The sequence below is a fragment of the Paenibacillus qinlingensis genome (genome assembly GCF_013204845.1).
Lineage (GTDB): Bacteria > Bacillota > Bacilli > Paenibacillales > NBRC-103111 > Paenibacillus_E > Paenibacillus_E qinlingensis.
This window is the reverse complement of sequence record NZ_JABMKY010000020.1, coordinates 1-57,671: the sequence shown is the minus strand read 5'-3', so window position 1 is coordinate 57,671 and position 57,671 is coordinate 1. Positions and strand designations below refer to the sequence as shown.

Here is a 57,671-nt window from a genome sequence, read left to right as displayed (position 1 = left end):
CGGCACCCCTTTTGCTTATGACCATTTCGCTGTATTGCTGATTGAACTAGATGATTGCTCCGAATTTGTCAAAGATAACTCCGAGCGTCAGTGGGCCCACGTAAGGTTCATTATTATGAATATCCTACAAGATTTGATTAAAGAGAGAGGCATGTCGGCTTTCTTTGCCGAAATGGATCGCGAGCAAGTTGGCGTTTTGATCAACCACAGCTTGCAAGAAGAGCAATGGAAGCTGAACATCCTGCCCTGTTTGGAGGAATTAAATGCGATCCTTCAGATTCGGCTCTCGATCTTTGTCACTGTTGCCGTTAGTGATAGTCGCCCCTCTCCATCGCAGATTGGCGAATGTTATGCAGAGGCATTAAGATCGATGGAGCATAAATGGCTCAAGGGTGAACATTCAGTCATATGCTACAGCGATCTGGGCGAAGAAGAGAAAACCTACTTTTATCCCGTTGATACCGAAAGCCAAATCATTAATTTAGTCAAGCATGGCGAATTAGATCAGGTAATTAAACTCCTAGATCAGGTATACACGATGAATTTCGATCGAGGCGCTATTGCCCCAGAGTTAGGAAAATGGCTCATGTATAACATTGTGAGTACACTCTTAAAATGTTTACAGCTTCTCAATCTAACGTATCGTGAGGTATTCGTACAGGAAGACGATCCTGATAAACGATTAGCTGCTTGTGATACGTCCATTGAAATGTATCAAGAGATCAAGCTGATGTATACCACACTATGCACATTTGTGAATGAAGATCGTTCTGATCATAATCAAGAGCTTATGAGCAAAATGGTTGCCTACCTTGAAACTAGCGTATACGATGCCAATCTAGGGCTAGAGGGTGTCGCTGACCATTTTGCACTTTCCCCCAAATATGTATCTAGATTCTTTAAACTGCATACGGGTGAGACGATCACGGACTATATTGCAAAGATGAGGGTTGAAGAGGCTAAGAAATTACTTACAGAGACGGAAATGACTGTTCTGGACATTTCTCAAAAGCTTGGTTACTCAACTGACATTGGATTACAGCGCATATTTAAGAAACATACTGGATTGACACCTGGTAAATATCGGATTGGAAACAAATAATACCAGAGGGCTGCATTTCGCATGCAGCACCTCTGGTTTTTCTCTTCTTCCTATCCAAACAAGGAAACTTGCAGGGGTTAGATACCATTTGATAGTCCCAAAAGTGGCATTCCGCAGGCAATTGGGTAGATATACGGTAGGCTAGCAGCTACCCCCCTTCTATAATCAAATTAAACACATAGAAAGGGTGATCATCCCCATGCACAGCAATTCGAGCAGCACAACAGCCGCTGCGAGATCCATCGATGCATCTGCAGTCAAGAAAAAGTCGGGTTACTTGTATAGACTCAAGAAGGATCTAGTTAGAAATAAACTCATCTATCTCATCCTTCTACCCGTTGTCGCGTATTATGTTATTTTTCATTATGTACCGATGTACGGGGCGCAAATTGCGTTCAAGCAATTTTCACCAGCAAAAGGTATACTAGCCAGTGAGTGGGTCGGCTTCATCCACTTCAAGCAATTTTTTAGTTCATTTTACTTCTGGCGTGTTCTAAAGAATACGTTACTAATCAGTTTCTATGAACTTATTTTTGGTTTTCCAGCTCCTATTTTGTTAGCCTTGTTATTAAACGAAGTGCGCGTGCGTTTCTTCAAGAGAGCCGTGCAAACCATTACTTATATTCCACATTTCATCTCTGTAGTCATTGTGGTTGGGATGACAGTGGATTTCTTCTCGCTTAACGGTTTGGTCAATCAACTGCTTGGCATGTTCGGTGTAGAGCCGCTCAAATTTTTCAACAGTTCTGATTACTTTCGTTTCCTCTTCGTAGGCTCCGGGATTTGGCAAGGTGTAGGCTGGGGATCTATTATTTATCTGGCTGCGATTGCCGGTATTGATCCTTCACTCTATGAAGCTGCTCGCGTAGATGGTGCGAATCGCTTCAAACAAATTAGACATATTACCCTGCCAGGTATCGCACCGACCATCATCATCTTATTCATTCTTACGATTGGGCATTTCATGAGCGTAGGTGCAGAGAAAATCATTCTACTCTACAACCCTGCGATGTATGAAACAGCCGATACAATTTCCACATTTGTTTATCGCAAAGGGTTATTAGAATCCAACTACAGCTTCAGTGCAGCCGTAGGACTCTTCAATTCCGTCATTAATTTCATCTTATTAATTATTACGAATCGACTCAGTAGTTCCTTAACGGATACGAAACTGTGGTAGGAGGCTCATCATGAAAGAACGTAAAACGATTGGCGATATTAGCTTTGATTTATCCACATATCTCATACTCTCTATCTTGTGCATCGTAACTTTGTATCCATTCATTTATATTGTTATGGCCTCATTCAGTGATCCTGCACAGTTTGCACAGCAGCGAGGCCTCATGTTCTGGCCTACAGGGTTTTCACTAGAGGGATACCGACTTGTTTTCAATAATCCAATGATTGGTATTGGTTACTTAAACACCATTTTCTACGTCGTCATTGGGACTGTGCTCAACATCTTCTTTACTAGTTTAGGTGCCTACGCGTTGTCTCGTAAGAATGTCATGCTCCGTGATCCCATCATGATGATTATCGTATTTACGATGTTTTTCGGTGGCGGACTTATCCCTACTTATCTACTGGTGAATGGACTCGGCTTATATGATACACGTTGGGCACTTATTCTACCTGGACTAGTGGGAACCTTTAACCTCATCATCATGCGTACGTCATTTCAAGCGATACCGGATAGTTTAGAGGAATCAGCTAGAATTGATGGAGCGAATGATCTTACCATTTTATTTCGCATCATCCTGCCTCTATCCATGCCCGTCATCTCTGTTATGATTTTATTCTACGGTGTTGGACATTGGAATGCTTACTTCAATGCACTAATCTATCTGCGTGATCGTGACCTGTATCCGTTGCAGATGATTTTGAGAGAGATCCTAATCATCAATAGCACAGATAGCATGACGACGAATATGACGACAGACGATCGTGCATTCGTTGCCAGCACCATTAAATATGCGGCAATTATTGTAACAACTACGCCTATTCTCATCATATATCCATTTCTCCAGAAGTACTTTGTCAAAGGGGTTATGATTGGAGCAATCAAAGGGTAATATGCTGTACAAGTTGAGCTGTATACCGATTGATGGTCGCGAAAAGCAGAGATCTGATAGTACAAATCCCAAATGGATGGTATTCAAAAAGCCAGAAGTTCACTATATTTGCGTTGAAGGTTATACAACCTACAAATAAGCCTAAGGGGATGAACAAGAAATGAAAGTAACCTTAAAAAATGTTGTAATCGGTTCCACATCTGTCATTCTAATTGCCGCCATGTTGAGTGCTTGCAGCAGCACAACGACACCAGAAAGTAGTTCAGCAGCATCGGCAGCTGCAACAACAAAACCTTTAACTAATCTTACCTACTTCTTAGAAATGAACAACAACGCAGCTCCTGTCTCCAAAAACTACAATGATAGAGAAGTCTACAAAGAACTAGAAAAGCGTACAGGTGTGAAAGTGGAATATACGCACCCACCGATCGGGCCAGAGCAAGTCAAACAAGCGCTGAATCTAATGGTTGCTTCCAATAACTTGACAGATGTCATCGACTTTAACTGGTTGTCTTACCCAGGTGGACCTGAGAAAGCGATTAATGACGGTGTCATTATCGACCTCAAGGATTTAATTGACAAGTATGCGCCGAATCTAAGCAAAATCCTGAAGGAAAATCCGGAAGTGAAGAAGCAAATTTCCACAGATAGCGGTAAAATTTATTCCTTCCCAGATCTCAATTTGAAAAATGAACAGTTAACGTACACCGGACCTGTGATCCGTCAGGACTGGTTGGAGAAGTTAGGTTTAACCGCACCGACAACCGTTGATGAATGGTATACCGTATTGAAAGCATTTAAAGAGAAAGATCCGAATGGTAACGGCAAAGCTGATGAAATCCCTTTCCATATCAACACTGATTTCTGGCTAAGAGATTCCAGTTTCCTTGTCGGTGCTTGGGGTATTGGCTTCGAGTTCTATCAAGATAATGGTGTTGTGAAATACGGCGTTACCCAGCCTGAGTTCAAAGAGTATGTGAAAACGATGCAGAAATGGTACAAAGAAGGCCTCCTGGATCCCGAATATGCGACGAACGATGAGAAGCTGTTTGATGCGAAAGTAACGGGTGAGCGCATTGGTTCGAGTATTGTCCTAGCCGGCGGAGGGGTAGGCAAATTCAATCAATTGATGAAAGATAAGAATCCTAAATTCGTGTTACAAGGCGTCACGTATCCAACTCTTAAGAAAGGTGATCGTGCCGAAATTGGCCAAAAAGTTAATTATTTCACTGGCCTTGGCGCAGCCATTACCAAAGCGAACAAAAACCCAATCGAAACCGTGAAGTATCTTGATTATCGCTATGGGGAAGAAGGTAATCTTCTCTTTAACTTTGGTATTGAAGGCGTTTCCTACACGATGGAGAATGGATATCCTAAATACACCGATCTCATCATGAAAAACCCGCAGGGATTACCGATGGCACAAGCATTATCGAAATATGCCGGCAGCTCTCCTAAATTAATTGATGTGCGCTATAACGAGCAATACAGTTGGACTACACCTGTTCTGAAGCAATCCGTCAAGAACTGGAGTGATGCCATCAACAAGAAGAAAATGCCGCCAGTTACGCCATCGCCGGAAGAAAGTGCTAAATTTGCTTCCATTATGAGCGATGTGAATACCTATGTAGGCGAAATGTTTAACAAGTTCGTAATGAATGCAGAACCCATTGAAAATTATGATACTTTTATTAAGAAGCTTAAATCCTTAAACATCGATGAGGCTATCAAAATTCAACAAGCTGCTTTGGATCGTTATAATAAACGATAAGAATAACTAGTAAGAATAAGCAGAACAAATAAACAGTACAAATAAAACCATCCAGGCTTTGATCAGCAGTTGTGCTGCAAAGCGCTGGATGGTTTTTTTAGAAAGATGACTACTATAATAACGCTCTTAGCTTCGCTATCGCCTCTACGAAATAATAGTCGCCATAGATCAAAGCACCGTTCTCGACTGCTGTGCGTGGATTGTTGCCTGGATGAAACGCTGCTGTTGCACTCGTTAAGATACATTCATCGGATAAATCCCAAATGGCACATTTCTCATCAAGCGCCTTAAGAATGCGAATTGCTGATTGTAAATACAGATCCTTCTCTGCCTCAGGAACAGCTTTTGCAATTTCAATTAATCCGCAGGCGGTAATGGCACCAGCTGAACTATCTAACAATGTTGCATCAGGAGGTTGTCTATAATCGCAAGGCGGTACATAATCCGTAAGCGGTAAACACGTTAATACATAATGTGCGATCCGTTTCGCAGCTTGCAGATACGCTGTTTTCCCTGTCCAATTATATGTTTGCGCGAAGCCATAAATGGCCCAGCTTTGCCCTCTTGACCAAGAAGAACCACTTGCATAACCTTGTCCTCTTGGGATTTCAACCACTTCACCTGTATCCTTATCGAAGCTAACTATATGGTTGACGGAACCATCTTCTCGAATGAACGTTGCCAACGTCTTGTCTGCATGTTGGATTCCGATGTGTTTGAAGCGGTCATCATTGCTTTGTTCACTCGCCCAGAATAGCAATGGGATATTCATCATGCAATCAATAATCGCCCAGCCTTCATTCCCACTTCCGTTCCATGCACGAATATAGCCACCGGCAAAATTGTAACGAGCAGATAACACATTCGCTGCCAGCATTGCCCGTTGTCTTGCACCTTCATCTTTAGTTAGTTCATGATTCAACACCGAGGTTAATAGCCACATAAAGCCGACATCATGATGCAATTTATCATAACTATGCAGAACGGCATCCATCTTCGTTTCAATACTTTGGGCATACACTTTATAGGTTTCATTACTTGGATCATCCTTGTATAGCTGCCACAGAATCCCTGCCCAGAATGAATTGGTCCACCAGGAAAGATCATCATGCCAATCGTCATAGACACCATTTATCGTTGTGTGCGGGAATCCATCTTGAATACGTAGTGAAGTCTTAGAAATCTTCGCGCCAATTCGCTCCCATGTTCCCTGAATAAATGCTTTATTTTCCTGTAAAATCGCTTTCAACTTACACGCCTCCTCGAAATTAGCTTGGATAATTTCAGCTCCAATGAGCTAAGTATAGCGGGATTTCAGTGTCACAACCTATAGTAGACCTTGCGAGAAACATTGCATAACTTGCTTTTTATCCTTGATTTTTATGATATAGTAAAGGAAACATGTCAAGCTTAAAGAGGGATACGATGAACGAAAAACTCACCTCATTTTGGCTCAAAAATGGTGCCTTTAGCTACACACATTCCATTACACAAAATCCACATGATGAGCAGCATCGCTCTTATATGTTGGATTGCTATGAAATTTATTATCTTATTTCTGGCAGTGTCAATTATCAAGTAGAGGATCAGACATATTCCTTGAGTCCAGGTGATTTATTAATCATCACGAATAAGGAAATGCATCGCCCCTACTTCACTTCGGATTCCAGCTATGAGCGAATTATCATTTTCTTCACGCCTGAATTTTGTCAGCATTATCACCATGAGAGCTACCCGATTCTGCACTATTTTGAACGCAAAAAGCCCGGAAGCTCCAACCGCATTCCAAGCAAGTTGGTTGAGCAACTAGGCGGATATTTCACAGATATGGAAGAACATCACCGTAGCAATCAGCCTGCTAGTCAGGTACTGATCGAATTGACGTTTATCCGTCTTCTCATTCATCTCAATGACATTATTGCCACACATCTCCACACCTCCCAGCTTGAGGGCGAGTATAATGCGAAGATTGAGCACATTGTCACGTACATTCATAACAATCTTTATCATGAACTAACGCTTCAGCATATTGAAGATACGTTCTTTATCAATCGGTACTACTTCTCTCATCTCTTTAAGAAAGTAACGGGGTATAGCTTCAAACAATACGTGATTCATAAACGGATCGCCAAAGCCATCGAATTGCTGAAGCTGTCCGTCCCTCCCACCGAAGTATGTAAAATGACAGGATTTGAGGACTACTCGAACTTCTATAAAGCATTCAAACGGATTACGGGTGTATCCCCTGCTGGATATTCGTAGCTTATTGGCGATTATCCCCGATAGCTGCGTGGTGAGACTCCCATATAAGTCGTAAATGCCCGTGTAAAGGCATACAACTCGGAATAACCCAATGAATAAGCGATTTCTGTGACCGATAACGATGTGGTTTTGAGTAGTTCAGCGCCCTTATCCAAGCGCTTTTGGGCTAAGTATCGCTGCGGTGAAGTACCATACTTCTTCAGAAATGCCGCATACACATGGGACCGATGGTAGCCAAAATGATTGGCAGCATCCTCGACGCGAATATGCTCGGTATAATGCAAATCGAAGAAATCTTTCACCTGTGCGAGCCAGTTTTCTTTTTCTTTGGCGGCTGAACGGTTCGCTTGCAGGTTCATTTTATAAAAAAGATCACTGAGTGCCCGCTGCTCAAGAAACATATTCTTCTTCGTCCCCGAAATGGCACCTATCACGCTTCGCAGCGCTTCACCAACTTCGTTATTAACGATGCCTTGTAACCAATACTTATGTGGCGTTAGTCCAAATTCCGCTGTTAATAGCGGTAATTGCTTGCCTTCCATCGCTAACCAAATCATTTTCAAAGGTGACGTACTACTTTCTGTTTGCATCGTTTCATAAACATACGGCCTTCCGGGAAATAGGCAAAATAAATCCCCCTCGCTTAATTCAATGGTATGGTCAAGCGAAGTCACCCTAACCTTGCCTTGCACAATCCAATGAAAGCTCGTCTGCTCTATCACTTTGGGGCCAATATGGTATGTGGGCTTGGCTATGTTCTGACCTGCACGTACGATCCAACAGCCGCTTGCGGTTTGAAAGGACCCGGGAATAGCGAACCACACATCGGCAAACTCCATCTCAAATTCTTGCATAGCGAACCTCCTCTAGCCCATCTTCCTCATTACCTAATTTTACGAAAAAGTAGACATAATGACAACTTTCTAACATTCTATCATGTTATTTTCCCCCTCTTATTTCTATACTGAACCTAGCATGCAAGAAGAATAAGAAAGGCGGAACACCACCTTGAAGAAACCGAATATTCTACTCATTACAAGTGATCAGCAGCATTGGAACACGATTGGCGCTTTTAATCCTGAGTTATCTACGCCAAATCTAGATCGGCTCGTTCAAGAAGGAACGACATTTACACGGGCATATTGCCCCAATCCAACATGTACACCAACTAGGTCCTCCATTATTACCGGGCAATATCCTAGTCAACATGGTGCGTGGACGCTCGGTACGAAGCTTCTGGAAGATCGCCATACCGTGGGCGAAGATTTTAAAAAAGCGGATTATCGCACAGCTCTGATCGGTAAAGCACATTTCCAGCCGCTAAAAGGGACAGAGGAGTATCCCTCACTTGAAGCTTATCCCCTTCTACAGGACCTGGATTACTGGAAAGCATTTGACCAACCCTTCTATGGCTTTGACCATGTTGAGTTAGCACGCAATCATACGAATGAAGCTCATGTGGGACAACATTATGCGCTATGGATGGAAGAGAAAGGGCTCACCAACTGGCGGGATTATTTCTTAGCTCCGACGGGGACAATGGATCCTAATCAGCTGCATCACTGGGCTATTCCAGAGGAGTTTCACTATAATACGTGGATTGCAGAAAGAACGAATGCTCTGCTTGAGCAGTATAAGGAGTCCGATGATGGCTTCTTCCTATGGTCCAGCTTCTTTGATCCGCATCCAGACTATCTAGTTCCTTCGCCGTGGGACACGATGTATGATCCGGACAAGTTGACCATTCCAACCGTCACTCCTGGTGAACATGCGAAGAATCCACCACACTTTCAGCTCACACAAGAGGAGAATCCCGACTTCTCCTATCTCAAAGAAAGCGGTTATGGCATCCATGGCTATCACTCGCATTCCCATCTGCCTGAAAGTGAACGCAAACAACTCGTGGCCACCTATTACGGCATGATCAGCTGTATGGACGCTCACATTGGCCGAATCTTGGATCGATTGGACGAGCTTGGGCTTGCCGAGAATACGATCGTCGTATTTACCACGGATCATGGTCATTTCTTCGGGCAGCATGGCCTTCAGTATAAAGGCGGGTTCCATTATGAGGATCTGATTAAGCTCCCCTTCATCGTTCGTTACCCTGGTCAAGTTCCAGCGGGCAAAACGTCGAATGCAATCCAATCGCTCGTTGATCTTGCGCCTACTTTCCTCTCCTTGGCTGGTCTTCCGATACCTTGCTTCATGACAGGCGTCGACCAAAGCAGCGTGTGGACAGGTCAAACAGAACGTGCGCGCGACCATGCGATTTGCGAGTTCCGTCACGAGAAGACGACTATTCACCAGAAAACATATGTGGATGAACGGTATAAGCTTACCGTCTATTATAATCAAACGTATGGCGAGCTCTTTGACCTTCAAGAGGATCCAGGTGAGATTCGTAATTTGTGGGATGAGTCCGATTATCAAGATTTGAAGGCTCGCCTGCTGCTGTCCTATATTTGGGCGGAGTTGGGGAAAGAACCGTTAGCGATGCCACGGATTTGGCATGCCTAAGGAGTAGTACATTTAAGGCGGTGAGCATGCAATAATCGGCGTCTCACGATTCTTTTCCACGCTTGCTGCTGCCTTCTCATCCTGAGCGTGCAGTTTTCACCCTCTCACGCAAAAAAAGCTCCCAGCATACAATCGCTGGGAGCTTCTATCTCTTACAAAACCGTTTGAAAACCTGTCTTATCGGCATGTTTGTATTTAATACCTGAATCACGCGTCGATATGACCATCATATCACGCCAAATCAGCAGATCCGTCACTTCAGCTTGTGCGTTTAAAGCATGCAACATGACGTTCCCTCTGATCTCACTCAACTTATATAGCCCTGTATTGGCACACACATAGACTTCGCCGCGATGCGTAACCAAACGATTCAAGAACATCCCATCGAACCGATGCTGATTGAATCCACCGTTCTTATTGCCTACAACTAACCCCCCACGCTCCGTCGTCCCGACGAGCATCGTGTTGAACACTGCTAAACTGGTCACCGCCTGATTAAGCGGCATACTGCACCATTCGCCAGTAAATAAATCGTAGAAGGCAACACCATCCTCATAGCCTAGGAATATAAAGTGGGGTGTCACCAGCAAATCATAGGTTTTCTTCCCTCGGTAGGCCAGCGGCAGCCATTCATCATCATTTCCACAGAGCAAGCCGTTCTCCGTGAGAACAAATCGATCACCCCAGCCAATCGCCGCATAACAGGGATCCGTGACGCTCGTTTGCTGCCAGATCTCTTCTTCTAAATGATACAATCCATGGCTCGTAGAAGCGAATAGCTGCGTCTCCACCCAATCTAATCGGTACACATGAACCTGTGCTGGCAAACCTTCTGATGCGCTCTCCCAGGAACGTAACGGCGAGAATTGGACCACCCCGTGCCCTTCCGTTCCCGCATACAACACCCCTTCTCTGGATGCTGTCAACGTAGTAAATTTTAGGGACAGCAAGTCATTGGTAGATTGCCACGTCGAATTTATTTCCATGAAGTCCGTCCTCTCTGCAGCAGGTACAACTGCGACTTTCCAAATACACATCTTTCACCAGTCTAAGATAATCGAGCGATTGTTCCATTGTGAACTGATTCGTCTCGATGCGATGCTGCTTACCGCTCATCAGATTGACGACTTGCAGCTGCACTGGCTTCCCTCCAAACGCTTTGTTACAAAAAACAACCGACATATGTGCAAACAGGGCAAGCGAAGCCGCACTGTCCTCCATGACAAATTTATGAATTACAATGGATTCTTCTGAAGATTCCATAGCCTGAACGATCATAGATAATCCCAAATCTAGCTCATCAACCCATACGTCCATGCTTTCAAATAAAAGAAGTGGCCACTCGATCCGGCTTTTTTTCGTCAGAATGTGATACAACTGATCAAGGACGCGATGTCTAACCTCGCCATAAAAGGTATCACTCCCGAATTTTTGCACTTTATTCGTCCATTTTTTCTCAAATTCACTCTTTAACACCTGGTGTGTACGAGCAGCAGGTGGTAATGTATACCATGCATTGATCGCGTGATACGCTGCGAATTGGGTAAGTTGCTGCCAATTCAGATCCTGCGAATCTGTCCCACGATCTTCATGAGTAAGGGTATGCAGCCAGCGTTCTAATTGAAAATCTGCTATAACCTGCAAGGTCCCGACGCCAATACCATTCTCGCTATGTTCCATATCGACTAGCCCCCTCATGATGCCGTTCATTCTCGTCACCTATTGATAATCATTTTCATTTAGTCCTCTACAACGAATGATAATGGTTCTCACTGTCAATGTCAAGATAAAGGGAAACATTTAGGAGCCTTTTGACAATATGTCAGAAAACGACACCGACTTTCGAGCGACATTGCATCCTAAATACGTTAATCTATGAAAAATGATTCATAGGAGGGGTACTAGGATGCAAAACTTACAAATCTGCGGATTGGGTTTTATCGTGCTATGTATTATGTACTATCTCGTCATTGATGTTTTCGAGAAGAGTAAGCGCCTCAGACAGACGGCTTCCAACCTGCAAGAGCCACTGACCGCAGCGATTCCTCCTATCACCATCAAAGTGGTTCCTCCTATTCAGGAAGGTGTATATCCCATGTATATCGACTGCAGTCGCAGCGAACAATTTATCCCGCCACACTCGAATAACGCCTTAACCCCTGTGACCATATAAAATAAGCCCCCATGACGACCACCAAGGTTACGGCTGGAACGCCCCAAGCGGCCCAGCCGTATTGCTCTGGTCGCAATACATACGCCGCTGGATAGAAGCTGGCCAATGAGTATGGGATGACGTAAGTTAACAATCCACGTAGAACGGGATGAAAGATTTGCATAGGGTACCTAGTGAAATCATATAACCAAGTTATTGGATAAATCAGAGATCGAATCTCTTGAAACCAGAACGTTAATACACTAATCGTTAGTAGAATCGAGAATTGAATAAGAGCACTACATAGCAAAGCAATCACGACATAAAGCACGCTTAAGAACGTCCAACTCATATCCAAATGGGACCCCGCATACCCCATAATAGCAATACCTGTAATCAACTGGCCGACGCCATTCAATTCTTGCGAGAAGCCTATGGTTTGAAAAAGCACACCAACTGGCCGCACCATCATCATATCCATCCGTCCATTCCGAATGTTGCCTGTTAGCATGAAAGGCGCATTGAAAAAAGTTTGATTCAGTGCTCGGCCCGTGGCCGCAAGTCCGAACATAAAGACTAACTCGTTGTAGTCCCAACCTGCCAACATCGGAATGCGTTTGAAAATGACCGTCAAAAAAATCAACGTACTCCCCTGCGCAACGATCCCCGCAATGATCGCAATAATCGTATCCGCACGATATTCAACCAACGTTTTGACATACACTTTTAGAAATTGACCATACATCCCAATCAGATAGGCTACCTGCCCCATAAAACTTCTCTTTGGTGCTAACATCCTCTCACCCCCCGTTAATTGCTAGTCGTTTCGCTGCTTTCATCCACAACAATCGACTAATAACAATCATAACAAGCGCCCACGCAAGCTGCTCCAATAGCGCATAGCCCATATGCGCACCCGTTAACTTGCCTGTATAAATTGATAATGGGATATAGGCCATTGCTTGGAAAGGTAAATAGGTCAGAACGGTCTGTAAGCTGCTAGGAAAAAAATCGAATGGGATCAACGTTCCTGCGAAAATATCCATCATCGCTCGTTTCGCCAACTGTACCCCGAACGTATTCGTCGTCATGAACGAAATCATCATAATAATGGAGTTAATGCTGAACGCCACTAGGAAACCGATGATAAGACTTAACAGAAAAGCAGCTCCAGCCCCCAAGCTTGGTGGTGATTGAATGCCAAGTCCGAAGATCAGCAGCAGCAGAGCAGGAATATTCACCCATAACATTTCCACAGCAAAAAATCCTGCGGCTTCTACAAATCGCTGTACTTGGAAGTCCACCGGTCGGATCAGATCCAGTGCAATGTCCCCCGAGCGGACACGTAACGCCATGGCATAGGTAGGCGCACGCTCAGCAGGTGACCAGCGGGCAAAATTAATCGTTTGACCTACCATAACATAGGTAATTAATTGCTCCCAAGGCAATACCTGCCCGCTCCCATACATATAAATCGCTTTCCACAGCATGTAATAGAGCACACAGAACATAAGTGTTGACACAAGTGTCATCATAAAATCAAATCTAAACTGCATGCGCTGGCGAACCGCAATTCGTGACATTCCGCCTAGTCGTTGGAGAGTATTCATGAGGGGATAACCACACCTTCCAACTCGTGTTGCCGCTCCTGCGGCGAATCGGAAAGTCCTTCGCGATAAATCCGAGATATTAAAGCGTCGATGTTCTCATCTTGCATGGTCAAATCACGCGGCTGAGTCTTCTCTAACAGATGCTTAAGTAATATGGACGTATCGATGTGATGCTGATCATAGGAAATTTTGAGCATCCGCTCTTCAACCAACGTGTGCACATTGAAGCCCATGAATAGCGAAGCAGCTGCTTCGGCGAGCTTTGTGTCCTCGAAGGTTGCTTTAATTTGACGCTCCGTCGCATAATGATCGCGAATATGCTGCAAGCTGCCATCATATATGAGGCGGCCTTTATCAATAATCATCGTCCGGTGACACAACCTTTCGATATCATGCATGTCATGTGTTGTCAGCAGTAGTGTGACACCTTTTTCCCGATTAATCTTCTCGATAAAAGCGCGAATTCGCTCCTTCGCCACAACATCCAGCCCAATGGTAGGCTCATCCAGAAAGAGAATATCCGGCTCGTGAAGCAAGGAAGCAAGAATTTCGCAACGCATCCGCTGACCAAGCGAAAGCGTTCTCACTTGACGATTAAGAAGATGCTCAACCTCCAGAACCTCTGCAAATTCACGTAAATTTCTGTGATATTGCTCCCACGAGATGCTATACATATACCGTAATAAATCATACGAATCCTTCACAGGCAAATCGAACAGCAACTGGCTCCGTTGTCCAAATACGACACCTATTTGATAAGAGCTCAGCTTTCTGCTTTTATGCGGGATCAAGCCCGCCACCTCAATACTTCCACCGCTCGGCTCCAGGATACCGGTCAGCATCTTGATCGTTGTCGATTTACCCGCTCCATTCGGTCCCAAATAGGCAACGCTCTCTCCTTTTTCAATGGAAAAAGAAATATCCTCGACCGCGACCATCTCTCGCTTCTCTGGCTTAATCAAGCTCCGAATTGTGGCAAATCGCCCTGTTCGTCTCACATCGGTTTCAAATGTTTTCCGTAAATGCTTAACCTCAATTAATGACAATGCGCTCTCCCCTTTGATTGCGATAGTCCGAACTGAATCTTATCCATTATACCAGTGTTCCAAATGAAGGAAACTACTTTTTGACAATCGCAGTACAAAAAAACATAGCTCATCATCCTGAGATGACGAACTATGTTAACTTGCCTAGTATAACGGATATTTCACGCGTAAATCTTCACGGAACAAGACACTGGAATCATTGCGGATATAGTGGCACACGTACGAGCGGCGCCAGCGATCCTTGCTGCGATTTTTATAGGACGAGTGAATGAGTAGCTCATGAAAAAATAAAATGTCTCCTTTTTCCATAATAACTGGAATCTCTCGACTCAAGTCTGCACCTTCCGTTTCATCTGTCCAGCTTTCATGTTCTTCCAGATTCGTTACTTTTCCATGTGGTAACAGGCCCAACTTATGCGTACCAGGGATAACCCACAAACAGCCGTTTTCTTCATCCACGACTTCCTCCAAAGCAATCCAAGCAGCAATCATCGACTTCGGGTCGTCCTTGATATAGTAGTAGTCCTGATGTGGCGCTTGCCCTGGTGAGCCTGGCTCCTTATAGAAGTACATACTTTGCACACAAACGGCCTCGTCACCCATCATTTGAGCAAGTGCTCCGCGCACGATAGGGAGCTTCATAATTTGCTGTGAAAAACCGTCATGTTTATGCGGATTAAATAATCGCACCGAGAACCTGTCCTTATCTGTTACTTGCTGACTGCCTTTTTTGGGGAGTGCCCATTCGGCTATCTCATCTGCTGAACGTATACTGTGAATGTGTCCATTAAAGGCATCTACAAGATCTGCACTACACCCTTTTTTCCACAAATAATACCCATGCTCATGAAAAAACGCCAATTCTTTTTCCCCTAACGGTGCTAAACGTTCCTTAACTTGACTTTGCATATCCCATATCCCCTTTCAAAATGTAAGCACTAGCTATATACTTAGCATACAGACGTATTCCCTTTTCGAACATGGCTGTGATTGACGAATATATATCTGTAATTGATATTCATAGATTGAGATTACATACATTCTGTTTCATTAGATCAATGAAAAGGAGCTTCCTCATGACCTCCGAATTCACGCTACACCTCCCTAACGTACAGGCTGCTGTTGGCGGAACCGTTGTATACCCTCCTGGCAGTCGATTCGGTCCCCGTATACAAGCAGATCTGCAGTTAGTTTTACTGCATACTGGCTCTATGACCGTGTACGTTGATGAAGTTCCGCATACGATTCAGCCTGGACAAGTGATCCTTCTACGACCAGGTCATCAAGAACAGTTCTTGTTCGCGAAAGAGCAAGAAACCTGGCATCGTTGGATAGCTGTTCATGTGGGTGAGCTTTCGGAGCATCAACGCAACCTACTAGCGCAATTGCCACATACCCAAGCTATAAGTGAAGAGATCAATCGCCTAACGGACATCCTCATCTCCTTAAGATTGCGCTACGAAGCGACCTCGGATACCCTTTGCAGTTTGGGCCTGGCAGCAATTCAGTTATTTATTGCAGAATCGACTAGCAATCATATGCAGCATACGCATCCTTCGGTTCTACATGCAAAACAATACATCGAGCAACAATTCCATGATCATCTTTCACTGGAAGGCATTGCCGATAAAGTCGGGTTGTCTCCCGAGCATCTGGTTCGCTTGTTCCGCAAACATGAGGGAATCACGCCTATCAAATTTGTGTGGAATTATCGCATTCTGCGGGCGAACGAGCTGCTGACGCAAACAGGCTTGGCTATTGGTGAAATCGCCATGCGATGCGGTTTCAAGAACTCATTCCATTTTGCTCGCGTGTTCAAAAGCACAACCGGCACCACGCCTTCCGATTACCGGCATGGGAACTGGCGAGGGAAATGACAAAGAAGCTGATCTATGATCAGCTTCTTGTCTAGCCAGTGCTTTCCTGGCACCCCCGAGAGGGAATCGCGTTGGTTCTGCCCCACCGGGTACATCTAACTGTAGAAACTACAGCTAATTCTTGCCGTTTTCGCAAATCCGATCAATTAGATGGATTTTGTACAGCTAATATGGCCTGATTTGGCTGATACAGCCAAATGCGGGTGTATTAGCTGTACTTTTTCCATCTTGTCAGCAATGTTAGGCATTACGAGTGAAAATAGATGGAGGTTTTCCAGTTAAATACCGAGTGATGTGTCCAACATCAGGTTATCCGGGGTGCATACCGATACCTAAATTCACCAGATTGCCACCAGGTTTTTATCTAAGGATTACTTGTGTGTTGTGCTGTTGAGTAGCATGGTTTAGTGCTATTTTCTAAAAAACAGAATAAACCTCCGCTCTATCGCGTTATACGATAAAACAGAGGCTGTCCTCTCATCTATGCTCTTACTTCCATATTTTCATTCCCACAATTGCAGTGCTGCACCAATCATACCGCTCCAATTGCCACGATACGCTGGCTCAATTCGAACACCATCCAACATGGCAGGCATCGTTTTTCGTGCTACTTCTTTCCGCAGTTCGGTAAACAAGTGATCACCTGCTTCGGCTACCCCGCCGCCAATTACGATTAACGCGGGGTTAAACATATGAATGAAAGAGGCTATGGCCGATCCTAGCGCCGACAAGGTTTCCTGCATAAGCTCATTCGCCGCCAGATCTCCCGCATGCCAACGAGCAAATACCTCCCTTGTATCCACGGAATCATCCGCTATCCCCATGCGTGCAAGCTTCTCGCGCATACGTCTCGCAATAGAAGTCCCCGACGCATATTGCTCCAAGCATCCAATCCCGCCACATACACATGGGATGCCTCTGAAATCAACCGAAATGTGGCCAAGCTCACCGCCGCCGCCCCAAGCACCGTGGACCAGTTGGCCATCCACAACGAGTGCGCCGCCAACACCAGTGCCCAGCGCAAGGCATAGGAAATGTTCCACGCCTCGTCCAGCTCCCAAATGTTTTTCTGTCAGAGCCAGCACATTCACATCGTTATCGACGATAACAGGCAGCTGGAAGTGCTCGTGAAGAATATCCTTAAGCGCCGTTCCCGCATAACCGGGGATAATGTCAGACGCAGAGCGAATCGAGCCGCTCGCCCAATCGATTTGCCCTGCACTTCCGACACCAATGCCTTTTAGAAACAGGTCTGGCCCCAAACTCTGAGCTTCCGCGATCACCTCATGAATGGCTTGCTGAATACGATCAACCGTCCTCACTTCACCCGCCAGTGTCGCTAAACTGACCATACACAAGACTTCACCTTGTGCATTGACGAGGCCAGCGTTGATCTTGGTACCTCCAACATCAACACCAATTGCATAATCTGCTAGGGGCTCATACGTATAAGTTACCATTCGTATACCCCCTACACATGCTTAGAAGATAACGCCTTCACATAGCGCTCCGTAATGAGCTGCGGTCGTGTGATTGCACTCCCCACCACGACATAGGCAGCGCCACAAGCCATTGCTTTCACTGCTTCCTCTGGCGTCCAAATCCGACCTTCCGCAACAACAGGCACACTAACTTTTGCACAAAGCTGTTCAAGTAATTCGAAGTCAGGCCCATCTAGCTGCGTACTGTACGGTGTATAGCCAGCAAGCGTCGTCCCGATGAAATCGACACCCAGCGCTTCTGCTGCTAACCCTTCTTCGAAGGTTGAAATATCTGCCATAACAGCGGCTCCCATTTCATGAGCCCATTCGATAAGCGGCTTCACTGCTTCCAACCGGCCTTCCCGATTCGTGACATCAAGCGCAACGACATCAGCGCCTGCGATCACAATGGCTTTTACTTCGTCCAACGTTGGTGTTATAAACACACTGGAGCCAGGCATTTCTCTTTTGATAAGTCCAATCACAGGCACATCTACTTCTTTTTTTATCATCAAAATATCGTGAACCCCGTTCGTCCGAATACCAATGGCACCCGATTGAACAGCTGCTCTTGCCATTTTCGCCATTGCATCACCGCCATGAAGAGGTTCATCCTCCAGCGCCTGACAGGAGACGATCAAACCGCTCATTGGGAATATTTCCCTACGTTCCATCCGTAACACTCCCCCACTTATGCCTTTGCTAGCTCAACCAGTGTCATGATTCGCACATTCAACTCTTCGATTCTTCCTTGATCCCCCGGTGTGCAAGGTAATAATGGCATCCTCGGCTCTCCAATATCGTACCCGCGCAGCTTTAGAACCGCTTTGCAAGCTCCATATAAGGAAGGGAAAGACAATAATTCAACGATGAGTTCATTCACCTTGAACTGCCACTCCTGTGCTTCGCGCATATTCCCTGCCACATAGCATTGTTCAATTTTGAGGAATAGCTCGGGCATCACCCCATACGTTCCGCCAATGCCTCCGTCTGCACCAATACTCCGTCCAGCTAAATACTGCTCATCTGGTCCGTTGAATACGAGGAACTCACTGCCTCCAGCCGCTTTAAACTGTTGAAGTTCAAAGGTGCTCTCTGCAGAAATCTTTACGCCAATAACCTTGTCTTGTGCAGCCATTTTCATTAACAAACTTTTCGATAAATGAAAGCCTGTCGTCTGAGGAATGTGATAAATGATGAATGGCAGGGATGTCGCATCGATAATAGCCTGCCAATGCCCCTCCACGCTATCCGGTGACAACCGATAATAAATGGCGGGAACGGCTGATACGGCGTGCGCCCCAACTTCTGCTGCATGCTTGGCAAGCTCAACACTATCTCGCGTGGCAGCTGCTCCCACATGGGCAATAATCGTCAGCTCATCACCTACTTCTTCCATCACAGCCGCAAGGATCACCTTACGTTCTTCAACGGTTTGCAGCATACCCTCACCTGAACTGCCGCCAACATAAAGTCCTTTCACACCCGACGTAGCGTAATAGCGAGCCAATCGACGCACTGCGTCTGTATTCATTTCTCCCTGCTCATCGTAGCTAGCATATAATGCGATAATTATACCGCGAAATGGTTCCAAATTATAAGGTTTCATCTCTGTTTTCCTCCGATTGTTTGACTGATTACATTGTGTACATGGTTATTAGCTGTTATCTTGTATCCCACTACTGCACCATTAACCCTTGACCGCACCCATCGTAATCCCTTGTGTAAAGGCTTTTTGGAACACGAGAAAGATCGTAATCATTGGAACAGACGCGAGTGCCGCTCCTGCCATCATGATTCCGTAGTTGGTCGTAAATTCACCTTGCATCGTTGCTACCCCTAGCGGCAATGTCATCATGGAGGTCGACCTCGTCATAATGAGTTGACTGAAATAGTCATTCCAAGAGGCAATGAAAGTAAAGATCGCAAGCGCTCCTAACGCTGGTTTAAGTAAAGGCAAGATAATCGTGGAGAATAGTCGGATTTCGGAGCAGCCATCGATCTTCGCTGCTTCAATTAACTCCCCAGGTACCGTCTGAGCGAATTGTTTCATCAAGAACACACCAAATGGCCAACCAATCGCTGGTAAAATAAGTCCATGATACGTATTGACCCATCCGAAGTCGGCCAACATTGTAAATAGCGGAACAAGAATGACTTGTTTCGGTAAAGCCATCGCAGCAATGAACATCGTAAAAATGATCTTCCGCCCTGGGAACAACTTCTTCGCCAAGACATAGCCGGCAGAAGCGGAAACAAGACAGACAGCAAACATTTCAACCACAGCAATGATGAAGCTGTTTAACGTCCAACGCCATACCGGATTCTTAAATAAATCCACCCAGTTCTGTAAGGTTGGTTTGAGTGGGAACCATTCTGGCGGAATTTGTGTTGCTACCGTTTGGAATTTAAAAGCACCCGTCACAATCCAATAAAATGGAAATATAAAAAACAACGTAGAAAGGATCAATAATAGCGTAGAAAATCCGTTAAATACCCTTTGCCCAGCGTTTACTTTCATGATGTCCCCTCCTAGTACTCAACATCGCTGCCAAAGAATTTAAATTGAATCAACGAGATAACCCCGATAATAATCGCAAGGAATACACCCATAGCCGAGGCGCTGCCGAAATGACCTAGCACGAAGGCTTGCTCGTACACGCCATACATGACGGTCGACGTACTATAAACTGGCCCGCCAGAAGTAAGTAATTGAATTAAGGCAAAGCACTGAAACGTATTGATCGTCGTGATCACGATAATATAGAGATTGGTCGGCATGAGCATAGGCCAGATAATTTTCAAAAAGATTTGCCACGGGTTCGCTCGGTCGATTTCAGCCGCTTCGATATACGAAGTTGGGATATTCCCTAGGGAAGCCACGTAAAGAATGATAGGCTGACCTACTGAGGTTGTGATCAAAACCGCGATAATTGCTAGCAGTGCTGTGCGCTGGTCGCCTAGCCACGAAATGGGCTCAAGCCCAATTAATCCCCCTAAATAGTTGAGAATGCCGTAATTCGGATGGTAGATCCATCCCCATACAACCGTAATACTGACGACAGAAGAAACGGCTGGCAAATAGAAGACGCCTCGAAAGAATGATCGAGCAAACTCTTTTTTCTTATAAATGGAAACGGCCACGAATAAGGAGAAAATGATCACAATAGGCACCGTTATCACGACTAGCAGCAGCGTATTTCGCATCGATTTTAGAAATGTTTCGTTCTGAATCAAATCGACATAATTATCAAATCCTATAAAGTTAAACGTTCGCAAAGAGTAATCGAAGAAGCTAATATAGATCCCTTTCACCATGGGATAGGCAACAAAAAGCAGAAAGAATCCAAGCGCAGGCAGTAAAAAGACATAGCTCATAAGCCAATCTCGACGTATGTAACCTTTGGTTTTACGAACCGTTACCTCCATGTTTCTTCCCTCCCTTTCTTTTTTTGAGATGAAAAGAGTAGAGTACGATCGCACTCTACTCTCAGAGAACATTCTTCGTGCTTATTTGGAAGCTGCTTGTTCTTTCTTCGCTTTCGCAATGGCCTCGTTCGCTTTGGATGCAAAGCTATCCAACGCTTCCTTGCCGGTTGCTGTGCCTGTTAACACACGTTGCAATTCAGGGAACCAGAATGTACGAATTTCCGCGTAACCATCGGCAATTGTCGGTGCATCCGTGATGAATTGTCGAGCTGTTTCTGCGTATTTGTACTCGGCATCACTATAAAGTCCTGTAATCGAGGTACGTGCAGATAAACCGCCTGTTTGAATCAAGTTTTTCTTTGCATATTCGGGATCATTCGCAATGAAATCGACTAACTTCTTGGCAGCCGCAATCTTGTCTGCGTTTCCGTTGTTAAACACGGCCATACCGCCCAAATACGGCTCAAGTTTTGGCTTAGATCCATCTAAAGTTGGGAATGGTAATAGAATATCTTCAAATTGCACCTTTTTGAGCGGAACGTTCTGCGCTTTCAGTACAGCTGAATAATTCAAAGTAAAGGCTAATTTGCCTTGCAAGAATAAATCGTTTACATCTGCAGCGGCAAGAGAGGCAGAACCAGACACACTAATCTTGTCCTTTGTCGCTTTAGCTACCCAATCCAATGCTTTCGCAGCGTTGTCGGTATTAATAGCTACTTTGGAGTTATCTTCACTCAAAAACCTCGACACACCTAAGTTGGCAATGTAAGCACGTGTTCCTTGATCTCCTGCCGTACTCTTAGCGAAGAAGCCCGTTGGAATAATTTCCGGTGCCTTTTCCTTCACAGCTTGAAGCGCTTTCTCATATTCAGCTACGGTCCACGTACGATCAGGACGGCTCAGAGGCAGTAGATCAAGCGCACCGATTTTCTCAAATACCGTCTTATTGACGGCCATCATGAATGGAGCCGTATTAATCGGATACATATAAATCTGGTCGCCGACCATGGATTGCTTCCAAAGAGCTGGCGTAATATCTTTCTTCACCTCTTCGGTGACGATATCGTTCAGCGGAGCGAGTAACTTCTTCTTCCCCCAGTCGATAATACGTCCCGGAGCATCGTAAATCACATCCGGCGCCGAGTTCGAAGCGATGGCCACGTTCAGCTTTTGCGGACCACCTTCAAAGGTAATCATTTCTAAATTGACTTTAATTTCGGGATGCTTCTTGTTAAAAGCAGCAATAATCTGCTTCTCATATTTCCCAATTTCCCCATCCAGCGGTTGAAAGTTCGGGAAGTTCCACCATGTAATCTCAACTGGCTTCGCAGCCACTGGACTCGGTGTAACCGTTTTACTTTCAGCAGTACTCGTGGCTGTGTTCGCTGGTGTATTCGTAGATGAATTCGTACATGCAACTAACTGCGACCCGACAAGAGCAACGCCTACCAATGTCATTAGTCCTTTTTTCATAGCCCTCATTTGAGCACCCCCGATATTGTTTGTGGAATAAACATGCTTCGTTTCATTCCGTGCCCTAAGCATACGTGATATTGATATCGTGGAGAATCCCCGTATCTTTACATTCATAGTCCTATTCTGACCTGTTCATTTTCCAGCAACAGACAGCCTCTTTTCCGATAATTTTAATGTTATACTTGATTTACCGCACGGTTTCAAGTCCTAACAAGCTGGGGGAACTTCATGTATAAACTACTAATTGTCGAGGATGAACCACTAATCAGAGCTGGCTTGCAGCATTATTTTGACTGGGCAGAACTTGGTGTCACTACGATTGTTGAAGCTGCAAATGGCAAGGAAGGCTGGCTCACAGCTCTACATGAGCAACCTGATCTCATCATCACGGATATTCGCATGCCCGAAATGGACGGACTTCAGATGATTGAACACATTCGAGCGACACTCCCGGATACCCTCTTTATTATTTTGACTGGCTTCAATGACTTTGAATATGCTCAAAAGGCGATCCGTCTTGGCGGCGTGCATGCCTTTCTCTTAAAGCCACTGGAGTATGAAGAAAGCTTTTCGACTATTCAAAGCTGTATGACTACACTTAAACAAAGACATAATGAACGAGCACAACGTACGAACTTGGAACAACAAGCCAGCGAAAATAAAAGCTTTAAAAGCAACCAGTTGATCAAATTTTTACTGGAAGATGAACACGCTGCTTGGGAGGAAGGCATACGCCAACAACTCAACGACTTCGGGCATTTGACCATTAAGTATCTACCTATTGTGGTCACATGGTTACCTATGAATTCTTCACAAACTTACGAAAGAAGAACGTTTCAACAGCATGCTGAACGCATCATTCGAGCCGCGTTAGAAATACTGTCTAGTTCCAGTATTCCCCCACAATTATTCTTCTATATAGATAAGAACAAATGCTATGCCGTAGCGGTATTGGATGATCAAATGAGGACGTACGAGGCTAACCTCGACTCACTTCCAAGTTATGATTCCGGCTTTTTCATGGCGATTGGTAAACCAACATCGGATAGCACGCAATTAACACAGTTGCTTCGTCAAACCGATCAAGCGCTATATCAACGCTATTATCAGGACAAGCGACAGATCTTCTTTCCAATCGCAGCCAATGAGTCACCGACTCGTACCAAAGATTCACGTCTTCTTCTTGAAGAAGCTGATAAGAGTCGCATACTTGCTGGACTTGAAAGCGGTAATCACAAGGATATTGAGACACTAATGCACCGACTCGCTCAGGATTTGAGCATACATTTACCCCATACTTCGATGGATCGCGGATTCGCCTTTATGCAAGAAATCATCTCCACCATCGTTCGCTTTGCCCACCGCAATGGCATTCCTGTTGAAGGCGTTTACAGTGAAAAACTGCTAAAACTAACGTGTGTCGATGATTTCCCGACGCTCCATACCCTTTTCAGCTGGCTAGCCGCTTGGATGGTGCAAGTCAGCGATGTGTATCGAGATGAGTTCTCTTCAACGAATCATCCGGATGTGCTTATTTTCGATCATATTGAAGCTTATATTAAAGAGCATATCGACCAAGACATTACTCTGCAAATGGTGGCCGATCGTTTCTTTTATAATCCATCGTATTTAAGCCGTATTTTCAAAAGAAAGCTAGATAAGAACTACATGCGGTTTGTGACTGAAATTCGCATCCATTATGCGCAAGAATGCTTGAAGAAGCCTGAGTACCTAGTAACGGATGTGTGCACGATGTGCGGGTATAAAAGCTATAAGCATTTCGTCAAAACATTCCGAAGCATTACGAATATGACACCAACCGATTATCGGAAGAAATGGGGGTGGTAGACTTTTGAACACATGGCGGCGACTCTCACAGCATTACCGGATGAAGCATGTTAATCATCAAATCTTCGTGCTTATGATCCTGATTATCACCGTTCCTTTATTGATTATCTCGGTGATTATCTATTTCTTTTCCATCCAAGCCGTCAAAAATGAGTACCAGAGCTCCTCGAATCTGATTCTCACGAACCTGTCCTTCAATATTGACCAATATTTGCAAAGTATTGAGAAAGGGACGCTCAACGCGCAAATGGATGGGCAACTGCAGAATGCCTTGGAGCACTGGGTTGCGGATGGCGACGAGAACAGCAATGATCAGCGGATTCAATACGGGAATACGATTGAACACTTCGTCAGTTCGATTGAAATGACCATTAAAAATGTGGATAGCGTACAAATTTACGCAGGTTCTCGTGTCTTTTACTCGGCAAATTTTAATCGCTCGGATTATGATGTGGAAGATTTCACGCATGAGGATTGGTACTTGCAGACACAGCAAAGTAAAGGTGGCATCGTTCTATTCGGAACGCACCTCCCCTTCCATCGTGTGAATGCCAAGGATCCCGTTATTTCCATCGCGAGGGTCATTAATAAGGTAGGAAGCAAGCAGCCACTCGGGGTTATGCTCATCGATATTCGCTTAGACTCGTTACGGGAAATACTGAAATTGTCCGAGACGAGTAAACGCAACTTTACCATTATTGATAGTCATGGTGCTAGTATTTATAATTCCGAAAGTACGTCTGCGAATGCCAATGTACCGATCACACTCGAGAATCAGAAGCTTCAGACTGTATTGAGTGCTGAAAATGGAAGCTTCTACGCGTATTTTGCCGGGGCCAATTCGTTCATTAACTTCGTGACCTCGCCCTACTCGGGCTGGAAGGTCATCCAATCCATTGATGAGAAAGAAATGACGAAACAAGCGGAGATTTTGATCAAAATCATATTAGCACTAGCCTTCTTATCCTTAGGAACTGCGGTATTATTCATGTTCATTCTTTCCGCGCGCGTGACAAAGCCTATCATTCTACTGAGCCGCAAGGTAAAAATGGTTGGGTTAGGCAATTTTGATGTCGATCTTAGCTCGGACCGGCAGGATGAGTTCGGCGTGCTGTATCAAGGTATCCGTAAAATGCTAGAAGACTTGCAGAACTATATTGAGCGTTCCTCTATGGCCAAAGCTCAGCAGAAGGTCGCGCAATATGGCGCTTTGAAAAGTCAGATCAATCCGCATTTTCTCGCCAATGTGCTGGAAACGATTCAAATGAAGGCGATTATCAGCGGACAACGAGATGTCGGTGAAATGGTCGGTATTCTAGGCCGCTTGTTCCGCATTCATATCCAAACGGGGAAAGAAACGGTTACTTTACAGGAGGAATTAATCCATATTCGCCTGTATGTGAAAATTCAACAGCTGCGCTTCGGGGATAAAATTCAATATCGGGAAGAACTCTCTGTGAATAGTGAGACTTTGCAAGTTCTGCATTTTTCGCTGCAACCGCTGATTGAGAATGCCTTCGTACATGGATTGGAGCGGAGCAGTCAATCAGGGCTTCTAGAAGTATCTTCCGATATTTCGGGGGATGACTTACTGATCCAGATCAAGGATAATGGAGTTGGCATGGATGAAATCAAGCTTGGGCAGCTGCGAAATCGACTTGCCCAGCCTTCAGACACACTGGACGAAACACATATAGGCATCAAAAATGTGCATGATCGTATTGTTTTCTACTTTGGTGATTCGTATGGGGTTGAAGTGGAAAGTCAGTTAGGCGAAGGGACTATTGTGAGGATACGCATTCCTGCACGATAGTGCGATTCCCTTCCGTAATCACTTTAAGAAGATAGAAGATTACGAGAGGCCAAGAAGATAGACCAAAATTACAGACGTTACAATAGGCCAAAATTACAGACGAATACGACAGACAGGAGACCCTTATGCTAGGACTCGCGATTTTACTTGCCTTTAATTTTATCGGCATTTGGCTTCAAACGAGCTTTCACATCCCGCTCCCCGGGAATGTGATAGGACTTATTCTTTTTACCATCGCGCTATTTGCTAAGCTAGTGAAACTCGAATGGGTAGAAACGACGGCGAATTGGTTCACGGGCCATATGATGCTGTTTTTTCTGCCATTTGTCGTGGGAACGATGGCCTTCTTCCCGCTAATCGGGCGGAATTGGCTTTCGATCAGTGTTGGCGTCATGGGGAGTTCAGTAGCTGTCCTTCTTGTGACTGGATTTATTACCTCTAAAATGACAAACCGTGAAGATCAAAGACACCCCGTGCCTTCTAGCGCAAATGGGCAAAAGACAGCCGAAGGTGGGATGAAATGACGACCACCGCATGGCTTATGAACCCAATGTTCGGCATCGCACTTAGTGTCGTCGCCTATACGGCTGCTCAATTTATTCATCGGCAGTGGCGGTGGCTGCATCCTCTCTTTGTATGTTCAGGTTTTATTATCTGTATCCTGCTTAGCTTCCACATTCCTTATGCCGCCTACAAAGTAGGCGCGGATATGATTACCTTGTTGCTAGGGCCAGCAACCGTAGCGTTAGGCGTACCGCTGTATAAGCATGCGGGATTGATTAAGAAACACCTCACTAGCATCCTGCTTGCGGTTACGATCGGATCCGTATCCGGCATTGTCACCGCCGCTGCGCTGGTTGGACTGCTCGGCGGAAGCCGCGAGATTCTGCTAAGCATGCTGCCCAAATCCGTTAGCTCGCCGATCGCGCTTGAAATAACGCGCCATCTCGGCGGCTTGCCGGAGCTAACAGCCGTGTTAACAGTGCTCACCGGGCTATTCGGCAGCATGATCGGCCGGAGGCTCCTGACTTGGCTCGGATGGCGCGATTCGCTGTCCATCGGCATCGCCGTTGGCACCGCTGCGCATGGGATAGGCACTGCACGCCTCCTCAAAGATTCGGAGGAGGAAGGCAGTATGAGCGGCTTCGCCATGGGCGCTGCCGGGATAATAACATCGATTTTGTTTATTCCGGTATATTGGTGGTTTAGCTAGCAAAAAGCCCCTAACTCGAAGCAATTGCTTCAGGTTAGGGGCTTTATTGGTTCCGGAAGTGGCTGGTTGTTCTGTGGCAAATTACCTGTAAAAATTACATCTATTCTACTACATTTGTGCCAAATATGAACAATAGATGGAGAACCTACAGCTAATTTTAAACAATTTGGCGATTCCGAGTGAAATTGGAGTAATTAGCTGTACATTTTCCAGTTAATCCATCTTGAACGCTGAATTGGACAAAATTAGCTGGATATTTTCCATTTAATTGGATATACAACCTAACTAAGTGCCATTTCCTAGTTCAAAGTAACTCCGCCAATGCCCTTGCGTACAGCGAGTGCCCGTATTCATTCGGATGATTGACGTTATTCATCAATAGACTCGCGTTTGATTTGCCTGCTGCTAATTCAGCTACCCATAGTTTCTGAACGTCTGCGAGTGCTACCTTAAAATGAATGGCAAGTCGCCGCAAACTGTCAGCGTATTCTGCTACATTTCTGCTTGCGAAATGCCAACTTGGATTAGGTAGGCAAGGTGTGATTAGAATGATAGCTGCGTCCGTCTGCGCGCGAAGCTGTTCGATCATGGCAGCGATATGTTGTTCAAATTCAGATGGTGGAACGCTATTCCCTCTGTCCACATCCCCATTTTGATCATTCATACCATAGCCAATCGTCACCACATCGGGTCGGGAAGCGATCACATCCTCCTGTAAACGAAGCAAGCCACGCCCGCTTGTTTCACCGCCTATGGCTTTCATTGACAGCGTAACTTCTGATGATGAAAATTTAGAGTGTAATTGCTCTGCAAATCGATGAGCAAATGTGAATTTCACATCGGGGATTTCGGCCCCCATTGTGATGCTGTCACCAAGCACGACGAGTGAAATAGATGGTTTCTCTTGTAGTCGTTTCATCAAGTTACTCGCATCTGCCACCCTGTCTTCATCAACAACAACCTGCTTTATCTTATAGTCATAATCAGCATAAACCGTATAGGTAGCATTTGAAATCTTCTCATAATCGCGGTGATCAAACCGTTCCTGCCCATACAAAGGATGGACCGCCCAATTGGGAATGGCACCTCTTGCCATGCGATAGATGGTTCCATCCTCGCCATCGACCATGTAGTCAATCCCCTGCTGGAATTGGCGGTTATCAGGATGCAGGGCATCGGGATGACTCCTCAGCTGCACACCGCTTTCACCACCATACGGTCGGTAACGCATCTTTTGCTTCTCTGTACCTGGGAAAACGAATGCTTCCCCCATCTGACTTCGTAGCTCCATCGCTTGTCTTCCCCTTAGTACACTTACCAAAGTAGATCTATTCGACCTGTAATTCCCTCTAGATAAATGCGATCCCCTTGGCAAGCATCTGTAAGATCGAGAAACTCTTTCTCGTTTAATCTGACTACTACGATCCCTGCAGCAATAGCTTCAACCGGTGGGAACAACGTGAGATTGGCGTCTTTCAAATGCCAAACGGTCAGATTGCGTCTAGGCTGACGATTGGGCATGGGGAACACCGAATTTTCTCGGCAAAGCACACTCGATTGCCCCTTTTGCGAAACCACGATACGGCATTCCTCATGGAAAGTGCGGTCTAATGCGTATATGCCTGTGTCGCTCCCTAACTGAACCGATTGTCCAGGAAATAACGGCACACCTTCTGGGAGTCCGATTTGGAGCTGAACAGTCGTATTCTGCTTACAACCCGTGAACCAGAACGCGTTCTCATGACGCGAGATGAAAGTTAGGGCCGATTGCGATTCGGTTGTTTGCTTTTTCTGTACTAGATGATAACCAAATGGCTGCAGCATATATCGCAATAATACCGAAGAATCATACCATTCTGCCTCTTGCCGAATCGGCAGATGCGTGACTCCAGCTGGCTGGAATGGTAAAGATCCGCGCAACCAACCGATTCTTCCCCCCTTCCAATCCGCCTCACTTCGTGATACAGCAAAGGCGCGTTTCACCCCATTTTGAACAGCTACGGCATGTATGTTTGTTGTCGAATGTGCGTTATCCTGGAGTGCCAAGCTCAACCCGCCATCCCCAATATCAGCACGATGTCTAAGCTTATGAGAAGATACCTGCTCTCCAATCTCATCCTGCGAAAGTGAAATGCTCAGCTCAAAATCACCTTCTAAAGGCTGCTCCCTCTGCAATTGAAGCATATCTAATAACACTGGCTCCAGCACGTCCCCATAGAGCAATACCTGTGCACCATCGGTTACGAGTGCCTCAATCTCTTCGATCAATTCCCTCGTTAATCCTGCTGTCGAAATCAAGAGCACAGTGCTTTTCAACTTCTCTTTAGCTTCTGCCGTCATTGCCCGATAGGTATCCGTTCCGAGTACGGTATTCAGCGGCAATCCTTCATTGATTGCATTGCGAATAAACCAATCGTGAAAGAATACACGGCCAGTTGCCTCCCGATCCACTTGCAACACTTCATGAAGCTCACGAAATGGATATAGCCAGGTGACAACACCGACCTGATCAGGTGCATCTTTGAGTGCTTTACGAATGTGGGGAATAATTTCAGATGCGCTTTCCGCTTGCAGTTCCCCATTTTCCGTATCAATCGTTAGAATTTGCACGACGCCAGGCGGCTCTACACCTCCCTCTGCATTCATCCTTGCCGCTGCCAGCGGGCAATAAATATCGTGTGGCTCTCGATCATAGTAGTCGAACCATGGATTTTGCCAGAACCAAGGATCATTCGCATAAAAACGATACATATAGGTATCCTTCGGAAGCTCGGCAATCCGTGACAAGTAGCCTGTGATTTCGAGTCCAAAATCGTAATTCAACGCTCCCCAGGGGGAGTTCGGAGGTGGATATGTCAGATAACCCTTGTCGTACAGGTTTTGCATCGGCACATAATCTTTGGCCAGATCCATACCAGTCCCGTAGTTCGTTCCTCTTATTTCCGTTCGAATATCTGGACATTCCAGCTTGAATGCATCCCAAAATGAAAGTATCTTAGTCGTAACTTCCTCGTAATCTGCAATCGCTAATTGCGTCCCATTATAGTTAGCTCCTAGATAGGTCCACGGAAAATACGAGAGTGCAAACCCATTCGAAAACCAAATATAATCAAATCCAAGTGCAGGCAAATAACTAGCGCACTGTTTTCCTAGAAATTCACCGAAGGGTAAATCCTCCGGTATACCATTTGGATACGCCGCATAACTCACGGAATCCCCCTTCAATTTCGACCAACTGCAAACGACGGTGTAGTGTGTTTTTAGGGATACGTACTTGCCGCCGATCTCCGCCCGATTAATTTCCGGATGATCCTTATATTTAAAATCGGAATAAGCGAACTCCGGCCCTGCATCGAAAGTAGCACCAACCTCCAGCTTGACACCAAACTTCTCTGCAGCGATCCGTTTGAATGATGCAATTACTCGTTTCAGATCCCCATAAGTGAAGGTAACAGGCTCACTGATATAGGGACGAGCAATATGAGGGTCCTTGTTATCCGTAACATGACCGAACATTTCCTCATTCGCAAATCCAATGTATCTCGCCCATTCAAAAGGGACATCCATCTCCCCCTTCCAAGTCAGGATTTCACTGCCATCTGATACCCATAGCAGCATGGATGCCACCTCGGCCATTTCCAACAGCGGCTGCCATTGGCGCAGCGCCTCTGTGCAAACCTCGTCAATCGCGGAAGGATTCAGGCTCTTGAACGGTTTAAGACTCATCTCCAAGGAGGCTCGTTGCAGTGTTTTTTTCGTAACTTGATCTATTGCCATATCTGTCTCTCCTCACAATCAATTTATACAATTACCAGCCCTGCCACTATTCCTTGACACTGCCAAGAATAATTCCTTTTGTGAAATACCTTTGTAGAAACGGGTAAATGACGAGAATCGGCAACGCTCCAAGAAAGATTTGCGCGGCACGTGCGGTACGATCCGATATGAGTGCCAGCACCTCCAGATCCGTGTTGCTTTTGATCAGCGTATCCAGACCTACAACCACTGTATACAAATAACTTTGGAGTGGATAATGGGATGGCGTGTTCATGAATAGAATGCCGTCAAACCATGAATTCCAATGGGAAACTGTCGCGAATAGCGTAAGTGTGGCCAAGGATGGCGTAGACAAAGGCAAGTAAATGTTCCACAGGATGCGCCACTGCCCTGCGCCATCCATGAGAGCTGCTTCTTCTAATTCTTTGGGCAATGCTCGGAAAAAGTTCAGCAAAATAACGACATTATACACTGGCACAGCATGCGTTAAAATTAAGGCCCAAATCGTGTCTAACAACCCGAGTGACCGCATTGTCATATAGAGTGGGATAATCCCCCCGCTGAATAACATGGTGAACACGAATATCCATACGTACACTGTTCTGCCCTTGAAGCTCCCTGCTTCCTTGGACAGCGGATAGGCGACTAGAATGGTCAGCACCATATTCACGATGACGCCTAACACGACTCTTTTGATGGAAATGATGAAAGAGGCCATAAACTCTGGTTTATCCATGATGAATTGATACGATTTCCAAGTGAATTCGATCGGCCAGAAGGTGACTGAGCCTGTGGCAACGGCATTGTTGGAGCTGAGCGACATCGCCAGCAAATGTATTAATGGCAAGATACAAAGGACAGATAAACTAATAAGAAACACATAATTCGCAATTGTGAACCCTCGGTATGCCCAAGACGTTGTCTTCATCATGTTGAATTTCCTCCTTCCCCTTAGAAAATGCGATAATTGGCAAACCGATACGCCATCGTATAAGAAAGTGCGATAAGGATAAGTGAAACGAGTGACTTAAAGAGTCCCACTGCCGTCGCCACGCCATATTGCGCATCGATCATCCCAATCCGATACACGAAGGTGTCGATGATATCTCCACTTTCATATACGATAGGGCTGTACAAGTTGAATACTTGATCAAACCCTGCGTTCAGTACATTCCCGATACTGAGTGTCGCCAGCAGGACAATGATCGGTGTCATGCCAGGAAGCGTAATGTGCAGCGTTTGCTTCCACCGATTCGCACCATCCATCGTCGCCGCCTCATACAGCGCTGGGTTAATGCCCAAAATCGCTGCCAAATACACAATTGTACTGAAACCAAATTCCTTCCACTCATTCGTCAATACCAATGTGAACGGAAACCAATGATTGTCTCCCAAGAAGAAAATCGATTGCATCCCCAAGGCACGGATCCCTGCGTTGACGATTCCTTCTTTTGGCGAGAGAACATCCAACAGGATCCCGCTTAGAATGACCCATGATAGGAAATGCGGCAGATACACCAGCGTCTGAATAATACGTTTCACCGCATTCTTTCGAATCTCATTCAGCAAGATGGCAATAACAATCGGCACGATCAGACCTACAATAATTTTCATCAGAGCAATATAGATCGTATTCCAAAGCACGCGGTAGAAATCTGGCAACTCCATCACATATCGAAAGTTATCCAGCCCGATCCATTTGGAATGAAAAAGCCCCTGTGTCGGTATGTACTTCTGGAACGCAATGGCAATGCCGGCCATCGGATAATACTGAAAAATTAAGATGGCAATCAATCCGGGAATGAGCATCAAATGCAGGGGCATTTGCGCTTTCCATTTCATTCTGTTCACATGTTCTCCCCCTTACCGGATAAAAAAAAGAAGCTGGATTATTGCCAACCTCTTCCATGTCTTTATTATAAAATTAACGCACATACCACCGATACGGGACATTATTGCGGCTCTTGCCTTATATTAACCAGTTAATCGAGAGTCGCGATACACCTGTGGCGTAAGACCCGTGATCTTCTTAAATAGTCTTGTAAAATAAGCCGCAGACTCCAATCCGACCAACGCTGCGATCTCATGGATTTTGTGCTCTGTTGTCATTAATAGGGTCTTCGCCCGCTGAATGCGGACATCTGTAATATAATCAAGCAGACCTTGCCCTGTTGTTTGTTTATACATTCGAGAGAGGTATGGCGGGCTCAAATACACCAGTTCCGCTAGGCGCGTTAACGAGAGCTCCTCTTGTAGAAAAGCATGTACATAATGATGAATCTGACCGATCATATCCGTCGTTCTCTCCGCCTTTTTCAGCCCGTTATAGTCCGCCAGCGACAGCGCGATGCCCGCCAGAAATTGAACGGCTCCAACCGTACTGTTATGCTGAAAAGGATTCAGAATCTCTTCGATCCGGAACGATTCACCCAGCTTCGCCTTCAAATGACGCTTATTGATATACGTTAATAGAAAAGCAGCAAGATGCGAGAATGCCTCATAGGCGAGCGCTTCGCCCGAATCGTTGTGTGATAACAACTTGATCGCTTTAACGACCTCACCGAACAGGTGCTCACACCCTTCTTTTTCACCGTTATCCAAATAGGTCTCCAACAGATCCATTTTGTGCAAATGAATACGCAAATCCTGCTCTTCATAGAACTGCTTACTGGAACGCAATTCTTCCTTATCTTCCCTGCGATGCTCAGTGAGCAGCATCTCATGGCCTTTCCCGATGCCATAGGCCAACTGCAGCTTCAAGGCCTCAATCCGCTGCATCAACGCTTCCCAGGTGCAGAAACTAGAAGCAAGCAAGAAGGAAACCGGCACCTTCAGATGCCGCCGACAGGCCGCCTGAACAAGCTCTACGCCACCGGAAAGCGTGCGAATCGCTTGTTCTTGCTCCTCATGGGCTTCGGTAGGCTCGGTTGGTTGAACGAGCCAAATAAATCGATTGCGATCATAGGGAAGCGCTATCATGTTAAGTGAGCCGTTCAAATATTCTTCCGCTATGTTATGAACGGAATAGAATAGGAGCGATTGATCCGAGGGGGCAGCGAAGGACCCCCATTCATCTAATCGCCCGATGACGAGGAGCACAGGACTACCTGCGTGGAGCCCGATCGCAAGCTCCTCGAACCGCTTGGCCCTGACGGCGAGCGATTCTGACTCGCCTTGAACGAGCTGCCTCAAGTAATCGCGGCGAATCGTTGGCAATGCGGCGTGCAGCTGCTCTCGGGAGCGCTTCAGAATCTCTTCGCGGTTGATTTCGAGCGCAATATCCTGCGTCGCCTTCTGCACGGCTTGAATGATGGCCTCATCACCTTCTGTTTTGAGGACGAAGTCGATGCCCCCATTACGAATCGCAGTCTGCGCGTACGCAAAATCATCAAAGCCCGTCAAGAAAATGATGCGGCAGCGCGGCCATCTTTTACGGGTATAATCGGCAAGCTCCATCCCACTCATTCCCGGCATCCGAATATCCGTGAGAAGAATGTCCACTTTGCCTGCTTCCATCTTCTCTATCGCTTCCTTGCCGGAGTGGGCTTTCACCATTTCGAAATCCATGTCCTCAAGCTCCAGCAAAGTCTCTGTCAAATAGTGAACGGCCAGTGGCTCGTCATCCACAATCATCATAGTCAGCATGATATCACGTCCCTTTATGCAAATTGATTACCTCTATCTGACGAATGGAATGACGACCGACACCATCAGACCACCTTCATCCCTTTGCACAATGCGTAAGCCGGCCTTCTCGCCAAACCTTAATTGCAAACGTCGGTGCACATTTAACATCCCCGTTACTTCCTCCGTCGTTTGACCATCTTGCGTTTTGGCTTGAAAACTACGCAGCTCCTCGTCGGTCATCCCCTTGCCATTGTCCTCCACTTGGATGATAACGAGCATCTCACCTTCTTCGTCCTCCTGGCATGTCGTCGAAATTCGCAAATGACGCTCATGATGGTCCTGATCAAATCCATGATGATATGCATTCTCCACAATTGGTTGTAGGATCAGCCGTGGAACAACAATGTGCTTGCATACCTCTGGCAAAGCCTCCATTTCGAATGAAATCCGGTTCATATAACGGATGGTTTGAATCTCCGCAAATGCGCGAACATGGCTCAACTCCCGCTCCAATGGGACTTCCTCGCTGCCATTTCGGGTCATATACTGGAAATAATCGCCGAGATATTTGGTAAATCGGGTTGAGTTCTCGAAATCTTGCGCTTTCGTCATACGATACAATAAGTAGAAGCTGTTATATAAAAAATGGGGATTGATCTGCGACTGCAGCTGCTTCAGTTCGGATTGTTGTGTCCGGATTTTTTGCTCGTAAATTTCGAAAATTAGTTTCTTCAAATGCGCGACCATATTATTGAATTGGGCATACAAATAATGAAACTCATCACTGCTTTTATACGTTAGCTCGACTTGCAGATCACCGGATTCCACTTTGCGGAAGGCTCGGACAAGCCTGCTGAGCGGGCGATGAATGATGCGATACACATAGATCGAGAACAAGACAATGACAATAAGCGCGCATAAGGAGATCAGATATAAATAAACCTGATAATGATCCAGTGGCCCCATAACAGCCTTCTCCGGGACGAATGCAACCAACGTCAGATCCAAAGCCGGTGAATACGTGGTAACTGTAAGAAGACGTTGATTCCCGATTTTGATGAGCTCATTGGCTGCTTGAACGACCTGTACAGACTTGTCCTGCAACGCGGACATTTGCCCCCGAACGGTCTGACTAATCAGGGCGTACGCCTCTTTATTTTGTGTATGGACGATATCCCAATCTCCTTTAACGATCGCTGCGCCGCCTTGGTCATAGTTAGAAATCTGAGCTAAATACGATTGCATAGCAGGCATGGAGAGCTCCAGTTCCAGGACAAATATCGGGTCGCGCCCCTCCACCAACTGGTTGTTGGGGTAATATTCACGCAAGTAAAGATGATCGCCATCGCGATAAAATAGTCCTTTATGCGCGAACGTATCTCGTTTCAATTGATCGAGCCGCTCCCGAGGTAAGCCGTCAGCTAACGCCGTAGATGAAATAATTTTATTAATAGGCGGGATGTACACACTTGCCCGCTCGATATACATACTCGATTCCTTCAATAAGACGAGGCGTTGCTGAAACCTTTTCAAAATAACAAGCTTCTGATATTCCGTCAAACTATCGGCCGTCACACTTAGCGCTTCCAAATCTTCATCATTCATGTATTGCCGTTGAATACGTCCCATTCTATCAATTTCATTCTCGAGTGATGAGCGATAGAACTGAATTTGCGACTCGAGTGATTTGGAAATTTCCTTGCGGACAAGTCCTGCACCCCATTCATTAATCTGTGTCCCAATCACATACATAGGTGAAAGCACGATGAGAAAAGTCACTATTAATTTGCCAAGTATTGAGAACCGTCGCTGTCGCCCTGCCATCCGCATAACTCCCCACCCAAATGCCCTTTTTCTCACTATACAAAAGATTGAGCCCCTTGGATATATGAGTACCGCCATAAGATAATAAAAAGCAAGTAAGATAAAATTGTCCCATCCTATGGCAAAATACCCCGTTAGTAGATTCCTCTACTAGCGGGGCAGCTCATCATCAACTTATTTGTTCTTCGCGTACCAATCGTTTACTTCTTGCTCGATTTTATCACCGCCGAGCTTTTGGAACTCTTCTGCGAACTTGTCGAACTCATCGATGGAGGCATCACCCATGATGATTTTGGTATACGTTTCAGCGATTTTCTTCTTAAGCGTCGGTAGTTTCTCGGACATCGCCGGCGTTGCTGGAGCTAGGAACAGATTATATTGTCCGAGCTTCGCTTTGTTATATTGATCGATAACACTAAAGCTTCCGCCTTCGCCCATTACGATATTGCTAAACCACATGGAGTCATCACCAGCTTTAAACTTCGTCATACGTTCAAAATGAATACTCGCTGGGAATCCAAGTTTACTGCCATCTCCCGTCTTAAGCGCTTCTGTCACGAGATGGAAAGCTTCTAAATTTGTATTCATGGAATCCATCGTAACTGGCGCATATTTCGCTGCCATAATCCCCGTTTTCGAATCCGTAATGAATGGGTTCGGATCCGGTGCATACGATTTTTCGTAAAAATGATTGATATAAATATTCGCTAACTTAATAGCTGCTTCCGGATGCTTCGATCCTTTTTTCACTACATAAAATGTACCAGCAGTATCGTAAAGCTGCGGTACAGCTGGCTGGCTATCCGCAGAAACAATTGGGAACACTTTCCATTGCGCTTTCGGATCCTTCGTGTGATTCTCCTTCTGGATATAACCGCCATCTGACACTAATCCGTAGGCAAGCCCGACACGTCCTGCTGCTACATCTTCTTGGATTTTAGCTGGCGGTTTCACGCCGAATTCCTTATCAAGCACGCCATCCTTATAGAGCTCTTGGAGCTTCTTTAAAGGCGCTTTTAGTTCTTTTTGAACAAAACCGTAGACCAATTTACCTGATGGGTTCTTAATGAAAATATCGGTATATCCATGATAGCCGTTAAAGAAGCCACGCAATGAACCGTGTCCGTAATCCCAGAAATCTTTATTTACCGCAAGCCCGATCGTATCTGCTTTCCCGTTACCGTCCGGATCTTGTTTGGCAAATGCCGTTGCAATTTTGATCACATCATCCATCGTTTTGGGTTCAGGCAAATTCAGCTTTTGCAACCAATCCGTTCGCACGTAGATCATTTCTGCTGTGCTAATACCGCCGTTACTGAACGTGTGTGGAATGCCAAGCAATTTGCCTTCAATTGTAGCCGCCTTAAGTCCAATGCCGCCATCTTGATTCTGCATACTTTTCAGAAGAGGAGAGCTATATTGTTCCCATACTTTCGTTAAATCCTCTAATTGACCTGCATCAGCCAAACGCTTCAATTCCTCTTTATTCACCTCAAGGAAATCCGGAATATCGCCCGATGCAATGGATACATTCAGCTTCTGACGGTACTGCGTTGAATCAACAGTCCACGAATTTTTCACTTTAATCCCGTAGTCTTGCTCGAAAATTTTGGTCCAAATATTGCTGTCGATCGAATCGCCAGCTGCGTATTTGTAAGTTGCGTCCACTGATCGTACCGTCGTCACTTCAATTGGCGGATCATATTTCCCCAACGGGTCTACTTTCACTGCTGCCGTTTGAGCAGCCGCCGGAGTAGCCGATGCCGTTGCTGTTGCGGATTTGGACGCCTCTGGTTGGTCCGTCGAATTGCTGCATGCACTTGCAATGACTGATAATAACATCATGGAGCCTATCGAAACTGCCCCGTATTTTCTCCCTTGCTTCATGGCCAATTCCCCCTCGTTACCTATTATTCAAACTGGATACGTTTTCATTATAGAATCACTCGAGCATGGCTCGAAACGGGACATTCTTGCGAACCTTGCTTTTTATTACGCTCTTTGTATCTCTTTAGGATAAATGATGGCCCAGAGGAATGGCAAGGTGAGGTGAGGTGAGACTAGGATATGGATAAGTCCATTTATGATGTGTACTTTACTTACAAATTTGCGATAACTGGAAAACATACAGCTATTTCAGATGAATTTCATCGAAAACTCCATTTAACTGTAAAACATGTAGTTAAAACTACTATTTTTGTTCAGATCGGGTGAAATGGTTACTTTTAACTGTAGGTTTTCCATCTATTCTGCTTTTTCTCGAAAGATCCCATTATTTAACTGGAGAAAATCCATCTATTCATCTGGCACATAGGGGAATTACTAAATTTTCATCTCTTTAAATTACAATTCAGATCCAAACAACCTTACTTCTACTTCTACTTCTACTTCTACTTCTACTTCTACTTCTACTTCTACTTCTACTTCTACTTCTACTTCTACTCCTACTCCTACTCCTACTCCTACTCCTACTCCTACTCCTACTCCTACTCCTACTCCTACTCCTACTCCTACTCCTACTCCTACTCCTACTCCTACTCCTACTCCTACTCCTACTCCATCCCCCGGCTCAATTCGCAACCAACATGCCACACTAGAAAGGACATATATGAGCTAATCTAACTTCCCCCTTGCCCTTAAACAAATTAATTCCAACTTCTAGAACCAAAAAACTGAAGCGCGTTCGCTTCAGTTCATTGGTCGTAACGCCCATACATCCAAACTTACAACAACAACAACAACAACAACAACCGCTCCCGCAACCACCCGTTAGCTGGAAGTCGAAGACACTCACTAACTTATCCACAACCATTCCTTGTGGAATACTCGTAGGCCAACGCATCAGCATCGGCACCCGATAAGCGGTCTCGTATAGGTTATTTTTATGGACACATGGTCCGATGTAAAGACCACAATCGTATTCTCTGCCAGTCCACGTTCATCCAACGTCTGCAGCAGCTTCCCCACATTGTCGTCGATGCACTTCACTTCGCCGCAATACTGAACTTTCGCAGCTCTTGTGTCTAACTGAACACGCGAAGAGGAAGCAGCTTGGATCTGAGATCAAAGCTGCTTCCTCTTTGTGCATCCGTTATACCTATTCCAAGTTATGATACACTTGTTGAACATCTTCTAAATCTTCCAAAGCATCAATCATTTTATCAAATTGCACTTGTGCGTCATCGGATAACGTAACGTTATTCTGAGCAATCATCGTCAACTCAGCAACTGCGAACTCCGTGATGCCAGCCTTCTTGAGCGCCTCTTGAACGGCGTGGAATTCTTCGGGCTCTGCATATACCATAACCATCTCTTCTTCTTCAAGAAGATCACGCACGTTTACGTCAGCTTCCATCAGAATTTCCATGATCTCATCGATGCTTTTATCTTCAATACCGATCGCCGCTGTCGCATCGAACATGTAAGCAACAGAACCTGTCACTCCCATGTTACCGCCATTTTTACTAAATGCGGCACGAACGCTTGACGCGGTACGGTTTACATTATTCGTTAACGTGTCCACAATAACCATCGAACCATTCGGTCCAAAGCCTTCATAACGGAGCTCTTCATAGATTTCATCGGAGCTGCCTTTGGCTTTATTGATCGCACGATCAATGATCGCTTTCGGCACATTATACGTCTTGGCGCGTTCAAGAACGACTTTCAATGCACGGTTTGATTCCGGGTCCGGTTCGCCTTTGCGTGCTGCAACATAAATCTCTAAGCCGAACTTCGCGTATACGCGACTTGTACTTGCATCATTTGAAGCTTTCTTCTCTTTTATGTTATTCCACTTACGTCCCACTATGGATCCCACTTTCTATTATGATTTCATTCCCTATCATAACCTATTTCTACGTTAATTTAAACACTGTTTGAATAGCCGACAGGCTACGCCTTCACCGCAGATGAACGGTTATCGGTCCATCTTCATTCCAGAGATATGTTTCCTGCTTGTCAGACGTCACACATGTGACTAATACCCCTTCGTCACAACGGGTAACGAGTAGATCAAAACAGGAATTAAACGCTCGGATGGAACGAAGCGCCATCGTGTCCCAACTTTCAGGTAGCCTAGGCGAACAGGTAAAAGAATGAAGCCCCGCAGGCACGATGCCAAATAAGCCCTCTATAATCACTCGTGCGTATAGCGCGCGCTTTCCGCAGAGAGATGCCGACCATTACCTTCGGGAAATGCCTCAACCGCATAGGGAACATGGTCGCCAAGCAATCTGTTTCGCGAATATTCGAGCAGATGTGTGATCCCCAGCTCCGTTTCGCCCGCGTAGAGTATGCCCCGCAGTGCATACAACGTGGAGCGATCCCAAAAGGTGGTTTCCCCCGCTTGGGTGACTAGTCCGCCGTTTACCCACAATCGCGAAGATAATAAGGCTGCAATGGTTTGTTCCTTGCGATCTAAGATATCCATCGTCAGCGGTACACAAATCCACGAACGCAGAATGTCGTTCCCTTCATAATAGCGATAGGTCTCATACCCCTCCACGGTTGCGCCAAAATGGGATTCAATCGCTTGTCGCAGCTCAGCCGCCTCTTCCTCAATGCGTGGAGCAAGTTCTGCTCTCCCGACTGCTCGCGCAAGATGAGCGGACGAAAGAAGAGCACCGTACGCAAGCGACGATGTGAACAGATTAGCGTCGCCGCTCGGAAACCGATTCTCCAATTCGTCCGAGTCCGATGCGACAACGCCATCTTGGGTTCGTTTACGCCGGCAAAACGCCAAACACCATTCGATAGCTGGCCACAACTGTTCAGCTATTTGCAAGCTGCCGCTCGCCAGTGCAAACCGCGCCGCACCATAGGCGTACATCGCCGCATCACCGCGATCTCCAGCCCCCTCCCAAATATCCACGCCCTCTGCGATGATTGAGGAGGGAATAGGATGGAAGTCAGGACCCATGAACGGCATATAAAGTCGATAGGCATTCAAGGATGCCTCCATCGCATCTTGTTCGCCTAGAAATGGAAAAAAGGGCCCCGCATATTCCGCCTGATCGTTCGCCCATACGGCTGCGTAATAGGACCCGCCTCCGGGACTGTGAAGTAAGCCGCCTTTGGTGCGGAAAACACTCTCCGCCGCGCGAATTTTAGCCAACTCAAACATGCGGTTTAGATTAGGTTCAGGTGATTCCAGTCGCAAAGACGAACCTAATGCCAGCAGAAATTCACATCGCTTCGCTTCCTCATTCATGATATCCACTGTTTCTTTGGGCGCTCCTAACGTGGAGGCGCAGATCCAACCCTTATAGGACACCGTTGCCCCTGCTTCCAAGATCACACAAGCAGGCCCGTCGTGTCCCGCTTCCACGACATAAATGCCCTTCGTACCTCTGCGATACTTGGTAAATGCTATCTGATCGATCTCTAGTCTTATCGATCCCTCCGTCATGTTCTGAATCTGAACATGGTCTAACGCGTAAGGTATTTCTCTCGACGGAAATACGGTTCGTCGTATCAATAGCCCTTGATCAGAAACAGAAGCGATTCGAAGAATGCCATCGAACGTAATTCGGAACCCTTTTTCTTGGACAAGTTGGCCCTCTACACGCATACGCGGCACAAACTCTTGTCCAAACGTCTCCGTTAAACTAGCATGCGTATCATTCGGAATCGTGCGGAGAGCTGGCCAGACTACTTTACGATTTAAAAAGATACTTCCTTCCGAGTCTACGCCATAACTCACGATGAGCGAGACCGCTTTCCCACTCATTTCGACATGATCCTGGTGGGCAAGGTCTCCGAGATGAATGTCCCAGACAATTCCTGTTTCTTCGCCTAAGTGCCAACGCATCCTTCGCCCCCTTCTCGTTCTATATAACCTTACTTCACCTGGATAGTTTCTATGACAAGTTAGCAGCCAAGCGGTGATCATTGGTCTAAAAATTAAAAACCGTTCCCTGGTAGAATACCATGGAACGGTCGTAACATTACTTCAATGGATCCGGGTACACATCAACCGAAATGCTTTTCCCGTTGGCTGTAATCATCGTTGCTGTGAAGGAAGCCACCTCGACAGATGTTCCATCAATCGCTGATGTCGCTGGTTTGTAGATATACTTCGCATCTCCGCGATATAATCTGATCTTACTATTGATTGTGGAGAATACCCAATCGGTAGGATCGACTTTACCGCCAGCGGTTGCACCAATATCCGCATCTGTTGATGGATAGGTATAGCCAGCCGTTTCATTTCCAGCTAAAGGATAAGGCTGATTAGACAATCCATTCACATTGTTAACACCTGTAATATTGGATTCAACTGCGAGATATCCTGAATCTGGTACAATGTTATCATTCGTCCATTTGACATTGCTAATAAAAATTTGAATACCGAAAATTGGTGCTACACGGATCACAGAACTGTTTCTAAAGGCATTGTTTCCATATTGATCCATTAGCGTAATATTGCTAAACGTTTGTTTCAGCAGCAATTTCTTGGCCACCGTATCGATGGTATTACCTGTAAAAATGTTAACGCCTGCTTTCAGCTGCGACAATCCCATAATTCTTGCTTTCCCATTATAAGTTGCTGTTAGTGAGCTAACGACTAAAGAATCATCTTTAATGGCGATGTTATCAAGGAAAGCCACTTTATTCCCAGTGTAGTTAGATGGCTTGAATAGCACGGATATGCTAGTTGTTCCAACATCCTTACCACGAATCCCATACCCGTCAAAAGCGTTTGCAACAGCACCATCAGCTCGTGGCTTATTCACAATGGAAGAAGCTCTCGTGTTGGAAGTCGTGACCGATTTCAACTGTTGAATCGTGTTATTCGGGAGCTGAACAATATTGCCGTTAACATCCTTGGCCGTGAGTACAACTTTGCCCGAAAACATATTCTCTAAAGATACACCTTCTGTTGAATAAACGTTATTAATGACATTCGTAAGTGAGCCTTGCAGCGTATCCTTAACCTTATCGACAGCATAAATGCCATTAGCAAATGGTGTCAGTGTATACAGCAAATTATTGGCTTCTCGACCTTTCAGAAGCTGCGTCGTACCAATGGCTGTTGACATTAAGGAGGCTGATCCTGCGGCAACTGCAGCCTCATCCCCTTTAAACAACTGAGCTGTAACCTGGTACGTACCTTCATTGTTATCGCCAACCTTGGCAATAAAGAAGAAATCGCGATCCCGATAATAACCGAAATCAGTTGACACTTTACCTGAGTCATAACCTTCTACCGTACCATCTACACCCCTAACGATAAAAGATGTTTTAGTTGTGTCCAAGAAGGCAGTTGTACTTCCTCTGAGTACATAAACTGCATCAGTAACCGTACCAGACGTTTTAGCAAAAGATAATTTCATCGAATAGCCTCGATAATCGCGATCAAAATCCTCATTATACTGATCTTTGAATTTCAAACGAAACGCATTCTCCGTTCTTCCATTCACCATTTCGAGCGAAGGAAGCATCTTAGGTTTCGGTACAACGGAAAAGTACACGGTTTTCGGAAAACGCTTGGCAACAATATTCGTGCTATTCACAGCCGTTTTCTCACTTGTAAGGAGCGCAGCTTTAATCGTTAACGGACCTTTATTTACGTCTGATAACGTTTTTAAATCGGAGACGCGAATTGTACCTCTATTTGCACCACTCTTCTCGATTCCGCCAATTAGTCTGCCAAGCGAATCCTTGGCGCCAACTGATATACTGCCGTTTGATAATCCAAATACACTTATCTTATCGGCATTTTCTACAACTTCATCTGTCGTAAGGATCGTCCCGCCTTGGTCTTTGACAACGAGTGGCAAGTAGAAATCCTCGTCACCCACCGCTACCGTATTCGGGAAGTTACCTATGCTAAACTCATAAGGCGCTTTGGAAGCAGCCACTTTCATTACCTTGGAAACGGATTGGCCTGAACCAAGTCCCGTCAACGTAAGCATGACATCCTGGATGCTGAAATTAGTAAAGTTAGAAGCAGCTTTGATCTTCAACTCGGGAATACCATCTCCGGTTTCGTCAGCAATAAAGTCAAATCCTCTTGCAGGACTTGTTGCAGACATGTCGATTACACCTGTTGCAGTGGAGCTTGTTAATGTACTGTTTGTTAAAATATCCAAATCCGTAACGGGATAACCATATTGGTCATAAGCCTTGTAAGGAACCGAAACCAGATCACCAGCCTCGAATTTCGTCTTCCCACTCACGTAAACCACATCGCTCAGTTCAACTTTACTAACCGCTTGTAATTCACCAACCGTAAAAGTCTTATTGGCTGTCACGGAGTAATCTGGAGCCATGATGGTGACGAAAACTTGCGAGTCTTGACGCAGCTTGTTGCTGTAGACGGCATGGGTAACATCGAGCATAACTGACTGTGAATCACCCGCAGGTATCGCATCTCCATCTAGGCTTGTATTGATGGTAAATACGGCTGCACTCAGATCGGATACTTCCTTGTACTGGTTCACGGCTTTAAAAGTCAGTTTGACTTTGCCCTGTGCAATTTTATCCGACGGTGTCGTGAAATCAATTTGCGTGATTTTCTCGTTGCCAACAGACACCTCTGCTGTGCCTTTATCCACCGTTAAACCGCCATCTTTGACAGCCTCAACTTTTACCGTATAAAGGCCTTCTGTCATTTTCGTATCCAACGTGATCGTCACTTCGCTCTTGTTGGTATTCCACTTCTGAGCACCTGTAACGACTGATCCTGTAATGGAGCCACGAAGAATGGAAACCGTCAACTTACTCGTGTCAGCGAGTGAGCCATTCAATTTGACCACGAGTGTTTTAGCGCCCGTAGCTTTAAAGTCAGCCACAGAAACTTTGGACACAACGGGACCCCCGGCTTGAATCAGCTGATAAGCAGCGTATGCGGCATTGACAAGCAGCTCGCGATTCACTGTTTTGGTAAAATCAGCCATGTCCGCCAAGAGCCCCAATTTGATCGCAGAAGCTACATTCTCTTTCGCCCAATCGGACACGATGCCCTTCACTTTGGCCGTATCGGTTTCATCTGCCTCCAGCTTGAAAACACGTGCGAGTACAGAAGCAGCTTGTTCAATCGTGACTAGGCCGGCTGGATCAAAATGATCTTTCTCCACGCCTTGCATATAGCCCGCATTGGTTGCTGCACCGATATAACCTGCCGCCCAGCTTGCTTCAGCAAGGTCTGTATATATGGCGCTTGAAGGAACATCTTCCTTTAAACCATTCAACAAAACGGAGATTTTGGCAAGCTGGGCCCGCGTCACCTCTTTATCGAGTTCGGCTGACCCTGATTCGTCGGAACCATCGAAAATGCCTTTGTCTTTAAGAGCTTTAAACTTGGATGCTGTGTCCATCGTTGTTACCGCTGGTGTTGTTGCCGTTGTAGTTGAATTAGATGGTGTAATGGCGTCTGCAAAAGCTAAATCGACGGAAGCAAACAGTGAGAACATCATGACGGATACCATGACTGCGGATAACTTCTTCTTTATAACGGTTATTTTCATTTTTCCTCCATCATTCCTTAGTCGAATTCGAAAATCATTGCATACTGCTTCCAATCAACCCGCTTTTTCAAATGCAAGCGCTTACCAAATTGGCGGTCCCTCCTTCCATTTCTAAGACAAATTATAGTTTATCGAAAAAATGGTAACATACTAGTTATTTAAGCCGATATTGAACTAACTTATGGTACAAGAACCATATCGCATATAAACTCTAATTTTTCCTCCTCCGGAACTCCGTAGGTGAAACGCCATGAAATTGTGTGAATTGTTTGGTGAAATGATGGACTGATGAATAGCCGAAATCCTCCGCAATTGCCGTTATGGAACGATTGCTTTCCCATAGAGCTGCCTCCGCTTGGCGCATAATGGATTTGGTCCAGTAAGCTTTGGGCGAGATACCTGTAGCTTGCTTGAAAAGCTCATGAAATTGCGTTTTGCGAAGCCCGCATTGGCTCATCCATTCGTCATAACCTCGACTCGCATTCGCTTCCCTGTCCATGCGCTCGATAATCGGAATCATTCGATAATCGATGAAGTGTTGCGTTGAAGCTATTTGTACAAGTGCTAGAAGGAAAGCTTTGAGGAGATTGCTTACAATCAGCTCAGAGTAGTGATCACTTCTCCTCGACTGGTTGACGACATGGATGAATAATTGACCAAGGGAAGCATCGTGCTGGATGGGCGTAACGACTGGTAACTTGTCCAGCTCTGGACAAGGGATTATATGTGTTAGCAACTCTCGATTAAAATCAGACTCATCCCAAACGAGATGTTGACTGCTTCTCAATGGATAATTCCAGAGATCACAATACAAGTTATAGGTGGCTAGTGGATGATCGGGATTGGCGTAAAAAGAATGACCTATTTCAGGTGGAAAATAGATCAGATCACCTTTCTTCACAGGATATGTTCTTCCTTGGGCGGAAACCGTCCCTTTGCCTCCGGCAACGAAATGAAAGGCATAGCAATACCCGATTCTGCCCACTTCAGCTTGGTTTCGTTCGACTGGAAATTGATAATAATGTCCCACTCTTACATAGGGATTAACCGAAGTTAAAAAAGTCATAGTAACCCTCGCAATCGATAGTAAATTGACGATAAGATTGACCGGAAGAATTGATCAATAGACGAACACAGAAGCAAATACAACAATCACTTGAAGTGTTATATTTTCTATATTACAACACATGTTGGAGGGTGAGTAGATTGATTAAGCAAAATGGAAGCGGAAGTTTAACTACCGAACAATCGCAGTTTTACGAGGAACAGGGCTATCTCATCATCCCGCATTTATTATCGGAAGAAGATTTAGCCTCCGCTCGTGAAGCGATGACTCAGAAGGTGTCGATGATTGCGGACGAACTGTTCGCGGATGGACTGATTACGGATAAGCTGGAAGATCGGCCATTTCCCAATCGCTTAGCTGAGCTATTTCAGAATCTATCTGCCGAAAACTTTCTCAAATATGGCCGAAGCTGGCGCGACCGAATACCTGGGTACTTCACTTTGATGAGCAATCCGAAAATTTTGGATGCGGTAGAATCGTTAATTGGCGGTGAGCTTTTCGCGAATCCGGTATATAACGTGCGACCGAAAGTCCCAAAAGTAGCCGCTGGCGCAGTACCTTGGCATCAAGATAAATCCTATTGGCCAGATGCTAATGCGAATCCTGTTATTACGGTCTGGATCCCGCTTGTCGATGCGAATGAAGTGAATGGATGCCTCCATATCAAACCCCAGACACATCGCAAACGCGTGCTCAAGTGGCATCGTGAGACTTACACAGGAACAGGCTATACAGCGCTCAAAGATAGTCAGTTAGGCAAAACGGAAACCGTTGCCCTGCCTGTACCCGCAGGAAGCGCGATTCTGTTCAACGATCGCTGCCTGCATATGTCGACCCCGAACATGTCTGATACGGTTCGTTGGAGTGTTGATTTGCGTTATCAGCCTACAGATCAGGATCCCATGGTGAAGCACGGTATTGGCTTTCTAGCCAGAAGCTACAAATATCCATCACGTGTGGCTACGTTGGAGGACTGGCTGGCCGATAAGCCTGAGCATGAGGAATAACTGGAAAATATACTGTTATTTGTGAGAAATCTCCTCCAAAACTCGAATTAAATGGAAACCATGTAGTTAATTTCACCAATTTTAGCTTAATTGTGTAAATTAGTTAAAATTAACTGTAGATTATCAGGCTGTCGAGAAAGTGCCCTTTTTCAAGTTTGAATTAATTAACGTCACTTTTAGACTCGAACGTTGTCTCTCAGATTGTTTTAAATCGATTTTTCTTTTAAGAGGAGAGATCCACCACATAAAAATCAAACTGTCGAAAACACCGCGAGACTTTCTCGACAGCCTGAGATTATCCATCTATTCTGCGTTCGCTCGGAGAATCGAAAGATATAACTGCATAAAATCCATTTATTTGCCCGAAGCACTACATGTTGGCCAATAGCGTGAAGTTTACAGTAACCGAAAACGTATACGCTTAATTAAAAGGCAGTCCTAAAAGTAGATCCATCTACTTTCTGGACTGCCCTTTGCCAAGTTTACACTGTTACCTTAAACGTACGAATGTCATAGGGTTTAATAAACAACTCTATTGTATCACCTTGAATCACTTCGCCTATAGGTCTCTCCATAAGATCACATTCCTGCCACGTCTTCACGGCATAATCACTTGTGAGGGAGACGCTGTGACGTGATCCCGTAAATTCGTGGAGACGAACGATTAATGCGTCGCTGTCTTCCGCTTTTTTAACCGAATCCACAAGTACCTGCTCCGAGGAAAGACGGAACAATGAGTGCGAATCCACCGATGTGCGACCCATAGAAACGTGCAGAGGATTATTAAGTGCCCAAGCTTCTTTCACCGTCTCACCCGTTACCCAATCCCCTTCATGCGGCAGCAATGCATACGTAAATTGATGAGCACCTTTATCGGCTAACGGATCTGGATAAGTGGCTGATTTAATCAGCGATAGACGAATCGTATGATCCTTGATGTCGTGTCCGTACTTGCAATCATTTAGCAAACTAACCCCGTACCCGCGCTCAGATAAATCGACCCATTGATGACCGACACTTTCAAAACGCGCATAATCCCAGCTTGTGTTCCAGTGTGTAGGCCGTTTCACATTGCCGAATTGAATATCATACGTAGCTTCCGTAGAACGTACAGACACAGGGAATGCAACTTTGAGCAGTTGTTGGCGTTCTTGCCAATCTGCTTCCGTAGCGAAATCAATCCGCCTGCTGTTGGCATATACGATCATTTCCTGTATTATCTTCGAGTCCATATAGGACCATTCGAATAGCACCACGGCCCGAAGTGGCCCATTTTCCGCCAGGCTTACGGATTTCAACTCCGTCACTTCTCGCATTTTTTCCTGATAAAAAATATCAATATCCCACGCCTCATAGTCCTTCGGCTTATCCTCAAACACCTGTAGCACATTGCCGCATTCGCCTTCAGCCAGAACCTCTCGCTCACTCGCCTTATCCCAAATGCTGAGTAATTGACCGGCTTCATTCCAACGTATGTCATAGAAAGGAGTCGAAATACCTTGAGCGATCGAAGCGGTTTCAAAGCTAGTTGCGCTCTCCAGCGCTGCTGCTTCTTGGAAAGCAACGGTGCAAAATCCGAGTGACGGTACTTGCGACACAAGCACTAACCACTGCTCCTCTTGTAGCTGCGCGGATAGGATCTGCCCAGCTGCATCCAGCCATTGCCCTTCCGCTCCTACCTCATCTACAGGGATAATCACCAGTTCTTCTCTGGCAAAAGAAGCGCTATTCCATACCGTAAACGATTTCCTAGCCGTATTTGATGTTAAAATAAGTGCTTCGGTTGCTCCAAGAATAGCGGCCCTACCAATCCGCTCGGCCTCCTCATATTCAATCCGCGAATCTTCATACACCTCAGGGATGGACGAACCTGGAATAATGTCATGAAACTGATTGCGCAGTACGATTTTCCAACCTTCATACAGATCCTGACTTGGATATTGGCGCCAATTCGATCCCACAACGGCTTGCAAAACTTGCAGCCATTCCGCTTCGCGGTACAGAAGCTCTAATTTGCGATTCATCCGTTTGGTATAGGCCTGACTGGTGTAAGTTCCACGGTGGTACTCAAGATATAACTCCCCATCCCATGTATGCACATAGCTATCTGTCGCTTCCACGGTCTCTTGTAGCTTGTCAAAATAATCATCCACTCTGCCCGTAACGACCTTCGGCAAACCTGGCATGTGTTCCAAACGGCGTCTCATTTCTAACATATCCCGATTCACTCCGCCGCCACCATCCCCATAGCCGTACGATAGCAGCAACTCTTGATTTACTTCTTTATCCCGATAGGTATCCCAAATGCCTTTGACCGAAAATGGCTCAACCGCGCCATTATACGTATACCACCATACCTTAGAACCTGGCACTTCTGGTGTTGTAACGAAATGTGTGAGTACCTCTGTACCATCCATCCCTCGCCACTGAAACGTATCGTGCGGCATGCGATTGTATTGGTTCCAGCTGATTTTGGTTGTCATAAACGTATCAATACCTGACTTTTGTAGAATTTGCGGTAAGGCCCAACTATAGCCAAATACATCAGGTAGCCACAAATATTTGCATTCCACACCGAATTCATTGCGCAGGAATTGGGTTCCGTAGAGCAGCTGTCGAACCAAGGATTCCCCGCTCGTCAGATTGCAATCTGCTTCCAGCCACATCGCGCCGCCTGCTTCCCAGCGCCCTTCTGCGATCCGTTTCTTCATTTGCTCATAGATGTCCGGATAGTCGGTCTTGATGTATTCGTATAGCTGTGGTTGCGTTTGAAGAAACACATACTCTGGATATTTCTCCATCAGACGTAGGACCGTTGAAAAGGATCTTGCCGACTTCTCCCGTGTATGTGTCAATCGCCATAACCATGCGACATCAATATGGGTATGCCCGATACAGCGCACAGTGACCGCATGACGTTTCTCCCATACGGCTGCTTCACCTGCGAGGAAAGTCTGTGCCTCACGTATAGATGCATAGAACATCTCCGAACCAGGACGGGACCAATCGAGCTTCAAGAAAGCGCGGTCAATTGCCTTGAGCAGTTCCTGACGTTCTACCTGGTTTTCGCTAAGCAGCTTAACCGTCTCCAGAATCGCTCGACCCGTGTAGTACAAGTCATCCGTCGCTTCATCTAATACGGCAATCTCTGCTCTGCGCAGCTCATGGACTTGATCCGTCGGTACACCTCCGCCTTCCAGACCTGACCAAAGCCGAAATAGCAGTTCAACCTCTGAGCCAACTAGCTCCTCTGGGAAAAATACCTCCGTATGATTCGAATCGACACCTTGAAAAGGCTGACCATCCACAAAAAGCAAGGATTCAAATCCGGAATTGTTTCCCGAGCCCGTTTTCCCAAAATCGAATAAACCGAGCGTCGTCTGTCCCTTCCATTCAGCAGGAATCGTTACTTTTTGCTTGAGCCACACATAGCGGTCACGTCCCTGCCAACGATCTCCTACTGCTATTTCGCTCCATTGGTCCGAAATTGGCGTACGTATGCCATTTTCCTTCTGCTCATCCACTTGGAAGCTGAATGTCCGAATGGCTTGACTCTCGCGATAGCGATAACCAGCTAATTCACTTAATCTTTTGCTTAATTTGTCTAATGTCCAGAACATATGGGCTCTCTCCTTCTTCTTATAACACGTGTTATATAACTCTTAAAAAAAACCTGACGACAGCAGATCATTCGTTAACTGCTTTCACCAGGCTGAAGCTCTGCTTCGACCCATAGTTTGTTAGCTATGGATGGCGCCTTAGCTTGATTCATTTGCTCATTCAAAGCATGGACCGCCATTTCCCCCATACGAACATAAGGGATGTCCATCACCGACAAGATCGGGAGCATGGCTTGATTATTTCGTTTCGTATTATCTGCGCTCATGAGAAAGATATCTTCTCCGATTCGTAGTCGCAGTTCGTACGCTTTCCGATACATCAGAGGGACACCGACTGACCAGTTGACTAATACTGAAGGGACACCACCATGCTTATCTGTCGATATCTCCTGCAGCAACTCCATGATTGCGTGTTCGTCGCCTATCGTAATAACCCGGACACGGGGATTCCTCGCATGTTGCTCGCACCAGGTTAAGTAGGCTTCTCTTCGGTCACGTTCTGCCCAATTTTCGATATCATCCTCATTTCTGAAAATGACATAGATTGGTTGAATACCCACTCGTTCATTCATATGCGTTAAAGCCTGAACCACACTTTGCTTGTAATTAACCAGAATAGAAACAACTTCTGACTCTTCGGCAAAGCCTTCAATTGAAACGAATGGAATACCGGAATCTTTCTGCACCTGAGCCCAGCTCTCATCCACCGCATTTACGGAATCCAACGAAATAATACCGTCAATTCTCCGCTGCAAATAAAGATCAGCAAGCTTGCTTATGTCCATATTCGGGTCCCCGCTGAGCAGAATATGATAGCCATACTCTGTACATGCTCGTTGAATACCTTCAAGTACCTGTAGAAACAGCGGATTACGTGTATTTCCGAATGCGGCGATGCAGAAGCTCTTTCCTGTCTTCATACCGCTTGCCCTTGCATCGACATGATAGTTCAGCTCGCGGATCGCTTCAAGCACCGCTTCCCGCTTCTCCTGACTAACACCTATGCCTGGTGTATCGTTAAGAACAGCCGACACGACACTGCGTGAAACACCTGCACGCTTAGCTACATCGAAGCTTGTTACTCTTTTCATAGACAAATTAAAAGCACCTCTACACAAAATATAACACGTGTTATAACCGATGTAAATATAATGTTTGGCCGTCATATCCTCTTGCGCTCATGCAGTAAAAAGCCCTTCGGAATCATACCCGAAGGACTCACACCATTCACAAGGGTTTACACGCTGCCCTTGCGAATCCAAACTGTCATCTCGCCTACGCCTCGATTACCCCAGAGATAATACGGCACCGCCTTCAGCTTCACTCGCTCTGAAACCTTCTGCTGTGTGAATGGACGGTACGGCATATCCTCCAACCATGAAGCGGACTCATTGGCATGGCCTTCCGCCGCAATCACGACAGCACCACCCAACAAGCTTGCTTCGAAATTCACTTGCAGCTTCTGCATCACATCAATGGAAACGGAAGCTAGCGGTGTGCCATTGTCCACTTCTTCCAGACAATACACGAGAGGTCCTCGTTCAATGGCAACTTTGCCTGCATTAGCGCGGATCTCTGGATGGGCGATAGTCAACTGAGCCTCGACCTCAAGCTCCCACTCCACTAGATCCCCTTGCTCCCATTGCCTCTCAACTAGTGCATACCCATTCACCGTTTCATAAGCTGTCGGCACACCATTGATTTTCATGACAGCCCCACCATAGCTCCAGGATGGGATGCGCAGCGCTAGTGTAAACATATCTTGTGGAGTCAAAGTTAGCTCAATGCTGACATAACCTTCCCAGGGAAGCCTAGACTTCTGGGTAAGGGCGACTTCGCCAACGGCAAGCTCAAAGTGAGCTTCGCTGCCGATAAATAGATGTGTGTAGATCGTATTTTGCACTGTGGATGACGTGTAGATATAGCTGTTTAATGAACTAAGCAAGCGTGCCACATTCGGAGGACAGCATGAGCAGCCAAACCACTTCTGCCGTTCTGCTTTGACATGATGACGACCTGGATTGAATTCCGATGCTTTCGGCCAAACCTCAAGTGGATTCACATAGAAATAATGCTTGCCGTCCTGTGACATGCTGCCAATGACATTGTTGAACAGCGCACGTTCCATGACATCCGCATATTCACTCTTCGCTTCTAGCTGCAGCATACGTTGAGCAAAGAAGATGAGGCCGATTGACGCACATGTTTCGGCGTAAACCGAATCGTTGGGCATATCATAATCGAACGTGAATGCTTCACCGTGATGTGTTGAGCCTATGCCACCTGTGATGTACATCTGCTTCTTAGTTGTGTTATCCCATAAACGGCGGCAAGCCGTTAGCAAATCTTGATCTCCCGTCAATCTGGCAAGATCAGCCATAGCTGTATACATATAAACAGCACGCACCGAATGGCCAATAGCCACTTCCTGCTCGCGAACCGGTTTATGTGCTTGATTGTACGCCAGTTGCGCAACTGTCGGAATGGGTTGCTTCTTTTCTGTCCAATAGCTGTAACCTTCTCTTTCTTTGCATTCTTCCACTAAAAAGTTTGGTACTGTGCCTCGCTCATCGATAAAGAATTGCGCCAACTTCACATAGCGTTCTTCCCCTGTAGCTTGAGCAAGCTTAACAAGTGCTAGCTCGATTTCTTGATGTCCATCATAGCCCCGAATTTGTCCAGGCTCACGACCGAAAATCGTTTCAATATAGTCAGCGAATTTGCACATGACATCTAACAATTTTCTTTTTCCCGTCGCATTATAATAAGCAACAGCCGCCTCCATCATGTGACCCGCACAATATAATTCATGAGCTTCATACAAATTCGTCCATGCCTGACCTGGCTTTTTGATCGTAAAATACGTGTTTAAGTAACCATTCTCATGCTGTGCTTTGGCAATGAGTTCAATGACCTCATCCGCTGTTTGTTCCAACGTAGGATCCGGCGTATTCGCCAGAGAGTAGCCAACTGCTTCGAGCCACTTCGCAAGGTCGCTATCCTGAAAAAGAAACCCGCCAAACTCCCCTTCTTCGAGCCCTGCTGCAATCCGGAAATTGCGACTGGCATAACTAGGCTCAGCATCCGCAATCGCATCATTCAAAGCATCCCATTGATACGGAATAACCGTCCCTCGTACAAGCTCCATAAATGGATCCCAAAAAGAATCATGTATGCGTACCTTGTTGTTGACAGCCTGTGTACTCGTGAAGTTCACCATATGTAGAATCTCCTCTTGTCATCCAATTTTATATAACATTTGATTATCAACTACTAACAGTTTATCCTTATAAATAAAGAGGAACTACGAATAATATCAACTTATTTTTTATAAAATTCAACACTTCATAAGGGAGGGAAAACGGTGAGTGAACTTGGTCATATCTGGATGGAACTACCACCGCTGCCCTATTACCTCATGATTGGCCTATCCACCTATCTTCCAGGAGAAATGCATCCAAGCCGACGTAATTTAGGCGTATTTGATCTTCTTTGGGTGACCAAGGGGACTCTATATATGGGCGAAGATGATAAAGAGTGGGAAGTTGCGGAGGGGCAAACCTTATTACTGCTGCCTGATCGCTACCATTATCCCGTCAAAGGCTGTGACACAGAGACTGTCTTCTTTTGGATTCATTTCGACTTTCATGGTGTCTGGCAGCAAACGACTGATGGAGATCTAGGGACTGTTTACTCGCAGCAAGTTCGCAAATCTTGGGAAAATCCGTATCGGATTCGCATCCCGCAGTATAGCGCACCACCGGAGTTTGCGCTTGCCGAGCGACATCTCCGCAAACTGTTGTCGGACTCAGTTCATCATCGTTCAGAGACATATTGGAGTGAACAGCAGCTTTTCATGGAACTCCTTCGTCTCTTAGATGCAGGACAATCACGTAACGATGCATCACCTGCCCTGTTACTCGCCGACAAAGTCGAAGCATATTTACGCCAACATTATCAATCCGATGTGACGAATAGCTCACTCGCCGAAGAATTTCATTTCCATCCCAACTATATCGTCAGATGTATGAAAGAAATCTATAACTGCACGCCAATGGCCTATTTGCACGACTATCGAATTGAACAGGCGAAGCTGTTGCTCATTAAAACAGAGTGGTCTATTGCACGAATTGCTGAACATATTGGGTTTCTCAACGCGCCTTACTTCTCCAATTGCTTCAAAGCAGCAGCAGGCATCTCGCCGTTAAGGTTCCGCAAACAGTATTCAGCATGATGACATGTAAGTAGAGGTTAAATAAGCACACTAATCTTGCCTATTCTCAATACGACGGGGGAATTTCAACGTATAAGACCTCCGTTTATGCTTATTCACAGTCTTTCGAAGCATTCCCGTAGTATATGCGGAGCAATAAGCACTCCTAGCTTGCTTATACAAGCTAACTCGCTGTTTGCCAGATAGGTAAGCACTTTCTATTGCCTTATTCACCAATGTACTCCCAGTATGATACTGGCAGCAATTTACGAATAATGACTTGTCATACTAGCAGGCACTCATGTAAAATGCAGAGGAATAGTTTCTATGGTCGTGAAGCACACAGACCGCCCTCTCCAACAGGAGATGGGCGGTTTTTCTATTCTATGAACAGGAGGCATTTAAATGTCATTTAACAAATTTTATGAGGAATTCATACAATTTCAGTTACAAGGAAGGAATGGTGAAGCATTAAGACGTCTTCAGGAGGGGCATGGTCATGCGGAGAAAATGTTTCTTGAGCTGATTTGGTGGCCGGCAGTTGGTCGATTTGATTTCCTACATGCCGAATACCCCATTTCAGACTTTAAAGATGGCGTTCGATATTTGGATTTCGCCTATATGCGTGGGATACATTTGGTCTGTATCGAAATTGATGGTTATAAAGCACATCATACGGATTTGAATCGTTGGCAGTTTGCAGACCAGTTAACGCGCCAAAACCACCTCGTACTTGATGGGTGGAAGATACTCCGGTTCTCTTATGATGAAATCAAAGAAAAACCGCGTCGTTGCCAGCAATTAATCCTCCAAATGATGGGCAGCTGGTTTGGAGAGCAACAGTCTAGCCATCACTTAACATTAGAAGAGAGAGAAATTCTCAGCCAGGATCGCTGGCCAATCCAACGACCCTCTTCTTCCCAAAACCATCTCCGATTAACTGCACATTAGTAGAAACCATGCAGGTAAACTCCTCCGTAGACTTGTGCAGTTAGAGAAATTAATACCTTCTTCAGGTACCCACCGAATCCGTTCCTACAAGCTTCCTCACAATATTAATCATTTTTAAGAGGTGGCAAAAACATTCTGGATGAAATAAGCACTCTAGGCTTGCTTATTCTTGCTAAGTCAGGTGTATGACACCCGATAAGCCCTCCTTATGTGCTTATCTCCTGTCTTTCTAAGCATTTCGGAAGGATACGAGAGCAATAAGCACTCCTAGCTTGCTTATGCAAGCAAACCAGCTGTTTGCCAGACAGGTAAGCACTTTCTTGAAACTAGAATAAAAAGTAGACACCTCGTTAGGAGATGAGGATAATAATCTTATCAGGAGGTGTTCATTTTGGGTGAACAGCGGCAAAGGTATAATGATGAATTTAAACAACAGACGGT

The 57,671-nt window shown here is 45.5% G+C and carries 45 protein-coding genes (1 of these 45 running past the window's edge); 15 read left to right on the top strand and 30 right to left on the bottom strand.

Annotation, left to right across the window (positions count from 1 at the left end):
- The 4 genes from HQN88_RS27670 to HQN88_RS27655 all read left to right on the top strand — a co-directional run.
- Nucleotides 1-1,102, top strand: partial view of an AraC family transcriptional regulator gene (locus HQN88_RS27670; RefSeq protein WP_173118594.1) — the 3' portion only. The gene continues 1,217 nt to the left of window position 1, outside the view; only the last 1,102 of its 2,319 coding nucleotides appear in the window; its start codon lies beyond the left edge, outside the window; the stop codon is at nt 1,100-1,102.
- Nucleotides 1,103-1,301: 199 nt separating this feature from the next.
- A complete protein-coding gene (locus HQN88_RS27665) occupies nt 1,302-2,282 on the top strand; it encodes an ABC transporter permease (protein WP_173118592.1) in 981 nt (326 codons plus the stop codon).
- A gap of 10 nt (nt 2,283-2,292) precedes the next feature.
- On the top strand, nt 2,293-3,174 hold the full coding sequence (locus HQN88_RS27660; RefSeq protein WP_173118590.1) for a carbohydrate ABC transporter permease: 882 nt from the start codon (nt 2,293-2,295) through the stop codon (nt 3,172-3,174).
- 160 nt (nt 3,175-3,334) lie between these two features.
- The gene (locus HQN88_RS27655; RefSeq protein ID WP_173118588.1) at nt 3,335-4,945 is read left to right on the top strand and encodes a type 2 periplasmic-binding domain-containing protein; all 1,611 of its coding nucleotides are present in this window, start codon (nt 3,335-3,337) and stop codon (nt 4,943-4,945) included.
- 112 nt (nt 4,946-5,057) lie between these two features.
- Here the strand turns inward: HQN88_RS27655 and HQN88_RS27650 are convergent, their stop codons facing one another.
- A complete protein-coding gene (locus tag HQN88_RS27650) occupies nt 5,058-6,194 on the bottom strand; it encodes a glycoside hydrolase family 88 protein (RefSeq protein WP_216855852.1) in 1,137 nt (378 codons plus the stop codon).
- 176 nt (nt 6,195-6,370) lie between these two features.
- On the opposite strand from HQN88_RS27650, the gene HQN88_RS27645 reads away from it, so the two are divergent.
- Complete coding sequence (locus HQN88_RS27645; RefSeq protein WP_173118586.1) at nt 6,371-7,207, top strand: helix-turn-helix domain-containing protein; 837 nt, start codon at nt 6,371-6,373, stop codon at nt 7,205-7,207.
- 11 nt (nt 7,208-7,218) lie between these two features.
- Here HQN88_RS27645 and HQN88_RS27640 read toward each other — a convergent pair whose 3' ends face one another.
- Complete coding sequence (locus HQN88_RS27640) at nt 7,219-8,061, bottom strand: AraC family transcriptional regulator (RefSeq protein ID WP_173118584.1); 843 nt, start codon at nt 8,059-8,061, stop codon at nt 7,219-7,221.
- A gap of 154 nt (nt 8,062-8,215) precedes the next feature.
- Here HQN88_RS27640 and HQN88_RS27635 point away from each other — a divergent pair, with 154 nt between their 5' ends.
- Nucleotides 8,216-9,727: a sulfatase family protein gene (locus HQN88_RS27635; RefSeq protein WP_173118582.1), complete on the top strand. Its 1,512-nt coding sequence runs from the start codon at nt 8,216-8,218 to the stop codon at nt 9,725-9,727.
- Between the two features lie 152 nt (nt 9,728-9,879).
- Here HQN88_RS27635 and HQN88_RS27630 read toward each other — a convergent pair whose 3' ends face one another.
- Nucleotides 9,880-10,713, bottom strand: coding sequence for a hypothetical protein (locus HQN88_RS27630; RefSeq protein ID WP_173118580.1), 834 nt, complete (start codon nt 10,711-10,713; stop codon nt 9,880-9,882).
- Nucleotides 10,679-11,407 carry a hypothetical protein gene (locus HQN88_RS27625; RefSeq protein ID WP_173118578.1) on the bottom strand — a complete coding sequence of 243 codons (729 nt, stop codon included), beginning with the start codon at nt 11,405-11,407 and terminating at the stop codon, nt 10,679-10,681. The genes HQN88_RS27630 and HQN88_RS27625 overlap by 35 nt, the downstream gene beginning before the upstream one ends.
- 226 nt (nt 11,408-11,633) lie before the next feature.
- Here HQN88_RS27625 and HQN88_RS27620 point away from each other — a divergent pair, with 226 nt between their 5' ends.
- Entirely contained in the window at nt 11,634-11,900 is a 267-nt protein-coding gene (locus HQN88_RS27620) for a hypothetical protein (RefSeq protein ID WP_173118576.1), read from the top strand.
- Here HQN88_RS27620 and HQN88_RS27615 read toward each other — a convergent pair.
- From HQN88_RS27615 to HQN88_RS27600, 4 genes are all read right to left on the bottom strand, one after another.
- Complete coding sequence (locus HQN88_RS27615) at nt 11,854-12,675, bottom strand: ABC transporter permease (RefSeq protein ID WP_173118574.1); 822 nt, start codon at nt 12,673-12,675, stop codon at nt 11,854-11,856. The genes HQN88_RS27620 and HQN88_RS27615 overlap by 47 nt on opposite strands.
- A gap of 4 nt (nt 12,676-12,679) precedes the next feature.
- Nucleotides 12,680-13,489, bottom strand: coding sequence for an ABC transporter permease (locus HQN88_RS27610; RefSeq protein ID WP_173118572.1), 810 nt, complete (start codon nt 13,487-13,489; stop codon nt 12,680-12,682).
- A complete protein-coding gene (locus tag HQN88_RS27605; RefSeq protein WP_173118570.1) occupies nt 13,486-14,535 on the bottom strand; it encodes an ABC transporter ATP-binding protein in 1,050 nt (349 codons plus the stop codon). Before HQN88_RS27605 ends, HQN88_RS27610 begins: the two co-directional genes overlap by 4 nt.
- A 144-nt stretch (nt 14,536-14,679) precedes the next feature.
- Nucleotides 14,680-15,444, bottom strand: coding sequence for a phytanoyl-CoA dioxygenase family protein (locus tag HQN88_RS27600; RefSeq protein ID WP_173118568.1), 765 nt, complete (start codon nt 15,442-15,444; stop codon nt 14,680-14,682).
- Between the two features lie 167 nt (nt 15,445-15,611).
- Here HQN88_RS27600 and HQN88_RS27595 point away from each other — a divergent pair, with 167 nt between their 5' ends.
- Nucleotides 15,612-16,412: an AraC family transcriptional regulator gene (locus HQN88_RS27595; protein WP_173118566.1), complete on the top strand. Its 801-nt coding sequence runs from the start codon at nt 15,612-15,614 to the stop codon at nt 16,410-16,412.
- A 503-nt stretch (nt 16,413-16,915) separates the two neighbouring features.
- Here HQN88_RS27595 and HQN88_RS27590 read toward each other — a convergent pair.
- From HQN88_RS27590 to HQN88_RS27565, 6 genes are all read right to left on the bottom strand, one after another.
- Nucleotides 16,916-17,872, bottom strand: a complete 957-nt coding sequence (locus HQN88_RS27590) for an ROK family protein (RefSeq protein WP_173118564.1) — start codon at nt 17,870-17,872, stop codon at nt 16,916-16,918.
- Nucleotides 17,873-17,883: 11 nt separating this feature from the next.
- Complete coding sequence (locus tag HQN88_RS27585) at nt 17,884-18,567, bottom strand: N-acetylmannosamine-6-phosphate 2-epimerase (RefSeq protein ID WP_173118562.1); 684 nt, start codon at nt 18,565-18,567, stop codon at nt 17,884-17,886.
- A gap of 17 nt (nt 18,568-18,584) precedes the next feature.
- The gene (locus HQN88_RS27580; protein WP_173118560.1) at nt 18,585-19,502 is read right to left on the bottom strand and encodes a dihydrodipicolinate synthase family protein; all 918 of its coding nucleotides are present in this window, start codon (nt 19,500-19,502) and stop codon (nt 18,585-18,587) included.
- 81 nt (nt 19,503-19,583) lie between these two features.
- Entirely contained in the window at nt 19,584-20,414 is an 831-nt protein-coding gene (locus HQN88_RS27575) for a carbohydrate ABC transporter permease (protein ID WP_057309615.1), read from the bottom strand.
- 11 nt (nt 20,415-20,425) lie between these two features.
- Nucleotides 20,426-21,322 (bottom strand): carbohydrate ABC transporter permease, encoded by an 897-nt coding sequence (locus HQN88_RS27570; protein ID WP_171637337.1) that lies wholly within the window; start codon nt 21,320-21,322, stop codon nt 20,426-20,428.
- An 81-nt stretch (nt 21,323-21,403) separates the two neighbouring features.
- Nucleotides 21,404-22,804, bottom strand: coding sequence for an ABC transporter substrate-binding protein (locus HQN88_RS27565; RefSeq protein ID WP_173118558.1), 1,401 nt, complete (start codon nt 22,802-22,804; stop codon nt 21,404-21,406).
- Between the two features lie 222 nt (nt 22,805-23,026).
- Here HQN88_RS27565 and HQN88_RS27560 point away from each other — a divergent pair, with 222 nt between their 5' ends.
- From HQN88_RS27560 to HQN88_RS27545, 4 genes are all read left to right on the top strand, one after another.
- On the top strand, nt 23,027-24,646 hold the full coding sequence (locus HQN88_RS27560) for a response regulator (RefSeq protein WP_173118556.1): 1,620 nt from the start codon (nt 23,027-23,029) through the stop codon (nt 24,644-24,646).
- Nucleotides 24,647-24,650: 4 nt separating this feature from the next.
- Nucleotides 24,651-26,459 (top strand): cache domain-containing sensor histidine kinase, encoded by a 1,809-nt coding sequence (locus tag HQN88_RS27555; protein WP_173118554.1) that lies wholly within the window; start codon nt 24,651-24,653, stop codon nt 26,457-26,459.
- Between the two features lie 125 nt (nt 26,460-26,584).
- A complete protein-coding gene (locus HQN88_RS27550; RefSeq protein ID WP_173118552.1) occupies nt 26,585-26,983 on the top strand; it encodes a CidA/LrgA family protein in 399 nt (132 codons plus the stop codon).
- Nucleotides 26,980-27,672: an LrgB family protein gene (locus tag HQN88_RS27545; RefSeq protein WP_173118550.1), complete on the top strand. Its 693-nt coding sequence runs from the start codon at nt 26,980-26,982 to the stop codon at nt 27,670-27,672. Before HQN88_RS27550 ends, HQN88_RS27545 begins: the two co-directional genes overlap by 4 nt.
- 304 nt (nt 27,673-27,976) lie before the next feature.
- Here the strand turns inward: HQN88_RS27545 and HQN88_RS27540 are convergent, their stop codons facing one another.
- The 13 genes from HQN88_RS27540 to HQN88_RS27480 form a co-directional block, all read right to left on the bottom strand.
- A complete protein-coding gene (locus HQN88_RS27540; protein ID WP_173118548.1) occupies nt 27,977-28,963 on the bottom strand; it encodes an SGNH/GDSL hydrolase family protein in 987 nt (328 codons plus the stop codon).
- 23 nt (nt 28,964-28,986) lie between these two features.
- Complete coding sequence (locus tag HQN88_RS27535) at nt 28,987-31,449, bottom strand: hypothetical protein (RefSeq protein WP_173118546.1); 2,463 nt, start codon at nt 31,447-31,449, stop codon at nt 28,987-28,989.
- A 46-nt stretch (nt 31,450-31,495) separates the two neighbouring features.
- A complete protein-coding gene (locus HQN88_RS27530) occupies nt 31,496-32,380 on the bottom strand; it encodes a carbohydrate ABC transporter permease (protein ID WP_173118545.1) in 885 nt (294 codons plus the stop codon).
- Between the two features lie 20 nt (nt 32,381-32,400).
- On the bottom strand, nt 32,401-33,291 hold the full coding sequence (locus HQN88_RS27525) for an ABC transporter permease (RefSeq protein ID WP_173118706.1): 891 nt from the start codon (nt 33,289-33,291) through the stop codon (nt 32,401-32,403).
- Between the two features lie 132 nt (nt 33,292-33,423).
- The gene (locus tag HQN88_RS27520) at nt 33,424-35,094 is read right to left on the bottom strand and encodes a response regulator transcription factor (protein ID WP_173118543.1); all 1,671 of its coding nucleotides are present in this window, start codon (nt 35,092-35,094) and stop codon (nt 33,424-33,426) included.
- 33 nt (nt 35,095-35,127) lie between these two features.
- Nucleotides 35,128-36,900 (bottom strand): sensor histidine kinase, encoded by a 1,773-nt coding sequence (locus HQN88_RS27515; RefSeq protein WP_173118541.1) that lies wholly within the window; start codon nt 36,898-36,900, stop codon nt 35,128-35,130.
- Between the two features lie 174 nt (nt 36,901-37,074).
- On the bottom strand, nt 37,075-38,787 hold the full coding sequence (locus HQN88_RS27510) for a type 2 periplasmic-binding domain-containing protein (RefSeq protein ID WP_173118539.1): 1,713 nt from the start codon (nt 38,785-38,787) through the stop codon (nt 37,075-37,077).
- 456 nt (nt 38,788-39,243) lie between these two features.
- Complete coding sequence (locus HQN88_RS27505) at nt 39,244-39,480, bottom strand: hypothetical protein (protein WP_173118536.1); 237 nt, start codon at nt 39,478-39,480, stop codon at nt 39,244-39,246.
- Between the two features lie 261 nt (nt 39,481-39,741).
- The gene (locus tag HQN88_RS38710; protein ID WP_173118704.1) at nt 39,742-39,957 is read right to left on the bottom strand and encodes a sulfatase-like hydrolase/transferase; all 216 of its coding nucleotides are present in this window, start codon (nt 39,955-39,957) and stop codon (nt 39,742-39,744) included.
- 40 nt (nt 39,958-39,997) lie between these two features.
- Complete coding sequence (locus tag HQN88_RS27495; RefSeq protein ID WP_173118534.1) at nt 39,998-40,708, bottom strand: YebC/PmpR family DNA-binding transcriptional regulator; 711 nt, start codon at nt 40,706-40,708, stop codon at nt 39,998-40,000.
- A 330-nt stretch (nt 40,709-41,038) separates the two neighbouring features.
- A complete protein-coding gene (locus HQN88_RS27490) occupies nt 41,039-42,712 on the bottom strand; it encodes a glucosidase family protein (RefSeq protein ID WP_173118532.1) in 1,674 nt (557 codons plus the stop codon).
- A 136-nt stretch (nt 42,713-42,848) separates the two neighbouring features.
- Complete coding sequence (locus HQN88_RS27485) at nt 42,849-46,373, bottom strand: S-layer homology domain-containing protein (RefSeq protein ID WP_173118530.1); 3,525 nt, start codon at nt 46,371-46,373, stop codon at nt 42,849-42,851.
- Between the two features lie 211 nt (nt 46,374-46,584).
- On the bottom strand, nt 46,585-47,439 hold the full coding sequence (locus HQN88_RS27480) for an AraC family transcriptional regulator (protein ID WP_173118528.1): 855 nt from the start codon (nt 47,437-47,439) through the stop codon (nt 46,585-46,587).
- A gap of 140 nt (nt 47,440-47,579) precedes the next feature.
- Between HQN88_RS27480 and HQN88_RS27475 the strand changes: the two genes are divergently transcribed.
- On the top strand, nt 47,580-48,446 hold the full coding sequence (locus HQN88_RS27475) for a phytanoyl-CoA dioxygenase family protein (protein ID WP_173118526.1): 867 nt from the start codon (nt 47,580-47,582) through the stop codon (nt 48,444-48,446).
- Nucleotides 48,447-48,928: 482 nt separating this feature from the next.
- On the opposite strand, the gene HQN88_RS27470 is transcribed toward HQN88_RS27475, so the two are convergent.
- The 3 genes from HQN88_RS27470 to HQN88_RS27460 form a co-directional block, all read right to left on the bottom strand.
- A complete protein-coding gene (locus HQN88_RS27470; protein WP_173118524.1) occupies nt 48,929-52,066 on the bottom strand; it encodes an alpha-mannosidase in 3,138 nt (1,045 codons plus the stop codon).
- A gap of 74 nt (nt 52,067-52,140) precedes the next feature.
- Nucleotides 52,141-53,157 carry a LacI family DNA-binding transcriptional regulator gene (locus tag HQN88_RS27465; protein ID WP_246320495.1) on the bottom strand — a complete coding sequence of 339 codons (1,017 nt, stop codon included), beginning with the start codon at nt 53,155-53,157 and terminating at the stop codon, nt 52,141-52,143.
- A 146-nt stretch (nt 53,158-53,303) separates the two neighbouring features.
- Nucleotides 53,304-55,286 carry a glycoside hydrolase family 127 protein gene (locus HQN88_RS27460; RefSeq protein WP_173118520.1) on the bottom strand — a complete coding sequence of 661 codons (1,983 nt, stop codon included), beginning with the start codon at nt 55,284-55,286 and terminating at the stop codon, nt 53,304-53,306.
- A gap of 144 nt (nt 55,287-55,430) precedes the next feature.
- Between HQN88_RS27460 and HQN88_RS27455 the strand changes: the two genes are divergently transcribed.
- On the top strand, nt 55,431-56,300 hold the full coding sequence (locus HQN88_RS27455) for a helix-turn-helix transcriptional regulator (protein WP_274319486.1): 870 nt from the start codon (nt 55,431-55,433) through the stop codon (nt 56,298-56,300).
- A gap of 384 nt (nt 56,301-56,684) precedes the next feature.
- Nucleotides 56,685-57,230, top strand: a complete 546-nt coding sequence (locus HQN88_RS27450) for a DUF559 domain-containing protein (protein WP_246320492.1) — start codon at nt 56,685-56,687, stop codon at nt 57,228-57,230.
- The last annotated feature ends 441 nt before the right edge of the window (nt 57,231-57,671 follow it).

Excerpts from the sequence above, each read along its gene's own strand:
- HQN88_RS27575 (WP_057309615.1), bottom strand. The coding sequence starts at position 20,414 with ATGAAAGTAAACGCTGGGCAAAGGGTATTTAACGGATTTTCTACGCTA.
- HQN88_RS27480 (WP_173118528.1), bottom strand. The coding sequence starts at position 47,439 with ATGACTTTTTTAACTTCGGTTAATCCCTATGTAAGAGTGGGACATTAT.
- HQN88_RS27560 (WP_173118556.1), top strand. The coding sequence starts at position 23,027 with ATGTATAAACTACTAATTGTCGAGGATGAACCACTAATCAGAGCTGGC.
- HQN88_RS27610 (WP_173118572.1), bottom strand. The coding sequence starts at position 13,489 with ATGAATACTCTCCAACGACTAGGCGGAATGTCACGAATTGCGGTTCGC.
- HQN88_RS27565 (WP_173118558.1), bottom strand. The coding sequence starts at position 22,804 with ATGAGGGCTATGAAAAAAGGACTAATGACATTGGTAGGCGTTGCTCTT.
- HQN88_RS27580 (WP_173118560.1), bottom strand. The coding sequence starts at position 19,502 with ATGAAACCTTATAATTTGGAACCATTTCGCGGTATAATTATCGCATTA.
- HQN88_RS27665 (WP_173118592.1), top strand. The coding sequence starts at position 1,302 with ATGCACAGCAATTCGAGCAGCACAACAGCCGCTGCGAGATCCATCGAT.
- HQN88_RS27490 (WP_173118532.1), bottom strand. The coding sequence starts at position 42,712 with ATGCGTTGGCACTTAGGCGAAGAAACAGGAATTGTCTGGGACATTCAT.
- HQN88_RS27625 (WP_173118578.1), bottom strand. The coding sequence starts at position 11,407 with ATGGAACATAGCGAGAATGGTATTGGCGTCGGGACCTTGCAGGTTATA.
- HQN88_RS27465 (WP_246320495.1), bottom strand. The coding sequence starts at position 53,157 with ATGAAAAGAGTAACAAGCTTCGATGTAGCTAAGCGTGCAGGTGTTTCA.
- HQN88_RS27595 (WP_173118566.1), top strand. The coding sequence starts at position 15,612 with ATGACCTCCGAATTCACGCTACACCTCCCTAACGTACAGGCTGCTGTT.
- HQN88_RS27525 (WP_173118706.1), bottom strand. The coding sequence starts at position 33,291 with ATGAAATGGAAAGCGCAAATGCCCCTGCATTTGATGCTCATTCCCGGA.
- HQN88_RS27640 (WP_173118584.1), bottom strand. The coding sequence starts at position 8,061 with ATGCAAGAATTTGAGATGGAGTTTGCCGATGTGTGGTTCGCTATTCCC.
- HQN88_RS27510 (WP_173118539.1), bottom strand. The coding sequence starts at position 38,787 with ATGAAGCAAGGGAGAAAATACGGGGCAGTTTCGATAGGCTCCATGATG.
- HQN88_RS27660 (WP_173118590.1), top strand. The coding sequence starts at position 2,293 with ATGAAAGAACGTAAAACGATTGGCGATATTAGCTTTGATTTATCCACA.
- HQN88_RS27585 (WP_173118562.1), bottom strand. The coding sequence starts at position 18,567 with ATGGAACGTAGGGAAATATTCCCAATGAGCGGTTTGATCGTCTCCTGT.
- HQN88_RS27485 (WP_173118530.1), bottom strand. The coding sequence starts at position 46,373 with ATGAAAATAACCGTTATAAAGAAGAAGTTATCCGCAGTCATGGTATCC.
- HQN88_RS27655 (WP_173118588.1), top strand. The coding sequence starts at position 3,335 with ATGAAAGTAACCTTAAAAAATGTTGTAATCGGTTCCACATCTGTCATT.
- HQN88_RS27645 (WP_173118586.1), top strand. The coding sequence starts at position 6,371 with ATGAACGAAAAACTCACCTCATTTTGGCTCAAAAATGGTGCCTTTAGC.
- HQN88_RS27535 (WP_173118546.1), bottom strand. The coding sequence starts at position 31,449 with ATGGCAATAGATCAAGTTACGAAAAAAACACTGCAACGAGCCTCCTTG.
- HQN88_RS27620 (WP_173118576.1), top strand. The coding sequence starts at position 11,634 with ATGCAAAACTTACAAATCTGCGGATTGGGTTTTATCGTGCTATGTATT.
- HQN88_RS27530 (WP_173118545.1), bottom strand. The coding sequence starts at position 32,380 with ATGATGAAGACAACGTCTTGGGCATACCGAGGGTTCACAATTGCGAAT.
- HQN88_RS27450 (WP_246320492.1), top strand. The coding sequence starts at position 56,685 with ATGTCATTTAACAAATTTTATGAGGAATTCATACAATTTCAGTTACAA.
- HQN88_RS27630 (WP_173118580.1), bottom strand. The coding sequence starts at position 10,713 with ATGGAAATAAATTCGACGTGGCAATCTACCAATGACTTGCTGTCCCTA.
- HQN88_RS27515 (WP_173118541.1), bottom strand. The coding sequence starts at position 36,900 with ATGGCAGGGCGACAGCGACGGTTCTCAATACTTGGCAAATTAATAGTG.
- HQN88_RS27545 (WP_173118550.1), top strand. The coding sequence starts at position 26,980 with ATGACGACCACCGCATGGCTTATGAACCCAATGTTCGGCATCGCACTT.
- HQN88_RS27600 (WP_173118568.1), bottom strand. The coding sequence starts at position 15,444 with ATGCAAAGTCAAGTTAAGGAACGTTTAGCACCGTTAGGGGAAAAAGAA.
- HQN88_RS27570 (WP_171637337.1), bottom strand. The coding sequence starts at position 21,322 with ATGGAGGTAACGGTTCGTAAAACCAAAGGTTACATACGTCGAGATTGG.
- HQN88_RS27540 (WP_173118548.1), bottom strand. The coding sequence starts at position 28,963 with ATGGAGCTACGAAGTCAGATGGGGGAAGCATTCGTTTTCCCAGGTACA.
- HQN88_RS27590 (WP_173118564.1), bottom strand. The coding sequence starts at position 17,872 with ATGGTAACTTATACGTATGAGCCCCTAGCAGATTATGCAATTGGTGTT.
- HQN88_RS27615 (WP_173118574.1), bottom strand. The coding sequence starts at position 12,675 with ATGTTAGCACCAAAGAGAAGTTTTATGGGGCAGGTAGCCTATCTGATT.
- HQN88_RS27460 (WP_173118520.1), bottom strand. The coding sequence starts at position 55,286 with ATGGTGAACTTCACGAGTACACAGGCTGTCAACAACAAGGTACGCATA.
- HQN88_RS27470 (WP_173118524.1), bottom strand. The coding sequence starts at position 52,066 with ATGTTCTGGACATTAGACAAATTAAGCAAAAGATTAAGTGAATTAGCT.
- HQN88_RS27550 (WP_173118552.1), top strand. The coding sequence starts at position 26,585 with ATGCTAGGACTCGCGATTTTACTTGCCTTTAATTTTATCGGCATTTGG.
- HQN88_RS27520 (WP_173118543.1), bottom strand. The coding sequence starts at position 35,094 with ATGCTGACTATGATGATTGTGGATGACGAGCCACTGGCCGTTCACTAT.